The 54,103-nt window shown below is 69.0% G+C and carries 52 protein-coding genes and 20 pseudogenes (2 of these 72 only partly in view); 34 read left to right on the top strand and 38 right to left on the bottom strand.

The genetic code is table 11. The annotated features are described in order from the left end of the window. The 5 genes and pseudogenes from AB0G56_RS28720 to AB0G56_RS28700 all read right to left on the bottom strand — a co-directional run. Window positions 1-159, bottom strand: the 5' portion of a protein-coding gene (locus tag AB0G56_RS28720) for a tyrosine-type recombinase/integrase (RefSeq protein WP_360974498.1). It extends 1,119 nt beyond the left edge of the window; the window shows 159 of its 1,278 coding nt (coding positions 1-159); the start codon lies at window positions 157-159; the stop codon falls past the left edge of the window. A 10-nt stretch (window positions 160-169) separates the two neighbouring features. Continuing rightward, window positions 170-463, bottom strand: coding sequence for an RNase adapter RapZ (locus AB0G56_RS28715; protein WP_360974495.1), 294 nt, complete (start codon window positions 461-463; stop codon window positions 170-172). A gap of 215 nt (window positions 464-678) precedes the next feature. Beyond that, window positions 679-1,179 carry a hypothetical protein gene (locus AB0G56_RS28710; RefSeq protein ID WP_360974492.1) on the bottom strand — a complete coding sequence of 167 codons (501 nt, stop codon included), beginning with the start codon at window positions 1,177-1,179 and terminating at the stop codon, window positions 679-681. Next, the gene (locus tag AB0G56_RS28705) at window positions 1,179-1,856 is read right to left on the bottom strand and encodes a hypothetical protein (RefSeq protein WP_360974490.1); all 678 of its coding nucleotides are present in this window, start codon (window positions 1,854-1,856) and stop codon (window positions 1,179-1,181) included. Before AB0G56_RS28705 ends, AB0G56_RS28710 begins: the two co-directional genes overlap by 1 nt. Before the next feature lie 217 nt (window positions 1,857-2,073). Further along, a pseudogene (locus tag AB0G56_RS28700) lies at window positions 2,074-2,364 on the bottom strand (transposase); the annotation flags it as partial. 1,165 nt (window positions 2,365-3,529) lie between these two features. On the opposite strand from AB0G56_RS28700, the gene AB0G56_RS28695 reads away from it, so the two are divergent. Next, complete coding sequence (locus tag AB0G56_RS28695) at window positions 3,530-4,105, top strand: DUF6233 domain-containing protein (RefSeq protein WP_360974488.1); 576 nt, start codon at window positions 3,530-3,532, stop codon at window positions 4,103-4,105. Between the two features lie 31 nt (window positions 4,106-4,136). Here AB0G56_RS28695 and AB0G56_RS28690 read toward each other — a convergent pair whose 3' ends face one another. Then, on the bottom strand, window positions 4,137-4,274 hold the full coding sequence (locus AB0G56_RS28690; protein WP_360974485.1) for a hypothetical protein: 138 nt from the start codon (window positions 4,272-4,274) through the stop codon (window positions 4,137-4,139). Between the two features lie 337 nt (window positions 4,275-4,611). Between AB0G56_RS28690 and AB0G56_RS28685 the strand changes: the two genes are divergently transcribed. The 3 genes from AB0G56_RS28685 to AB0G56_RS28675 all read left to right on the top strand — a co-directional run bounded on the left by AB0G56_RS28685 (window position 4,612) and on the right by AB0G56_RS28675 (window position 6,719). Next, the gene (locus AB0G56_RS28685; RefSeq protein ID WP_167531713.1) at window positions 4,612-5,079 is read left to right on the top strand and encodes a nuclear transport factor 2 family protein; all 468 of its coding nucleotides are present in this window, start codon (window positions 4,612-4,614) and stop codon (window positions 5,077-5,079) included. Next, a complete protein-coding gene (locus AB0G56_RS28680; RefSeq protein ID WP_360974482.1) occupies window positions 5,079-5,645 on the top strand; it encodes a TetR/AcrR family transcriptional regulator in 567 nt (188 codons plus the stop codon). The genes AB0G56_RS28685 and AB0G56_RS28680 overlap by 1 nt, the downstream gene beginning before the upstream one ends. A gap of 234 nt (window positions 5,646-5,879) precedes the next feature. Continuing rightward, on the top strand, window positions 5,880-6,719 hold the full coding sequence (locus AB0G56_RS28675) for an alpha/beta hydrolase (protein ID WP_360974479.1): 840 nt from the start codon (window positions 5,880-5,882) through the stop codon (window positions 6,717-6,719). A 302-nt stretch (window positions 6,720-7,021) separates the two neighbouring features. On the opposite strand, the gene AB0G56_RS28670 is transcribed toward AB0G56_RS28675, so the two are convergent. The 4 genes from AB0G56_RS28670 to AB0G56_RS28655 form a co-directional block, all read right to left on the bottom strand. After that, window positions 7,022-7,843: a hypothetical protein gene (locus AB0G56_RS28670; protein WP_360974476.1), complete on the bottom strand. Its 822-nt coding sequence runs from the start codon at window positions 7,841-7,843 to the stop codon at window positions 7,022-7,024. Window positions 7,844-7,976: 133 nt separating this feature from the next. Further along, complete coding sequence (locus AB0G56_RS28665; RefSeq protein ID WP_360974473.1) at window positions 7,977-8,306, bottom strand: NucA/NucB deoxyribonuclease domain-containing protein; 330 nt, start codon at window positions 8,304-8,306, stop codon at window positions 7,977-7,979. A 394-nt stretch (window positions 8,307-8,700) separates the two neighbouring features. Then, window positions 8,701-9,153 (bottom strand): hypothetical protein, encoded by a 453-nt coding sequence (locus tag AB0G56_RS28660; protein ID WP_360974470.1) that lies wholly within the window; start codon window positions 9,151-9,153, stop codon window positions 8,701-8,703. A 49-nt stretch (window positions 9,154-9,202) separates the two neighbouring features. After that, window positions 9,203-9,964, bottom strand: coding sequence for a DeoR/GlpR family DNA-binding transcription regulator (locus AB0G56_RS28655; RefSeq protein ID WP_360974467.1), 762 nt, complete (start codon window positions 9,962-9,964; stop codon window positions 9,203-9,205). 89 nt (window positions 9,965-10,053) lie between these two features. Here AB0G56_RS28655 and AB0G56_RS28650 point away from each other — a divergent pair, with 89 nt between their 5' ends. From AB0G56_RS28650 to AB0G56_RS28635, 4 genes and pseudogenes are all read left to right on the top strand, one after another. Further along, window positions 10,054-11,265, top strand: coding sequence for an MFS transporter (locus tag AB0G56_RS28650; RefSeq protein ID WP_360974464.1), 1,212 nt, complete (start codon window positions 10,054-10,056; stop codon window positions 11,263-11,265). A 108-nt stretch (window positions 11,266-11,373) separates the two neighbouring features. After that, window positions 11,374-11,580 (top strand): annotated as a pseudogene (locus AB0G56_RS28645) (LLM class flavin-dependent oxidoreductase); the annotation flags it as partial. A 106-nt stretch (window positions 11,581-11,686) separates the two neighbouring features. After that, window positions 11,687-12,295, top strand: coding sequence for an LLM class flavin-dependent oxidoreductase (locus tag AB0G56_RS28640; RefSeq protein ID WP_360974461.1), 609 nt, complete (start codon window positions 11,687-11,689; stop codon window positions 12,293-12,295). A gap of 354 nt (window positions 12,296-12,649) precedes the next feature. Continuing rightward, window positions 12,650-13,108, top strand: a complete 459-nt coding sequence (locus AB0G56_RS28635; protein ID WP_360974458.1) for a hypothetical protein — start codon at window positions 12,650-12,652, stop codon at window positions 13,106-13,108. A gap of 31 nt (window positions 13,109-13,139) precedes the next feature. On the opposite strand, the gene AB0G56_RS28630 is transcribed toward AB0G56_RS28635, so the two are convergent. Continuing rightward, entirely contained in the window at window positions 13,140-14,348 is a 1,209-nt protein-coding gene (locus AB0G56_RS28630) for an IS256 family transposase (protein WP_360974552.1), read from the bottom strand. Window positions 14,349-14,552: 204 nt separating this feature from the next. Here AB0G56_RS28630 and AB0G56_RS28625 point away from each other — a divergent pair, with 204 nt between their 5' ends. After that, the gene (locus AB0G56_RS28625) at window positions 14,553-14,816 is read left to right on the top strand and encodes a hypothetical protein (protein ID WP_360974455.1); all 264 of its coding nucleotides are present in this window, start codon (window positions 14,553-14,555) and stop codon (window positions 14,814-14,816) included. Here AB0G56_RS28625 and AB0G56_RS28620 read toward each other — a convergent pair. Together AB0G56_RS28620 and AB0G56_RS28615 are read right to left on the bottom strand one after the other, a co-directional pair. Beyond that, window positions 14,808-15,870, bottom strand: a pseudogene (locus AB0G56_RS28620) (transposase); the annotation flags it as partial. The gene AB0G56_RS28625 and the pseudogene AB0G56_RS28620 overlap by 9 nt on opposite strands. A 69-nt stretch (window positions 15,871-15,939) precedes the next feature. Then, window positions 15,940-16,047 (bottom strand): annotated as a pseudogene (locus AB0G56_RS28615) (helix-turn-helix domain-containing protein); the annotation flags it as partial. A 557-nt stretch (window positions 16,048-16,604) separates the two neighbouring features. Between AB0G56_RS28615 and AB0G56_RS28610 the strand changes: the two are divergent. Both AB0G56_RS28610 and AB0G56_RS28605 read left to right on the top strand, forming a co-directional pair. Next, a complete protein-coding gene (locus AB0G56_RS28610) occupies window positions 16,605-17,726 on the top strand; it encodes an NAD(P)/FAD-dependent oxidoreductase (protein ID WP_360974452.1) in 1,122 nt (373 codons plus the stop codon). Window positions 17,727-17,874: 148 nt separating this feature from the next. Further along, window positions 17,875-18,723 (top strand): annotated as a pseudogene (locus tag AB0G56_RS28605) (IS701 family transposase); the annotation flags it as partial. On the opposite strand, the gene AB0G56_RS28600 reads toward AB0G56_RS28605, so the two are convergent. From AB0G56_RS28600 to AB0G56_RS28585, 4 genes and pseudogenes are all read right to left on the bottom strand, one after another. Then, window positions 18,674-18,925, bottom strand: coding sequence for an integrase core domain-containing protein (locus tag AB0G56_RS28600; RefSeq protein WP_360974449.1), 252 nt, complete (start codon window positions 18,923-18,925; stop codon window positions 18,674-18,676). The pseudogene AB0G56_RS28605 and the gene AB0G56_RS28600 sit on opposite strands and share 50 nt — an antisense overlap. 78 nt (window positions 18,926-19,003) lie before the next feature. Continuing rightward, window positions 19,004-19,423 carry a VOC family protein gene (locus AB0G56_RS28595; RefSeq protein WP_360974446.1) on the bottom strand — a complete coding sequence of 140 codons (420 nt, stop codon included), beginning with the start codon at window positions 19,421-19,423 and terminating at the stop codon, window positions 19,004-19,006. Beyond that, a pseudogene (locus AB0G56_RS28590) lies at window positions 19,420-19,800 on the bottom strand (transposase); the annotation flags it as partial. The gene AB0G56_RS28595 and the pseudogene AB0G56_RS28590, both read right to left, overlap by 4 nt. Window positions 19,801-19,886: 86 nt before the next feature. Further along, the gene (locus AB0G56_RS28585; RefSeq protein ID WP_360974443.1) at window positions 19,887-20,567 is read right to left on the bottom strand and encodes a TetR/AcrR family transcriptional regulator; all 681 of its coding nucleotides are present in this window, start codon (window positions 20,565-20,567) and stop codon (window positions 19,887-19,889) included. A 100-nt stretch (window positions 20,568-20,667) separates the two neighbouring features. Between AB0G56_RS28585 and AB0G56_RS28580 the strand changes: the two genes are divergently transcribed. After that, window positions 20,668-21,633, top strand: a complete 966-nt coding sequence (locus AB0G56_RS28580) for an NAD(P)-dependent alcohol dehydrogenase (protein WP_360974440.1) — start codon at window positions 20,668-20,670, stop codon at window positions 21,631-21,633. Window positions 21,634-21,653: 20 nt separating this feature from the next. Here the strand turns inward: AB0G56_RS28580 and AB0G56_RS28575 are convergent. Together AB0G56_RS28575 and AB0G56_RS28570 are read right to left on the bottom strand one after the other, a co-directional pair. Continuing rightward, window positions 21,654-22,310: pseudogene (locus AB0G56_RS28575) on the bottom strand (IS5 family transposase); the annotation flags it as partial. A 447-nt stretch (window positions 22,311-22,757) separates the two neighbouring features. Then, window positions 22,758-23,298: pseudogene (locus AB0G56_RS28570) on the bottom strand (GNAT family N-acetyltransferase). 88 nt (window positions 23,299-23,386) lie between these two features. Between AB0G56_RS28570 and AB0G56_RS28565 the strand changes: the two are divergent. After that, window positions 23,387-23,526, top strand: a pseudogene (locus AB0G56_RS28565) (VOC family protein); the annotation flags it as partial. Window positions 23,527-24,101: 575 nt separating this feature from the next. Beyond that, on the top strand, window positions 24,102-24,497 hold the full coding sequence (locus tag AB0G56_RS28560; protein ID WP_360974437.1) for a hypothetical protein: 396 nt from the start codon (window positions 24,102-24,104) through the stop codon (window positions 24,495-24,497). Window positions 24,498-24,628: 131 nt separating this feature from the next. Here AB0G56_RS28560 and AB0G56_RS28555 read toward each other — a convergent pair. From AB0G56_RS28555 to AB0G56_RS28535, 5 genes and pseudogenes are all read right to left on the bottom strand, one after another. Beyond that, a pseudogene (locus AB0G56_RS28555) lies at window positions 24,629-25,328 on the bottom strand (WYL domain-containing protein); the annotation flags it as partial. Next, window positions 25,222-25,614 (bottom strand): GNAT family protein, encoded by a 393-nt coding sequence (locus AB0G56_RS28550; RefSeq protein ID WP_360974549.1) that lies wholly within the window; start codon window positions 25,612-25,614, stop codon window positions 25,222-25,224. The pseudogene AB0G56_RS28555 and the gene AB0G56_RS28550, both read right to left, overlap by 107 nt. 253 nt (window positions 25,615-25,867) lie before the next feature. Then, window positions 25,868-26,193: pseudogene (locus AB0G56_RS28545) on the bottom strand (hypothetical protein); the annotation flags it as partial. An 86-nt stretch (window positions 26,194-26,279) separates the two neighbouring features. Next, window positions 26,280-26,840: pseudogene (locus tag AB0G56_RS28540) on the bottom strand (DJ-1/PfpI family protein); the annotation flags it as partial. A 3-nt stretch (window positions 26,841-26,843) separates the two neighbouring features. Then, complete coding sequence (locus AB0G56_RS28535; RefSeq protein ID WP_360974434.1) at window positions 26,844-26,996, bottom strand: hypothetical protein; 153 nt, start codon at window positions 26,994-26,996, stop codon at window positions 26,844-26,846. Between the two features lie 218 nt (window positions 26,997-27,214). On the opposite strand from AB0G56_RS28535, the gene AB0G56_RS28530 reads away from it, so the two are divergent. The 6 genes and pseudogenes from AB0G56_RS28530 (at window position 27,215) to AB0G56_RS28505 (ending at window position 30,481) form a co-directional block, all read left to right on the top strand. Further along, the gene (locus AB0G56_RS28530; protein WP_360974431.1) at window positions 27,215-27,904 is read left to right on the top strand and encodes a DJ-1/PfpI family protein; all 690 of its coding nucleotides are present in this window, start codon (window positions 27,215-27,217) and stop codon (window positions 27,902-27,904) included. Between the two features lie 62 nt (window positions 27,905-27,966). After that, window positions 27,967-28,284: a hypothetical protein gene (locus tag AB0G56_RS28525; RefSeq protein WP_360974428.1), complete on the top strand. Its 318-nt coding sequence runs from the start codon at window positions 27,967-27,969 to the stop codon at window positions 28,282-28,284. After that, window positions 28,281-28,757 (top strand): annotated as a pseudogene (locus tag AB0G56_RS28520) (hypothetical protein). Before AB0G56_RS28525 ends, AB0G56_RS28520 begins: the two are co-directional and overlap by 4 nt. Before the next feature lie 2 nt (window positions 28,758-28,759). Then, window positions 28,760-29,059 carry a DUF3817 domain-containing protein gene (locus AB0G56_RS28515; protein ID WP_360974546.1) on the top strand — a complete coding sequence of 100 codons (300 nt, stop codon included), beginning with the start codon at window positions 28,760-28,762 and terminating at the stop codon, window positions 29,057-29,059. Continuing rightward, window positions 29,056-29,517: a DUF6010 family protein gene (locus AB0G56_RS28510; protein ID WP_360974425.1), complete on the top strand. Its 462-nt coding sequence runs from the start codon at window positions 29,056-29,058 to the stop codon at window positions 29,515-29,517. Before AB0G56_RS28515 ends, AB0G56_RS28510 begins: the two co-directional genes overlap by 4 nt. A gap of 484 nt (window positions 29,518-30,001) precedes the next feature. Beyond that, window positions 30,002-30,481 carry an SMI1/KNR4 family protein gene (locus AB0G56_RS28505; RefSeq protein ID WP_360974543.1) on the top strand — a complete coding sequence of 160 codons (480 nt, stop codon included), beginning with the start codon at window positions 30,002-30,004 and terminating at the stop codon, window positions 30,479-30,481. Window positions 30,482-30,507: 26 nt separating this feature from the next. Here the strand turns inward: AB0G56_RS28505 and AB0G56_RS28500 are convergent, their stop codons facing one another. After that, window positions 30,508-30,852: a hypothetical protein gene (locus tag AB0G56_RS28500; protein ID WP_360974422.1), complete on the bottom strand. Its 345-nt coding sequence runs from the start codon at window positions 30,850-30,852 to the stop codon at window positions 30,508-30,510. A 477-nt stretch (window positions 30,853-31,329) separates the two neighbouring features. Between AB0G56_RS28500 and AB0G56_RS28495 the strand changes: the two genes are divergently transcribed. After that, a complete protein-coding gene (locus tag AB0G56_RS28495; RefSeq protein WP_360974419.1) occupies window positions 31,330-32,055 on the top strand; it encodes a dienelactone hydrolase family protein in 726 nt (241 codons plus the stop codon). A gap of 237 nt (window positions 32,056-32,292) precedes the next feature. On the opposite strand, the gene AB0G56_RS28490 is transcribed toward AB0G56_RS28495, so the two are convergent. Further along, window positions 32,293-33,228 (bottom strand): zinc-binding dehydrogenase, encoded by a 936-nt coding sequence (locus tag AB0G56_RS28490; RefSeq protein ID WP_360974416.1) that lies wholly within the window; start codon window positions 33,226-33,228, stop codon window positions 32,293-32,295. Window positions 33,229-33,295: 67 nt separating this feature from the next. Between AB0G56_RS28490 and AB0G56_RS28485 the strand changes: the two genes are divergently transcribed. The 3 genes and pseudogenes from AB0G56_RS28485 to AB0G56_RS28475 all read left to right on the top strand — a co-directional run bounded on the left by AB0G56_RS28485 (window position 33,296) and on the right by AB0G56_RS28475 (window position 35,214). Beyond that, a complete protein-coding gene (locus AB0G56_RS28485; RefSeq protein WP_360974413.1) occupies window positions 33,296-33,946 on the top strand; it encodes a helix-turn-helix domain-containing protein in 651 nt (216 codons plus the stop codon). A 263-nt stretch (window positions 33,947-34,209) separates the two neighbouring features. After that, window positions 34,210-34,839: pseudogene (locus AB0G56_RS28480) on the top strand (IS5 family transposase); the annotation flags it as partial. Window positions 34,840-34,914: 75 nt separating this feature from the next. Then, window positions 34,915-35,214 (top strand): hypothetical protein, encoded by a 300-nt coding sequence (locus AB0G56_RS28475; RefSeq protein ID WP_360974410.1) that lies wholly within the window; start codon window positions 34,915-34,917, stop codon window positions 35,212-35,214. Between the two features lie 135 nt (window positions 35,215-35,349). Here AB0G56_RS28475 and AB0G56_RS28470 read toward each other — a convergent pair whose 3' ends face one another. Both AB0G56_RS28470 and AB0G56_RS28465 read right to left on the bottom strand, forming a co-directional pair. Further along, window positions 35,350-35,553: a cold-shock protein gene (locus AB0G56_RS28470; RefSeq protein ID WP_093471494.1), complete on the bottom strand. Its 204-nt coding sequence runs from the start codon at window positions 35,551-35,553 to the stop codon at window positions 35,350-35,352. 246 nt (window positions 35,554-35,799) lie between these two features. Beyond that, on the bottom strand, window positions 35,800-36,138 hold the full coding sequence (locus AB0G56_RS28465; protein ID WP_360974407.1) for a MerR family transcriptional regulator: 339 nt from the start codon (window positions 36,136-36,138) through the stop codon (window positions 35,800-35,802). Window positions 36,139-37,056: 918 nt separating this feature from the next. Between AB0G56_RS28465 and AB0G56_RS28460 the strand changes: the two genes are divergently transcribed. After that, window positions 37,057-37,491 carry an ATP-binding protein gene (locus AB0G56_RS28460; RefSeq protein WP_360974405.1) on the top strand — a complete coding sequence of 145 codons (435 nt, stop codon included), beginning with the start codon at window positions 37,057-37,059 and terminating at the stop codon, window positions 37,489-37,491. Window positions 37,492-37,822: 331 nt separating this feature from the next. Here AB0G56_RS28460 and AB0G56_RS28455 read toward each other — a convergent pair whose 3' ends face one another. Then, entirely contained in the window at window positions 37,823-38,152 is a 330-nt protein-coding gene (locus AB0G56_RS28455; protein WP_360974402.1) for a hypothetical protein, read from the bottom strand. Window positions 38,153-38,415: 263 nt separating this feature from the next. Between AB0G56_RS28455 and AB0G56_RS28450 the strand changes: the two are divergent. Next, window positions 38,416-38,603, top strand: a pseudogene (locus tag AB0G56_RS28450) (IS481 family transposase); the annotation flags it as partial. Between the two features lie 223 nt (window positions 38,604-38,826). Here AB0G56_RS28450 and AB0G56_RS28445 read toward each other — a convergent pair. The 6 genes and pseudogenes from AB0G56_RS28445 to AB0G56_RS28420 all read right to left on the bottom strand — a co-directional run bounded on the left by AB0G56_RS28445 (window position 38,827) and on the right by AB0G56_RS28420 (window position 43,509). Then, on the bottom strand, window positions 38,827-39,729 hold the full coding sequence (locus tag AB0G56_RS28445) for an SDR family NAD(P)-dependent oxidoreductase (RefSeq protein ID WP_360974399.1): 903 nt from the start codon (window positions 39,727-39,729) through the stop codon (window positions 38,827-38,829). Between the two features lie 74 nt (window positions 39,730-39,803). Next, complete coding sequence (locus tag AB0G56_RS28440; protein ID WP_360974396.1) at window positions 39,804-40,367, bottom strand: TetR/AcrR family transcriptional regulator; 564 nt, start codon at window positions 40,365-40,367, stop codon at window positions 39,804-39,806. A 252-nt stretch (window positions 40,368-40,619) separates the two neighbouring features. Further along, window positions 40,620-40,841, bottom strand: a pseudogene (locus AB0G56_RS28435) (integrase core domain-containing protein); the annotation flags it as partial. A 102-nt stretch (window positions 40,842-40,943) separates the two neighbouring features. Then, a pseudogene (locus tag AB0G56_RS28430) lies at window positions 40,944-41,214 on the bottom strand (DDE-type integrase/transposase/recombinase); the annotation flags it as partial. Between the two features lie 418 nt (window positions 41,215-41,632). Beyond that, entirely contained in the window at window positions 41,633-42,283 is a 651-nt protein-coding gene (locus AB0G56_RS28425) for a response regulator transcription factor (protein ID WP_101401131.1), read from the bottom strand. Next, a complete protein-coding gene (locus tag AB0G56_RS28420; protein ID WP_360974393.1) occupies window positions 42,271-43,509 on the bottom strand; it encodes a sensor histidine kinase in 1,239 nt (412 codons plus the stop codon). The genes AB0G56_RS28425 and AB0G56_RS28420 overlap by 13 nt, the downstream gene beginning before the upstream one ends. A 134-nt stretch (window positions 43,510-43,643) precedes the next feature. Here AB0G56_RS28420 and AB0G56_RS28415 point away from each other — a divergent pair, with 134 nt between their 5' ends. The 7 genes and pseudogenes from AB0G56_RS28415 (at window position 43,644) to AB0G56_RS28385 (ending at window position 50,835) form a co-directional block, all read left to right on the top strand. After that, window positions 43,644-44,132 (top strand): hypothetical protein, encoded by a 489-nt coding sequence (locus AB0G56_RS28415; RefSeq protein WP_360974390.1) that lies wholly within the window; start codon window positions 43,644-43,646, stop codon window positions 44,130-44,132. Beyond that, on the top strand, window positions 44,129-44,851 hold the full coding sequence (locus AB0G56_RS28410) for a class I SAM-dependent methyltransferase (protein WP_360974387.1): 723 nt from the start codon (window positions 44,129-44,131) through the stop codon (window positions 44,849-44,851). Before AB0G56_RS28415 ends, AB0G56_RS28410 begins: the two co-directional genes overlap by 4 nt. A 142-nt stretch (window positions 44,852-44,993) precedes the next feature. Beyond that, window positions 44,994-45,302: pseudogene (locus tag AB0G56_RS28405) on the top strand (transposase); the annotation flags it as partial. A 78-nt stretch (window positions 45,303-45,380) separates the two neighbouring features. Next, a pseudogene (locus tag AB0G56_RS28400) lies at window positions 45,381-45,500 on the top strand (transposase); the annotation flags it as partial. A 797-nt stretch (window positions 45,501-46,297) separates the two neighbouring features. After that, complete coding sequence (locus tag AB0G56_RS28395; RefSeq protein ID WP_360974384.1) at window positions 46,298-49,441, top strand: discoidin domain-containing protein; 3,144 nt, start codon at window positions 46,298-46,300, stop codon at window positions 49,439-49,441. A gap of 649 nt (window positions 49,442-50,090) precedes the next feature. Further along, window positions 50,091-50,288: a hypothetical protein gene (locus AB0G56_RS28390; protein WP_360974381.1), complete on the top strand. Its 198-nt coding sequence runs from the start codon at window positions 50,091-50,093 to the stop codon at window positions 50,286-50,288. A gap of 148 nt (window positions 50,289-50,436) precedes the next feature. Next, a complete protein-coding gene (locus AB0G56_RS28385; protein WP_360974378.1) occupies window positions 50,437-50,835 on the top strand; it encodes a DUF4440 domain-containing protein in 399 nt (132 codons plus the stop codon). A gap of 321 nt (window positions 50,836-51,156) precedes the next feature. Here the strand turns inward: AB0G56_RS28385 and AB0G56_RS28380 are convergent. Together AB0G56_RS28380 and AB0G56_RS28375 are read right to left on the bottom strand one after the other, a co-directional pair. After that, window positions 51,157-52,378: pseudogene (locus AB0G56_RS28380) on the bottom strand (IS3 family transposase). Between the two features lie 119 nt (window positions 52,379-52,497). Then, window positions 52,498-52,956 carry a hypothetical protein gene (locus AB0G56_RS28375; RefSeq protein ID WP_360974375.1) on the bottom strand — a complete coding sequence of 153 codons (459 nt, stop codon included), beginning with the start codon at window positions 52,954-52,956 and terminating at the stop codon, window positions 52,498-52,500. Window positions 52,957-53,195: 239 nt separating this feature from the next. Here AB0G56_RS28375 and AB0G56_RS28370 point away from each other — a divergent pair, with 239 nt between their 5' ends. Then, window positions 53,196-53,594, top strand: a complete 399-nt coding sequence (locus tag AB0G56_RS28370) for a hypothetical protein (RefSeq protein ID WP_360974372.1) — start codon at window positions 53,196-53,198, stop codon at window positions 53,592-53,594. A gap of 291 nt (window positions 53,595-53,885) precedes the next feature. Here the strand turns inward: AB0G56_RS28370 and AB0G56_RS28365 are convergent, their stop codons facing one another. Then, window positions 53,886-54,103 carry the final stretch of a response regulator gene (locus AB0G56_RS28365; RefSeq protein ID WP_360974369.1) on the bottom strand. 493 nt of this gene lie beyond the right edge of the window, so only the last 218 of its 711 coding nucleotides appear in the window; the start codon falls outside the window, past its right edge; it ends in the stop codon at window positions 53,886-53,888.

Raw genomic sequence — 54,103 nt, 5'->3', positions numbered from 1 at the left:
GCGAACCGGCTGCACCGCTCTTCCCTCCTCATCGAAGACCAGCCAGGGCACCACCCCGCTTCCCTTGGCCACCCGCCCCCAACGCGGCAGGCGGATCGACTGGATCTCACGTGATGTCGCGTCCAACGTCGTTGCGCCCTTCGTCGTTCCGATGCGCAACGTGTATCGGCTAGACCAGGCGGGTGACGCAAACCGCTCCGGCGAGTCGTCCCGTAGTCCGGTCAACACCTCGGTGCCGGCCTCCCTGGCACGCCACGGTGAGACGGACCAGGCGGCCCCGGGGTACCTCGTCGGCCAGGGCGCGGAGCTGGGCGGCGGTCCGGGCGACGACCTCGCGGGCGCCGGGGGTGGCCAGGACGTGTGCGTACACCTCGGCGTCCAGGCCGGTCATAGAGCGCAGGGCCGGGTCATCGGCCGGGTTGCGCAGCGCCCGCCGCAGGTCGAGGTACAGACCGTCGGTCACGAGATGTTCAGCCAGCCGGCCCAGGCAGCCCCGTAGCGGTCATCCCGAGTGATGGTCTCGCCGACGTCAAACACAACGGTTTCGATCACCGGGCGAGCCTACGACGTCTTCGCGGTTCGAGACGGCGTGGCCGGTCGCCTCGTCCTCCTGGCAAAGCCCCACCGGGGGCACCCAGCGGGGCTCTGCCACTGCCCTCATAGGGAACTGCTGCGCCCCTACTGGCCCACGGTGAGCGACCAACGGACAGAGGAGGGAGCCGTCACGTAGACAACGCCCTGATCTCTGGACTTCTTGAGTTTCAGTTCGTTGTATGTACTACTGACCTCGCCGGCCACGCATTCCAGTGGGAAACTGAGTCGCATGGGCCGAACTTCGACCGTCAGCGTGCCCTTCCCCTGGCAGTTCACCATCACGGACAGGGGCTGAGCGGCGATGTGTCCCAGCTCGATTTCCCGGTTGCCCTTGACAGAAGCCACCTGGGCCAGCGGCACCCCCGACGGCAGCTTAGGGGCCTTAGTAACATTTTCCCCCGGGATGTGCTCGGCCCTGTCAGAGCGCTGCCCCGGCGTAGCGGACGTCGTTGTGGCAGGCACGGTGGTTCTGCTGGGACTGGTCGCCTGATCGCTCCCAGAACAGCCATTGAGCGAGAAACCACCCAGCACAACGCAGATGGCAAGCGTGCTTGAGCGCTTGGTCAGTCGGGCGGCTGCGGGCATCAGCTCTCCCAGATGTACCAGCCGACCCTGTAGGGGCTGTAGCTGGTGATGGTCTTGTGGGCGCTGTTCTGGCAGTTGCTGTAGATGTAGTAGCTGACGCCTGTGTGCTTCAGCCGGTAGACGCCGTACTTGGCGTTCGTCGTCCTTTTGGCCGGTGTGTCCACACTGATGGTGTTACCCATCTTCGCAGTGAGCTTCGCAGACAGGTTCACGTCGAACTTGCCTTCGATCTTGACCAGCAGCGTGTCGCGGCTCACCTGCAAGCCGGCCGAGACGCTCATTCCGACTTCACCGGTTACTTCTGAGGTGAAGGTCGATCTGGCGGTTCGGGAGGATCCGTTGTAATTGGAGTTCACGGGGCCAACCCCCCGGTGATACTTGCCGCCCTGAGCCGACGGCTTGTAGTAGCCGTGCCCGGGACCGCAGTACTCGCTGTTCGGCCAGTCCTTCGGAGGCGGCGGAGTGTAGGTGGGCTCATCCGGCATTCCGTTCCCCTCGTCGGGAATGTCGGTCACGTCCTCTTCGGGTTCCGTCGGCGGAGCAGTGTTGACCACCGTATCGTCGTCCACCGGCGTTGGATCCGCGTTTTGAACCGCGGCAGCTGATCCGGCCATGCCCACGCACAGGAGGAACGCTGCTGCGGAGGTAGCCAGGTGTCGGTTTGCTCGGATGCCCACAAGACATCCTCTCTGTTTGAACCGCCCCCCCTGGGCGGTCGAACTCTTGGAGGTTATGTGTAGGTCATGGGCATGCAAAGGGCATCTTTGGTCTTCTGAGCATAACTTGAGCTTCGTTTGTACCAGTACCCCACATTTTCAGACACGCAGAAATGCCCCGTCGCCTGCCACTCGGCAGGCGACGGGGCATCAAGAGGAACGCAGACGCCGGTGGTCAAGCGACGGTCAGCTCCGCCTGCAGCCACTGCAGCGTGACCGGGTCCAGGGCGAAGACGTCCAGCCGGCTGGTGTCCATCAGCAGGTACTCGCCCGGCCGGGTTGGCCGCAGCTTCCCGTAGACCCCGCCGGGCCGAGAGGCGATGTCCCGGTTCCGCTTCGTGCTCAGCCGGAACGTCGGATGACGCCACTCCAGATCCTCCAGGAGTCGGTAAGCCGTCGCCTGGCTGGGCAGGTCCTCCTCGTCAAATCCCCTGGCCAGCAGCCGAGCCCGGGTCCCCTGGATGACCAGGCCCGAGGAGTACGGCCGGGGCTTCTACTCCTGATCGGCGGATAGCTAGTTCGGGAAGATCGCGTACATGGATGGCCGCTGACCCGGCAGGTTGCTGACCCGCCCGTTTCTTGCGGAGCCCCCGTGGCTTCCCCGGGCTTCCCCTGATGTGCTGCCGTAACGGGCATGCAGCGGGCACGCTCAATCGTCGGCCTCTGGCCTTCTTGGCTTTGAGGAAGGGTCGATCGGATGGACCACACCATCGCCAGGAAGCCCAACCCGGCGGGCAGACCGTCCCACGGCTGCGGCAATGTGGTTTCGAGCCACCTGGTCGCCACGCAGATGAGCACAAGCACCAGGATCAGCAAGCCTCAGTCTCCCCGGCTTCACGTCTGGGACTGTAGCGCCGCATCCTCCACCTTCACCACATGCGCCAACCCACCACTCACCCCAGCTCCCATCCCGTCCGCCGTCGACCCACACACCGGGGAGCGTGCGTGGTTCAGGGCATCCAGGTGGAACGTGCCACTGTACGAACGACCTGGACGCCCTGGACCGCGTCTGCTCGGCTTCGCCTGGGCCGACGGTGGACGGGATGGGAGCTCCCCACGCACGCGCCAACGTGCCCGCGGTCGGCAACGGCGCCCCTCCATGTCGCCGCCCGGCAGGCCGCGTACCCGGCGACGGCCGGCGCCTGGGTTGTCGCCGACGGCCAGGCGGTCGCTCTGGTGAGAATCGGCCCCGCTCGGTGCGAGGGCGCGCCGTGGTCTCCCGGCCCAGGCCCTGGACCTCGCCGGGCTCTCAGATAACTCGGCCTGCTGCGACTGCCTTTGACCTGCCGGTATCACGGTCTAACCCCTACCCTCAGTAGGGTGTCTTCCGTATCCGCGCCGACACCCTCACCCGCCTCGCAGCCCAATCATGATCCTCGGTTCCCCTTCACTGGAGCCGACTGCGGAGGCTGGGGATTTGACGTCACCCGTGAGACAGACGAGCAGTGGCCGTGGTGAGACAGAACGAAGCCACGCAGGTCACGAGGCCAGCACATGCGACAGGGCGTGAGATCCCACAACTTCCAGGCTACGAGCCCACCCGCCCCACGGCACCCAGACACCTCTCCCTCGCGAAAGATCCGCCGACGCAGGCGGCGCAGAAGGACCGAGAACGGCTGCGTACGGTGGGGAACGTGACGCCGCCCCCTGGCCCTGCTGCGCCCGGCCCCGTGCCGGTGCGGGTCGTCCTGCCCCCCGACCCGGTCCTGGGCCATCCCGAGCAGGAGATCGTGGCCCGGTTGTGGAGGCGGCGGCAGACCGAGAACGGCTGGGTGTTCCAGGTGGGCCTGCCGTCGTACGAGGGCAGCGAGGACGGCGCCCTGCGGGCCGCGGAGTACCGGGTGTGGGTCCGCGCCCCGGAGCATGTGCGGCCGGTCGACGGCGTCGACTACGACCAGATCCCCACCGACCGGCTGGAAGCGCCGGCCCCGCCGTCAGCCGTCCGCGAGATTCTCGGAGAGCGCCGGCCGTCCGGCTGGGTGGTGCAGAAGGTCCGAATCCGGCGCGGCCCCGGCCGGCGTGTCCTGCACGCCCCGGACTGCACCGAGGCGCCGCAGGATGCGCCGGTCCTGGACCTGGAGCGCGCCCTGGACGTCGCGGAGAACCCGGCGACGACCTTGTGCACCCTGTGCGGGGCCGCGCAGGAGATCACGCCGGTACTGCGCGGATTCGACCACACCGGAGACGAGACGGACCCTCCCGGCGCGTAGCGCGGGCTCTGGCTCGGATCCGGGGCGACAGTCACGGCTCCTCGGGCCAGGCCGTCACCACGGCGCCCGTGGTCTCGTCGACGAGGGAGACGGCGGCCTCGTCGGGCAGAGCGTTGGCTGCGGCCGTGTCGTCGGATTGCAGAGCGACGGTCTCTGTGGCGACGGGCACGCTCTGGTCCGCCCCTTCGGCGCAGGCGCCGGCGACGCCGCGTGCACGCAGCGCGTCGAGTGACAGCTACGCCACCGTGGTGCACGGCCCTCTCGTCGAGGTCGCTTCACCGTCTTCGCGGGCTTTGACCTGCCCGAACACGGCCTTGGCATCCTGCAGGGGGGCGGAACTCTCGGCGCGGGCAGCGGTAGCGGCCTCGATGGCGGGGCGAGATTCACGCATCTGCGAAATCCAGTGTTGACGCCCCCATCAGCCGTCTGTACTGTTAGGTACACACCGAACCGAACAGTACACATTGTATCGATCGGTACACACCTTGCTCTCGAAAGGCGCCGTGATGTCTCGTCCTCCCCTTCCCCCGTTCACTGAGGCCACCGCGATCCAGAAGGTCCGCGCCGCCGAAGACGCGTGGAACACCCGTGACCCCGAGCGCATCTCCCTCGCATACAGCGAGGACAGCTGGTGGCGTAACCGCTCGACCTTCGTGCAGGGCCGCCCCGCCATCGTCGACTTCCTCGCCGACAAGTGGGACCGGGAACTCGACTACCGCCTCATCAAGGAACTGTGGGCGTACACCGGCGACGTGATCGCCGTGCGCTTCGCCTACGAGTACCATGACGCTGCCGGCCAGTGGTTCCGCGCCTACGGCAACGAGAACTGGCACTTCGACAAGGACGGTCTGATGACCCACCGCCACGCGAGTATCAACGACGTCGCCATCGATGAGTCCGAGCGCAAGTTCTTCTGGGACGCATCCGGCCCCCGTCCGGCGGACCACCCCGGCCTGAGCGAGCTCGGACTGTAATGGCACGAACCGTCCTCGACCGCTCGGACGTCGTCCACGCCCTCGCCGGCGTCTTCCGCAAGCGAGGTTTTGAAGGCGGCTCCCTGTCGGTCATTCAGCAGGAGACTGGCGTCGGCCGCGGCAGCCTGTACCACTTCTTCCCCCGAGGGAAGACCGACATGGCCGCTGCCGTCCTCGATCAGGTAAGTGAGTGGTTCGAGGAACGGATCTTCACCCCCCTGCGCACTGCCAACGACGCCGCCGAGGCGATCGAAGCAATGTCGCAGGAGGTGGCGCAGTACTTCACCTCGCGCAATCGCGTGTGCCTGTTCGCCGCGATGACCTTGGGTGAAGAACAGGACACGTTCGCCGACGCGGTGCGGACCTACTTCACCGACTGGGTCGACGCCCTCGCGGGAGTGCTGCGCACCGGCGGTCTCTCACATCAGGAAGCGGCAGACCGCGCGCTGGACGCAGTCGCGGCAATACAGGGCGGCCTGATCTTGGCCCGTGCATACGGCGACGACGCGACGTTCCTCGGAATCGTCGCCCGCACCGAGCAGTACCTGCTCGGTGCCACTCGCTGAGCGGACACCCCAGACCGGCGTCAGTCTGGCGACCGGTCCGGTCCGTCCCCACTTCACAGTGCCCGCATGCGGCTGATCGCTCAGCCGCATGCGGCCTCTACCTCCGACCGGCCGGCGCCCCCGGCTGGCACACCTCGCTGCTGCCGTCCTGCCGGCGCAGCTCACCGTCGCGGCGAAGCCGTCGAGACGCCATGCGTGCCGCCGGATCCCGGCGGCACAGACGAGGAGTAAGACATGCCGTTCGTCACCACGCAAGATGGCACCGAGATCTTCTACAAGGACTGGGGCCCGCGCGATGCCCAGCCCATCATGTTCCACCACGGCTGGCCGCTGTCCTCGGATGACTGGGACGCGCAGATGCTGTACTTCCTCACCAACGGCTACCGCGTGATCGCCAGCGACCGTCGCGGACACGGGCGTTCCTCCGACATCGGCTCCGGTCACGACATGGACCACTACGCCAGCGACGTCGACGCCGTCGTGCAGCACCTGGACCTGCGCAACGTTGTGCACGTCGGACACTCCACCGGTGGCGGACAGGTCGCGCGGTACGTGGCCAAGTTCGGCCAGCCCCAGGGCCGCGTCGCGAAGGCGGTACTCGTCGCGGCGGTGCCCCCGCTGATGGTGCAGACCGCCGAGCACCCCGACGGTGTTCCCGTCTCGGTCTTCGACGGCTTCCGCGACGCTCTGGCGGCCAACCGGGCAGAGTTCTTCCACGCGGTGGCCTCCGGCCCCTTCTACGGGTTCAACCGTGACGGCGTCCCGCTTTCGCAGCAGGTCGTGGACAACTGGTGGCGCCAGGGGATGACCGGAAGCGCCCTTGCCCACTACGAGGGCATCAAGGCGTTCTCGGAAACCGACCAGACCGCAGACCTCAAGGCCATCACCGTGCCGGTGCTCGTCCTCCAGGGCGACGACGACCAGGTCGTCCCGTACCAGGAAGCCGCCCTCAAGCAGGCGGAGCTCCTGCAGAATGCAACCTTGAAGATCTACGAGGGACTGTCGCACGGAATGCTCACCGTGAACGCCGGCGACATCAACCCTGACATCCTCGCCTTCGTCCAGCAGCCCTGACTGTACTTGAGCTTGTTCTTTAACCTTTCGACGGATGTAGGGCGATGAGTGTCTTCTCGCGTCGGACGGTTTTGCCCACGTCGTAGCGGGGCGCCCGGCTCCTGTACTCGTGCCGGGTGGTCGTCCGGGACCGGGCCGGTGAGGTTTCGGTGCTCTGGCGGGACAGGTCGCTCGTTCGGCCGCGCCGCCAACGCAAGCTCGTCTGTCGGCGGACAGGACCTGACGAGTCAGACTCCGATGCCCCCTGTCCCCTTGGCCGCCTTCCGTTGTGCGGCCCCGGGCCCCGCCCGCGAAAGTGCCTGTCAGTAGTGCTTCCCTCGGTAGGCACCGTCGGTGCCGACGCCGCGGCTCCAGTCGCCAAAGCTCGTGTTCCCCAGTTCCAGGTTGACGGCGAAGGAGCCGGCCGCGGCGAGGGTGATCCTGAACGGGGCATCGTCCTCGCCGGGCAGGTTGTTCACGGCCAGCAACGGCCACTCCGCGGAGGCCAGGGTCTGTTCGTCGGCGATGAGGAGGAAGGGGCTGTCGGGCCAGTCCTCGTCGTCGCGTGTGATCCGTGCCTGGAGCCGGCCGGGCGTGAAGCCGGTGTAGAGGGGGTTGTCGATGACGGTGACCGACTCGTAGTGCTCCGAGCCGCCTTCGAGGACCTGGAGCAGGCGCGCCCAGGGGTCGGGCTGGTCGTAGGAGGTGCGGATCAGGAGGGGGCCGGCGGTCTCCTCGATCGTGGGGGCCGGCGGTCCCGGTTGGGCGCCGGTGCGGTTGCCGGGGATGACCTGGATGAGGAAGCGGGGCTTTTTGCCGTCCGTGGAGCGGTCGGCGGCGTGGACGCGGACCAGGTAGGGGCCGGGTCCTGCGGTGGCGAGGTTCTCCTTGCGCACGGGTGTGTATCCGCTGTCGCACAGGGCGAGGAAGCCGGTCGTGGAGACCAGGGTGGTCTCTTCGACCTCGTCCCAGCCGTCCTCCGTTCCCGGGTCTTCTCCGGCGTAGAGGGTGACGACGGGGTTCTCCAGGGCGCTGCCGGCGTCGATGTGCAGCCAGTCCTTCCCCGCCGACAGGAGTCCGCGGCCGTGCGGCTTGGGGCCGCCGGTGTCGGGGTCCATGACGGTGAGGTCGCCCCACTCCTTCATCTTCAAAGGGCGGGTACGGCCTTGGAGGTGGGGCCAGGTCGGGCGTGGCATGAGAACCCCCGTCGTGTGCGCGGTGCCTGCCGGTCAGGTGGTGCCTGGGGTCAGTGTGGCAGGCACGGGTGCGGTGCTGGTGTTACTTGATGTGGACGTAGTAGGCGTCGCCGTTCAGTACGCGCTGGCTCTTGTAGAAGCCGCCGAGGCGGGCGCCGGCGCTGCGGTTGTCGCCGGCGGAGATGATGCGGGTGCTGCCGCGGCGGGCGTTGCCGCCTTCCTTGCTGGCGGCGAAGGGGTACTCGTCGCAGTCGTAGTTTGAGGGGTTGGGGTTGTGGACCTTGGCGCACATGGCCTTGCGGTGGGCGGCGATGGTCTTCGCGTCGGTGATGCGGTGCAGCGGGGTAGATGCGCCCGGGTGCCCGGAGATCTTGCGCTGGGCGTCGTAGATGTGGGTGGCGGACTGCCTCATCTGCCGGTCGCTGCGGGAGGGGGTGGAGGTGGGGGCGAAGGAGGGGAAGACGCAGTCGGGGTTCTTGGTGCGTTTGGTGGGGCCCCAGAACGTGTCGTCTCAGTGGTACTTGGCGGAGTTGTAGGTGAACCCGCCGGTGTGTAACCGGGCTTGGTGAACGAGAACCGGTAGGAAGCCCGGCTCGTGAGCTGCTTCCTCTTCGCGACGCTCGCGGCGTAGCCGACAGTGCCCTTGTGGGCGGGTCCGAGGGTGGAGCCCTGCGGGAACTTGACCGCGGTCTTCACCCCCTTACCACCACCGACGGAGACGCTCATGCGCACCCCGCCGGCGTTGACGAGCGTGGCCTTGCCGACGGTGAAGCTCTCGCCCCACTTGAGCTTGCTGGTCTGCAAGGTCATGGAGTGCCTGATGTCGAAGGTCGCATAGCCTTCCGGTTTGCCGTTCTTGGGCAGGTTGACCCGGGCGCCGATGCCCATGCACATACTCGTGCGGGTGATCGTGATGGGTTGAGGCGGCAGCTCGCCGCCGCCGCGGTGGAGACGAAGGCGGTCTTCACCGCAGCGGCCTGGGTGACCGTGAGGCTGTACTTCGCGGGCGCGGCCTGCGCGCCGGTCACACTGATGCCGGTCACAAGGAACGCGGCGAAAGCTGTTCCGATGGCCACTTTCCGTGGCGCGTAGGTGACCATGCCGAGGACTTCGACGAGGGTCTGGGTGACCAAGACGACCGCAGCGACCTCCAGGCCCGCCGGCAGGGCGAGAGCCAGGGGCAGGACGACCAGGGAGTTGCGGATCGCGCCGGTGAAGACGATCGCCCGGCCCCCAGGGGTGAGCGGGAAGCGGGCCACGAGGCCGACCTCTGCCGGGCGGGGGCGGCGCGCCCGCACGGCGGAGCGGTCAGACGGTTTTGACGGTGGTGCCGGCGCCTTCGAGTGCGGTGACCTCTTCGGCGGGTGCGGTGGTGTCGGTGACGAGGGTGTGCAGGAGGGTGGCGGGGCCGACGTGGGCGTAGGCGGTGCGGCCGAGTTTGGCGCCGTCGGTGGCGACGATGGTGCGGCGGGCGGAGGCGATGCCCGCTTTCTTCACCGCGGCGTCGTCGAGGTCGTAGGCGGTCAGGCCGTCGGCGGCGCTCAGTCCGCAGCAGCCGATGACGGCGGTGTCGAAGCGCAGGGCGGCCAGGGAGGCGAGGGTGAGGGGGCCGGTGAGGGCTCCCTCGGCGGCGCGGGGCTGTCCGCCGGGCACGACCAGTGTGGCCGGGCCGGGTGTCTCGCCGAGCAGGTGGATGGCCTGGAGGGACAGCGGCATGACGGTGACGGGCCGCTCGCGCAGGAGGCGGGCGACCTCCAGGCAGGTGGTGCCGCTGTCCAGCAGGACGCTCTCGCCGTCGGCGATGAGCGCGGAGACCTCGGCCGCGATCCGCCGTTTGGCGTCGATGGCCTCGTGGGCGCGCAGTGCGAAGGGGGGCTCCTCGCCGCGGAGCAGCAAGGTGCGTGCCCCACCGCGGACGCGTTCGAGAACACCCTGGGCGGCGAGGGTGTCGAGGTCGCGGCGGATGGTCATCTCCGAGGCGCCGGTCAGCTGGGCGAGCTCTTGGACCGTGGCGCCGCCGGAGTCCCTGACGGTCTTGGCGATCAGTCCGTGCCGGTCTGCGTTGCTCATACCGCGATTGAACACCACCAGAAAACAAACAAGCAATCTGTTCATACCTCGACTTTCGAACATGATTGATGTTCGTTACGGTGGGTGGCATGGAACGTTCGCTTCGAGCCGCCCGTGTGGCGACCTACATCTGTTTCGTCTTGTGCGGCACCCTGATGGGCACCTGGGTGGTGCACATCCCCGCGATCGAGGACCGTGTGGGCATCAGCCACGCCACCCTCGGCGGCTTGCTGGTGCTGCTCGGGCTCGGAGCCTTCATCGGGATGCAGGTGGCCGGCCCCCTGACCGACCGCCTGGGCTCCCGCGTGGTGGTCCCCGCTAGCGGCATCCTGTGCGGCGCGGCGCTGGTTCTGCCCGGTCTCGCCCGGGATCCGTGGACGCTGGCCGGTGCACTGCTGGTCTTCGGGTTCTGCAACGGCTGCCTGGACGTGAGCATGAACGCCCACGCCGTGCACGTGGAGAAGGCGTACGGGCGGCCCGTCATGTCCGGCTTCCACGCCACGTTCTCCGTCGGCGGCGTCCTCGCCTCGCTCGTCGGTGCGGGCGCGGCGAGCGCGGGCCTGAACCCGGCCGCGGGCATGGCCGCCATCGGAGCCGTGGGCGTCGTGATCGCCCTGGCCTCGGCACGCGCCCTGCTACCCGCCGCCGAGAGCCCCGACGCCGACTCCGTCTCCGCTACGGAGCCTGACCCGGCACCGGCCGCCAGGCGTCGCAGCAGCACGGGGCGGGTCTGGCTGCTGGCCGTCCTGGCGCTGATGGTCATGCTGTGCGAGGGCGCCGCCAACGACTGGAGCGCCCTGCACCTCAAGGACGTCCTCGGTGCGCCGGCCAGCACGGCCGCCTTCGCGTACGGCACCTTCGCCGCGGCCATGACCCTCGGCCGGCTGCTCGCGGACCGCTTCGTCGCCCGGTTCGGCTCCATGGCGATCCTGCGCTACGGCGCGGCCACGGCTGCCGTCGGCATCACACTCGTGGCCCTGGGCCCGTGGATGTGGGCCGCGTTCACCGGCTGGGCACTGTTCGGGCTGGGCCTGTCGGGTTGTGTCCCGCAGCTGTTCAGCGCGGCTGGGCATGCCGACCCCGCGGCCGCCGGCGCGAACGTCTCCCGCGTCGCCGGACTCGGCTACGTCGGCATGCTCGCCGGCCCCGCCGTCATCGGCTGGCTGGCCCACCTCGTCGCCCTCAACCACGCCTTCGTCCTGCTGACCCTGCTGTGCGTGACCACCGCCGTGGGCGCCCGCGTCCTGCGCACCGGAGCCGACCACACCCGCCAGAGCGAGATGGCAGCCGCCGGCCACTGACCGCTTGTGCGGCACGAGCCTGACCCTCGTGCCGCACAAGCCCCCCAGCTCCCCAGCCCGCCGAGGACCGGGAGGCGAAATCCGCCGCCGTTCCCCAAGGAGCCCCTGATGCCCGAGCCCCACACCCAGCCCGCCCGCGGCCGCGTCAGCGTCCTGCTGCCCCGCGACCTCCCCGCCCGTGACGCACTGCCGTACGCACGGCGCGCCGAAGAACTGGGCTTCGAACAGATCTGGGTGGTGGAGGCCCTCGGCTGGCGCGGCGGCATCGCCCAGGCCGCCATCGTCCTGGCCGCCACCACGCACATCACCGTCGGCATCGGCATCCTGCCCACCGGCGCCCGCAACGTGTGCTTCACCGCGATGGAACTGGCCACCCCCCCAGCTCCGCGCCGGCCGTCTCATCGCCGGCATCGGCCACGGCATGCCCGACTGGATGCGCCAGGCCGGAAACTGGCCCGCCAGCCCCCTGACACTGATCAAGGAGTACACCACCGCGCTGCGCCGGCTCCTGCGGGGCGAACCCGGCCCCGCGAACGGCCGCTACGTGCAATGCGAAGGCGTCGTCCTCACTGAGACACCCGCCACCGAGGCCATCCCGCCGGTCCTCCTGGGCGTGCGCGGCCCCCGATCACCGCAAGCCGCGGGCGAGGTCGCCGACGGGCTCCTCCTGGCCGAACCCGCGGCCCCCTCCTACATCGCCACCTCCCTGCAGCACATGGACGCCAGCGCCGCCTCCGCCACGGGCGACCGGGAGATCGTCACCTACGACGCCGCGGCCGTCGACGACGAGGAAGCCGCCCTCGCCCGCGGCCGCGCCGGAGTGGAGGCGGTCGGCGAGCCCGAATGGGCCGCGCACATCGACCCCGTGCCCTTCGCCGCCGAACTGCGCGCACACCGCGCCGCCCGCCCCGAACGGCCGCACGTTCGCCCGGACCCTGCCCGCCGCCTGGGTCCGCGAGCTGAGCATCGCCGGCACCCCCGAGCAAGCCCGCGCAGCGATCGAAGCCCGCCACGCGGCCGGAGCGATTAGCGTCGCCCTCGCCCCCGTCGGCCTCGACGCCCTCGCCTGCCTCGGCCCCCTCGCCCGCGCCCTGCCAAACCGCCCCTGACGCCCACCACCTGACCTGGAGGAACCCGCACCGTGTCCCCCCGCCGACCCATCGTGCTGTTCGACCTCTTCGGCGTCCTCGCATGCCACCAGCGCCCAGGCGAGGCTCCCTCGACAAGATGGCCGCCCTGAGCGGCGCGCCCACCAAGGCCTTCACCACCGCCTACTGGACCCTCCGCCAGCCCTACGACGCCGGACAGTGGACCGCACCCCAGTACTGGACAGGCGTCCTGGACTCGCTGTCACTCACCGCCGGCCCGTCTGTAGCATCAGCGCGTGCCGGAGATATGGATCGGTCCCGACGTCGCTGCCCGGCGTAGGAACTGGTGGTGGACCGCGGTCTTGACGCTGCTTTTCGCGGGCATGGCAGCGGCGACGGAGGCGACAGCCACGACGGGCCGCTGGTGGTGGGCTGGCGTCGTCGGCGCCCTTTGGCTGGCTTCGCTCTTCTACATGATCAACCGCGGACATGGCCGAACGCTCCTCGCGCCCGACCGGATGCAGTTCTCCACCTTTGTCAGCCGCAGATCCATCGCGTGGAGTGAGATCACCAAGATCGAGCCGCGGAGCCACCAGACACGCGGCGGGGCGTGGTGGGAGGTGCGCGTGCATCGGGCGAGGGGACGATCGCTCGCGGTCCCGGGGATCTTCACCAGCCGTCGTGGCGATGAGGTCTTCGAACGCAACCTGGCGGTGGTCCGCGACTACTGGTCCCGCGCGACCGCCCTGGAGTGAGTCACGTGACGTGCACGCTCGTTGAGGGCGTTCAAGCTGCTTGTACTTCGGGGCGTTCGACGAGGTGGCCGCATTCGAAGCGGGCTCCGGCGTGGACGAGGGCGACGAGGTGGGGCGCGTTCACGGCCCGCCAGCGGGCTTGGGCAAATTCGACGAGCATGAAGACCATCGCGAGGGCGGCGGCCGTGCTGCCGGCTCCCCGGGTGACCTTGGTCCGCAGCCGGACCGTGGCGAACGTCGACCCGATCGGGTTGGTCGTGCGCAGGTGGATCCAGTGCTCGGCGGGGAAGTCGTAGAACGCCAGCAGCTCCTCGACGTCGTCGGTGATCTTCTTGACGGCCTTGGGCCACTTCGCGCCGTAGGCATGCTCGAAGGCGGTGACCGCCTTGAGTGCGTGGTCGCGGTCCTCGGCGTTGTAGATGTCCTGCAGAGCCTTGCGGGCGCCGGGCTGGGCCGACTTCGGCAGGACATTGACGACGTTGGCCGTTTTGTGAACCCAGCACCTCTGGTTCCGGGCTTCGGGGAAGACCTCGGCCAGGGCCTTCCAGAAGCCGAGCGCGCCGTCGCCGACCGCGAGCACGGGCGCGTGCATGCCGCGGCGAGCGCAGTCACGCAGCAGGTCGGCCCAGGACTCGGCGGAATCGCGGTAGCCGTCGGCCATCGCGATCAGTTCCTTGGTGCCGTCCGCGCGCACGCCCATCAGCACCAGGACGCAGGACTTCGCCTCGGCGAGGCGGATGCGCAGGTGGATGCCGTCGGCCCAGACGTAGACGTAATCGGACCCGGTCAGGTCGCGCTCGCCGCATGCCTTGTGGTCAGCCTGCCACTGGGTGGTGAGGCGGGTGACGGTGGCCGGCGAGAGACCGGCCGAGCTGCCCGGGAACTGCTCCAGCGCGGGCACGAAGTCGCCGGAGGAGAGGTTGTGCAGGTAGAGCAGCGGGAGTACCTCGCTGATCTTCGGGGACTTGCGGCACCACGGCGGCAGGATCGCCGAGGAGAACCGCTTGCCCTCCCCGGTGCTCTCGTCGATGCGCTTGTCGTTCACCAGCGGGGCCTTTACCTCCACCGGCCCGGCGGCAGTGGCCACCGACCGGGGCTGGTGATAGCCGTTGCGCACCACCAGACGACGGCCCGGGTCGTCCCGTTGATCGACCAACTCAGCTATGTAGGCATTGACTTCGGCTTCCAGGGCGGCGGCGAGCATCCGCCTCGCCCCTTCACGGACGATCTCGTCGATCAGGGAGCCGTTCGGGGTACTGCCGTCGGCATTGGCTACGCTGAGAACGGGCGTGCCTTCCCGACCCGCGCTGCGAACGCGGGCCTACTCGGTGACCATCACAGGATCAATCGGGAAGGTACGCCCTTCGCGTCCAACCCGAGGTTGATCCACAGATCTTGAGCTTGGCGTTTAACCTCATGGGCAGTTCGCGCTTACTGTAGGCGCGTGAACGATATCGACACCGAAGCCCTTGGGTGGGAGCTCATCGGCTGGGACAGCGACGAGCAAGCCGCTCATGTCACTGGCCTGACCCGAGTCGAGATCCTGAGTATCAGGGACCTGTTCCCCGGCCGCGACGACGACTTTCTTGCGACCGCGGTCTACGAGGTTCCGCCCGCGCTGTACTCGGCAATGCGGAGTGCCATCCCGCACCTGGAGTTCCGTGAGGGGCTGGAGTACCAGATCGGTGGTTTCCGCCTATCAGTCTGAACTTGTCGATCCGCCAACGCGTCGGGGCTTCGTGCCGACCTTGTGGTGTGCGGGTCGGGTGTAGGACTCGCCGGTGGTGAGGACGCGTCCGACGTCGTAACGGCTGGCGGAGCGGCGGTTCTTCGAGCCGGGCGGGCGTCCGGGGCCGGGCCGGGTGGGTTTCGGTGCGCCGGCCGGAGAACCTGTCTTCGTGCGCAGGTTTCCGAACCCTCTGCGGACGCGGGCGGGTGTGAGTCTGTTCGGCTCGGTCGGCTTCTCCCAGGGCCTTCGGAGGTCGGTGGCCAGCGGACGGGCGAGCCGGAGCTGGGCGTAGGTGGCGATCACGAGCCAGGTCCACCGGTCGGCCGCTTCCGAACTGCGGAGCCGGGGCTTGGTCCAGCCGAGGGTCTGCTTGAACAGGCGGAATGTGTGCTCGATGTCGAAGCGGCGGAGGAAGGACTGCCAGCACCGGTCGACGTCCGCTCCGGTGGCGCCGGTGCGCGACCACCACAGCCATACCGGCTTGTTGACCCCGCCGCTGGGCAGCTTCTCCACGACCAGCCGGATGACGGTGCCCTCGATGACGGGCAGCGGCCCGTCGTGGTCGAGCCATGCGGCCCGCCGGGTCAGCCGCGGGTGCAGTCGGTCCCACGCCTGCGCGGTCGCCTTCCCGTAGAGCTGTGTGTCCGTGACTGTCACGGCCTGTTCGGTGCCCCAGGTTACGGGATTGCCGAAGACGAACTCGCCGCCGTGTTTGGGCGGTCGGCCGCCCTTGGGGTGGGGCCAGGTGGAACTCTTCGCGGGAGGGTGTCGGACGCCGCATCACGCGATCGGACCGGAGTCGGCCGAGGACCTCGACGGGCAGGCCGTCCAGCAGGTGGGCGATGCGAGGGGCGTCGTATCCGGCGTCCAGCACGACCAGGACCTCCGGGTCGCCCGGCTTCCACTGGCCGACGGCGAGCAGCCGCTCGACGACCTCGCGGATCTGCATGGTTGTCACTGCGGCGACGTCGGCGCCGGGCTGAAGGCGGACCGCGTCCAGCACCGCCGTCCAGGAGGTACGGCCGGTCTCCAGGACGCGCTTACGGGCCTCGCGCAGCTCGGCCGGCTCACCCGACGCCGTCGCGGGCCTGGCGCCCTCGTCGGTGTCGGCACGGCGCAGCCACTTCGACAGAGTGATCGGGTGAACGCCGAAGTCGGCGGCGATCTGTTCCAGCGTGACACCGGGCTCGCGGTTTCGCGCGACCCGCACGACATCCTCGCGGAACTCCTTCGGATACGGCCTGGTCACTGCAACATCCTTCCAGGCCGCCTCTCAGCAAGCCAGGTCAGGTGTCACCCAACCCTGCAGCAGTCCCGTGTGAACAACCCTGCGGGTCAATACACCTAGTACTCCAGTCTGACTTCGCGATCTATCCAGTGGGCTCGTCGCGGTAGTGGCTGCGCCGGGCTGTCACCTGGTGCTGTCGGCGCCAGATGGACCAGTGCAGCAGCCTGGCCGTGGACAAGGCAGCACTCGGACAACCACACCCAACGACACCCCCGAGCCGGTCGAGGCGGCTGTCGGAGATGAACGAGGCGGGCGCGGTGCGTCGCAGCGTGAGCGGCCCCGGCCGGTGCGAGGTGGATGCCGGGCTATAGTCACAAGGTCGCGAAAAACGATGTCTCGCGGGTCCCCCCGCCGGGTATCGCACATACATCGATGCAGATGGTTCTGATCGGTGAGCGTCTCCTGCCGAGACCGGACGTCCCGTCCGCTCACGGCGCTGACTATCGCCGACGCGTGTCGGCGCTACAGAGGAGCGCAGCATGCAGAAGACCATCGCCATCGTCGGAGCGGGACTGGGCGGGCTGACGCTCGCCCGGGTGCTTCAGGCTCACGGCGTCGCCGCGACGATCTACGAGGGTGAGGCTTCGGCGTCGACCCGTGCACAGGGTGGCCTGCTTGACATCCACGAAGAGACCGGACAGGTCGCGCTTCGCGCAGCTGGTCTGTACGACGAGTTCCTCACTCTGGTCCGCCCGGGCGAGGACGCCAAGCGTGTGGTAGACCGCCACGGCATGATCCTGTTCGACATGCCTGCGGACCCCGGTTCGGCCCGTCCTGAGGTGGATCGCGGCGAACTCAGGCGCCTGCTCATCCACTCGCTGGCGCCCGGGACGATCAGGTGGGGTCACAAGCTCGCCTCGGTCCGGCACCGTCCGGAGGGCGGCTACGGTCTCGCCTTCGCGGAAGGTTCCGCCGCCCGCGCCGACATCGTCATCGGCGCGGACGGCGCCTGGTCGAAGGTGCGTCCGCTGCTCACCCCCGCCGAGCCTCTTTTCAGCGGAACCTGCTTCATCGAGATCGCCCTCACCTCGGGCGGCCAGAACTGTCGGGCGAGCGTGGCCGCGATCGGCAGCGGCACGCTGATGGCGGTCGCGCCGGGCAAAGGCATCATCGTCCATCGCTACGCCGACGGGCACGTGCGCGGATACGTGGCGCTGAACAAGCCCGAGGAGTGGATGAGGTCGATCGACTTCGGCGACCCGTCCGCGGGCCTCCGCCAACTTGCCGACGAGTTCGACGGCTGGTCACCGCTGCTCACCACCTTAGTGACAGAGAGTGACGCGGAACCGTGGCTCCGACCCATCTACGCCCTTCCCGTCGGGCTTGAATGGGACAGGGTGCCCGCAGTGACGCTCGTCGGCGACGCCGCGCATCTGATGTCACCCTTTGCCGGCGAGGGCGCGAACCTCGCCATGTACGACGGCGCGGACCTGGCGAGCAAGCTGGTTGAGCAACCCGATACCGAGGTCGCGCTCAGCGCCTACGAAGAGCGGCTGTTCCTGCGTAGTAGCGACGCCGCCGGCCGCTCGGCGCAGAACCTGGAAGTCTTTTTCGGCCGGGAAGCACCGCAGAGCGCAGTCATTCTGTTCGATCACTCCTGATGCCTCAGTCAGGGTTCGCGATCTTGCCGCGGACCCGGCGGGGAACGGGTACGGCCACGCGTGATCATCGGGGGTTGTGTGGACTTCTGAAGATCGTGCGGTGGCCGCAGGCCATAGCGTAGACCCTGTCCGTTGGCAGGCGATGTTCGATCAGGTCATGACCCGGATCGCGGGCCGGTTCGGGCGAGTGGAGCCCCGAGCGACCGCCCGCGCCTACCTGCTCGGGATGCTGTCGAGTGTCGAGCGGAAGAACTGCTGGCAACTGGCCGAACAGGCCGGACATGCCCGGCCCGGGCCGATGCAGCGCCTGCTGCGCTACGCCCGCTGGGACGCGGATGCCGTCCGCGACGACGTCCGCACCTATGCCGTCGAACACCTGGGCACAGACGGCGGTGTCCTCGTCGTCGACGGGACCGGCTTCGTGAAGAAGGGCCGGGCCTCGGCAGGGGCGCAGCGGCAGTGCACCGGCACCGCAGGACGCATCGAGAACAGCCAGGTCGGCGTGTTCCTCGCCCACCCCACCCAGCGGGGACGGGCTCTGATCGACCGTCGGCTCTACCTTCCCGAGCATTCCTGGTGCTCCGATCCAGAGCGCCGCCGCGCAGCCGGGATACCCGAGACGGTGCAGTTCGCGACCAAGCCCCACCTGGCCGGAGAGATGATCGCCGCCGCGCTGGACCCGGGACTCACCGCCTCGTGGGTGACCGGCGACGAAGCCTACGGCCAGGACCCCACACCTACGCGCCAGTCTGGAGGAGACCGGCATCGGCTACGTCCTGGCCGTGGCCTGCTCCACCAGGGTACGGATCAACCAAGGACGCGTCCTCGTGCGTGCGGACACCCTCGTCGGCCGACTCCCCGCAGCCGCCTGGCAGCGGCACAGCGCCGGCAACGGGGCAAAGGGCCTGCGCTACTGTGTCAATCCCCTGGCTGCGCAGAGACGTTGGTTATGCGGCTCGGCCTTCCTGATCGGTCCGGGCTCGCGCTTTCTGGATGATCCGTTCGAACTCGGTGGGCGGTTTCCCGCCGGCCGCGCTGTGACGGCGTTTCGTGTTGTAGAAGTCCGCGATCCACGTCGCGGTCTTCAGCCGTGCCTCGGCGCGGGTGGCGAAGGTGTGCCGGTGTACGTACTCGGCCTTGAGGACCGAGTGGAACGAGTCCGCGGCAGCGTTGTCCAGCGCCGATCCAACGCGCCCCATGGACAGGATTTCCCCAGACTTGTTGCCAGAGAGTTCACTCGCGCCGAGTAATTGTCCATACCCGTGGATCAGTTGAGCTCACCTGCTCTGGGGTGAGTTGATTGCGACGAGCTCGACCTCGAAGCCGGCGATGTTCTCCAGGTAGGCCGCGTAGTGCTGCTCGCCGCCGGCGTGTGGGTGAAGCTCGGGGAACATCAGGCTCCAGCCGTGCTGGGCCGCGTCGACGGCCAGCTTCTCGACGGTAGTGGCGTCCTCGACGTGAAAGGCGAGGTGGTTCAGCCCGGGTCGACGGCGGTCATCTCGGTCGGCGGTGAGGGCCGGGGACCGCTCGAGGACCAGGTAGGTCGGCCCGAGCAGCCAGCTGCGGCCGGTGTCCCAGTTCTGCGAGACGGCGTAACCCAGCGTCTGAAGCGGCCAGCCGAGTGAGGCGACGGCGCGATCGAGATCGGGAACCCAGATTTCGACGTGGTGCAGTGCCCCGTGCGTCGGCGGGTTCACGCGGCCGCCGCCTCCTCGCGCTCGGCCAGGACGCCGTTGTCGAACATGGCGCCGGCGCGGACAAGGGCGACGAGGTGGGCGCCGGTGACCGCTCGCCATCGGGTCTGGGCGGACTCGACGAGCTTGAAGACCATGGCGAGGGCGGCGGCCGGGCTGCCGGCGCCCCTGGTGACCTTGGTGCGGAGCTTGACGGTGGAGAAGGTCGACTCGATCGGGTTGGTGGTGCGCAGGTGCACCCAGTGCTCGGCAGGGAAGTCGTAGAACGCCAGTAGCTCGTCGGTGTCGTCAGTGATCTTCTTGACGGCCTTGGGCCACTCGGTGCCATAGGTCTTCACGAACGCCTCGATCGCCTTCTCGGCGTGTTTACGGTCCTCGGCGTGTTTACGGTCCTCGGCGTTGTAGGGCCTGTTGCGAAAGTGGAGTTATCGGGCTGGATGTGCTCTGCGGCAAGTACCGTTTCTTGTCAGGCTCGGGAGGGTCGTTGCCCCTGGGGACTGTCTGTTGCAATCGGGAGGCTGCGCAGTGTCAGTGCAGCCGGTGGGGGCAGCGGTTTGTTGGCCGGGTCGGTGCGGAACGACTGGAGCAGATAGGCCACCAGGCGCCGGGACGCTGCACCGTCATCCGGTAGGGCGGTCGCCAGACCGCAGTGTGCCAACAGGACCACGGCGAGGTCGGAAGGGTGGAAATCGGACCGTAGCGCGCCCGACGCCTGGGCCCTGCGTACCAGAGTCGTGAAGTCCCGCTCGGCTCGTTGCCGGGACTGCGCGTGTTCCGACGCGGTTTCCGGGAAGGCCGCGACGAACGCGGCCGGGAACCCGCGTTCCTCCCGTTGCAGAGCGCAGACCGTCTCGACCAGCTGCTGGAAGCCCTGCCACGGGTCAGGGGCGGCCAGAGCCTCGGTGAGCGCCCGCGCGCAGGTCTCCATCTGCTGCGCGAACGCGTCTCTCACCAGGGCGTCCCGGGTCGGGAAATGCCGGTACAGCGTCGCCACGCCGACCCCGGCCCGTCGGGCCACGGTCGCCATCGGGGCGTCGATCCCGTGCTCCGCAAAGACCGCACGGGCGGCGACGAGGACGCGCTCTCGGTTGCGCCGGGCGTCCGCCCGCACCCCGTCCCGGGCTGTGATCCGAGAGGATTCCGCCATCACTGTCTCTCGCTTCCGGTCCAAGCGGACGATTGCGTCCACTTAAGAGCTTACGGTCGATGCCAGATCCCTGTACGGCCCCGGCGGCAAAGGCAGAACGATGAACGACCGCATGATGAAGGCAGTGCTCTACGACCGCTATGGCGGCCCCGATGTGCTCTACACGGGCTGCGTGCCACGCCCTGAGCCGGCCCCCGGCGAGGTCCTTGTGAAGGTGCGCGCGTTCAGCGTCAACGGCGGCGAACTGGCAGCACGTGCCGGCCGTCTCCGCCTCCTGAGCGGCCGGGAATTCCCCAAGCGCGTCGGCTTGGACTTCACCGGCGAGGTCGCGGCACTGGGCGCCGGAGTCACCCGGTTCGCGGCCGGCGACCGCGTATGGGGGGTCTTGGGCCGCACATCCGGGTTCGGCAGCGCCGCCGAGTACGTGACCGTACCCGCTGAGCGGGTCGGCCGGCTCCCCGACTGCCTTGACCTGGTGGACGCCGCCGCGCTGCCGGTAGCCACCACGGCCATCACCGCGCTGCGGGACAAAGCCGGGCTGCGCCCCGGCGAACGACTCCTCGTCCGGGGCGCTTCGGGCGGTGTCGGCAACGCCGCCGTCCAGCTCGGACGGGCGTACGGCGCCGAGGTCACGGCCCTGGCCCGTGCAGCCAACCTCGACTTCGTCCGCGGGCTCGGCGCGCACAAGGCCGTCGACCACCGGACCGTGCGGCCGGCGGAACTGGGCCGCTTCGACGTGGTCCTGGACACCGCGGGGACCGACCTGCGGGCCTTCCGGCGCCTACTGAATCCGGGCGGGCGCATGGTCACCATCGCCTTCGACCTGAAACGGCCTGCGGCGTCGCTCGGCTACCTCGCGGCCAGCACGGTCCACGGACACGGCCGGGTGCGTTTCTTCAGCGGCAATCCCACGCGGGCGGACTTCGACGACCTCGCCCGCCATGTGGTCGAGGGCAAGCTAAGCCCTGCGGTGGACACGGTCTTCCCCCTGGAGGAGACAGCAGCAGCACACCAGGCGCTGGAAGCGGGCGGCGTCCAGGGCAAGTACGTGGTCAGGGTCGCGTAGGACGGCTGTGGAGGTGCTGATCACAGCCACTCGTCGAGGGCAGCGATGAGGACGGTCGCCTCGTAGCGGACCGCCAGCTTGTCGGATCGCGTGGCGACGGCGCGGTGCCTCTTGAGGCGGTTGATCCCGCACTCGACCGCGTGCCGCTGTTCGTAGTCGTCCTTGTCGAACTTCGGCGGCCGGCCGCCACGCGATCCACGCTTGAGGCGGTTGCGCGCCCGGTCGGCTTTGTCGGGGATAGCGCAGCGGATTCCGCGGCGGCGCAGGTAGGCGCGGTTGCTGCGGGAGGCGTATGCCTTGTCAGCGCGGACTCGATGGGGACGGACACGTGGCCGCCCCGGCCCAATGCGGGGCACGCGGATCTTCTCCAGGACGGGTTCGAACTGCGGCGAGTCCCCCCGCTGCCCAGCGGTCACCACGATCGACTTGGGCTTTTGGCCCTGCTCGACGGCCAGGTGCAGTTTGGTGGTGAACCCGCCGCGTGAGCGTCCCAGCCCGTGATCACCAGGCTCGGTGAAGATGCCGCCTGGTGGTTCTTTCTGTGAGTCACCCCGCTTGCGGGCCCCGGCCCCGTGCTGATGGGCACGGCATACCGTGGAGTCGACGCTCAGGTCCCACGTGATCGCGCCTTTCGCGTCGTCCAGGGACTGCAGTTGGGTGAGTATCCGGTGCCAGGTTTCCGACCCCTCCACCCTGCGCTCTCCAGGCGCATCCCACTTGTGCTCCTTCAGGCGCGCGATCGCGAGGTCGAGGAGACGGTCGGCTCGGCCGCCCTCGGTGAGCCGCTCGCGGAAGTCGGCCGGCACGCTGGGGTGGAAGCCTGGATCGTCCAGTTCCATGGCCGGCACGTACGTGAAATCGATGCGGCAGCCAACCCTCGGCCGCCTGCCGGTCCGAGAGGCCGAGAAGTAACCCGAAGTACGCGGACAGTGGTCGGCTGGGTGGGCGAGGGCGCCATGTGCCGCCGGTGATCGATGAGCGGGGTGAGCCGAACGCCGACAGGCTGCCGCGAGTTGCCGCGCCCGAGGCGCTCCCCCGGTCTCACCAGGTCCGGTTCGCCGTGCGCGGCCTCCACGAGGCGCCGAGGACGGCCGCGGGAGTGGCGGGTGTCCGGGGCATCGCCGTCAGATTGCCGCCGCATAGCACCGAACGGCCACCTTCTGCTCCGGGCTCCACCACTGTTCGACTGGGCCGGCAGTTGCCAGCCGAGCCGCTCGTACAGGGCTGTCGCCGCGGTGTCCGAGGCGACCGCGTCGAGCACCGGATGCAAGCCGCGGTCCTGTGCTTCTGTGACCGCCTGCGCCAGCAGCAGTGCACCGATCCCAAGGCCGCGGGCCCAGGGGGCGACGAACAACCGGTTTGACCACGGCGGTCGCCTCGACGCTCACCCCTGCACGAGCGCTCCACAGTCCGGAAGCGGCGTCTTTCGCACCGCTCGGGGACAGTCCGATATGGCCGGCTGTGCGGCCATCCAGGTCCGCCACCCATGAGGCGATGAGCGATGGCGGTGTGAGCCATACGTCCGGGCGGCTGGGCCAGTTCACCGGATAACCGTCGCGCTGATGAACCTCTGCCAAGCACCCGCACACAGTCACCGAGATCACGAACAGCCCGCTGCCGGACACTCGGCGATACGTCCGAGCCGGGTACGTTCTCGCTCTTCACCGAGGCATGGAAACACAGTCGAAGGGCTGTGACCAGCGATTTTCGTAACAGAACCCCGCGTACTCTCGCCGCCTGCGGGTCTGCGCCCGCCCGGTTCGCCGTCGACGATGTGCGGGCGGCGTACGAGCGCCTGCGCGGCCTCGGCGTCCGCTTCCCCCAGGGCCCCCTGGAGATGGGCCCCGCACCACCGCCGTCTTCGACGACACGCGCGGCGACCTGATCCAGATTGGCGGTTCGTTCGGCCAGCCGCACCTTTGCTTGACGTTTGGTGCAGCGCTCGACGGTGTTCCGCTGCCCGCAGGAAGTCCTACCCGCGGTTACGTGTGCCCGCGGGGGTGAGGACAGTCCATTCCGCTTCGACGGCGGTCCGGGGGTGCGCTCGCGTCGGTTGCGGGCGTCGCCGAAGCGGAGACGGTAGCCGATCAGCAGGACGAACGCCCCGCCGATGACCGAGCCCCGGGCAGCGAAGGGGAACCGTACCGTCCGGGACGACGGTCGAGACGAGAAGGCGGGGCGGTGAGGACTTGGCAGCCGGCTCGCCCGCAGGGGCGGCCGACCAGCACCACGAGGCCATCCATACCGAACGCTCTGCCTCACTGAGCGAGTGGTGGGGAGTCCGACGAATCCGGAGGCCGGCCGATGGTCAAGACGTAGGTGGCGTGCGGCCACTGGACGCCGTTGCCGCGGATCCGGGCGTCCATGGACCCATAGAACGGGCGTGCTCTCTTGCCGGCCTAGGGGCGCTTTCGCCACAGTGTGGAGCCGGAAAGTTACGCATCGTGCAGCGACGCAAGGAGAGACCCATGATCCACGTACGCGGGTTGCGAGTCCGGCAGACGCCGGCCGCGCGGCACCGGACCGTCACGGCGGCCGCCGCGCTCGCCGCAGCCGGCGCGCTGCTGCTGGCGACGGCGTCACCGGCCAGCGCCGAGGTCAAGTCCACCTGCGGCAACTACATCTGTGTCGCCACCGCCTATCAGGGCCGTGACTACGTCCAGGACATCACCGTCACCACCAAAGACGGTCTGCCGGGCACCCTTCGCGCCTTCGTCGGCGACTACCGGGGCAGCAAGCCGAACGTCTCGCGCTGGCGGTTCGTCATCAACCGTGAGTTCAGGGCCTATCCGAGACTGGCCGTCTGTGGTGGTCTCGACCGCGGTGGCCGGGTCATCGAGAATCACTGCGTGTTGATTCCCTGACCAGGTCGGCACCGCGCGCAGGGCATCGGCCGACTTCGCCCCCGGCCGGTCCCCGCCGTCTCGCGGCGCACGAGCATCGTCCGGCCGCGCTCCAGCCCGGCGGTCCTGGCTGTGCCGTCTCATGACGGTGGTTACCGGCCGTCCGGCTCGGCGGCGTAGGACGCGAGACGGCCGGCGAGTGCGGTGACGAGGTCGCGTAGTTCGGCGGAGCGCTCGAGGACGAACGGCCGGTCGAGTGCGGCGAGTACCGGGGGCAGCCAGTCGAGCCGTTCCGCCCGCAGCTCGACGCGCAGCCAGCGTTCGGCCGCACGGTCCTGGCCTGCCGCGGGTTCGTGCTCCTCCAGGCCGGCGACGCCGGCGGGAAGGTGGGCGCGGATCTGCTCGGCCGTCCCGTGGATCCGCAAGGTCACCTCGTGCCGGTATGCGGCCGTGGTGGCGAACCCCGTCAGCACGCGCTGTGCCGGGCCGGGTCCCTCGGGCGCTCGAAGGAGCCGGGCAGGGCCCTCGCGTCTGCGATGCGGTCGAGCCGGAAGGCACGGTCCTCGCCGATCCGGCGCCCTTGCCCGTGACGTACCACCGGCCCGCATGGGCGACGATCCCGTACGCGTGCAGCGTGCGTACGCCGCTCCGTCCGTCGCGGTCGGTGCAGCGGATCGAGACCGGCCGGCGGTGGCGCACCGCGTCGGCGAGAGTGAGCAGGACCCCGGCGTCCGGGGTGTCGAACTCACCCGGCTGGTCCGTGAAGGCGAGAGTCTCCAGGAGTGTGTCGAGCCGGCGGGCGATGTGCCGGGGCAGCAGCCGCCGGATCTTCGCCGATGCCGTCTCGTTCGCCGCGCCGTGAAGCCGAGTTTCTCGGCCACGGCACGCGAGCCGGTGTTCCCGGCCATGGCCCACCACTCGATGCGGTGCACGTGGAACGTGGCCCCGCCCAGTCACACAGGGCCCGAGCGGCCTCCACCGAAAAGCCATGGCCGCGCGGCTCCTTGACCGCCCGGTAACCGAGCTCCCAGACGCCGCGGCTGAGGAGGGTCAGGCAGTAGGAGCCGACCAGGGCGCCGGTGCCCTTGCGGAACGCGCCGAGGGTGTAGTCCCTGTCCTCGGCCCAGTGAGCGGGCAGCTTCTCGCCGACGAGACTCTCCGCCTGCGCACGCCGGTACGGTTACCGACCCCGGGGTGTAGAACTGGATGTCCTCGTCCTGGCAGGCTTCGTACACCGCATCCACGTCGGCAGCTGTGAAGGCCCGCACACGAGACGGTCGGTCCCAAGAGAGACACCGGATCCATCGCGGCAGTATGAACACCACCCGCAACCGGCGACCAGCGCATTTCCGCTTACGGCGACACCACCGGGCCCTCGCCTGGCTTGATCTTCAACCTGTGCGGTGGGGTGGGGCAGCTGACTTCTTTGTTTGTCGTTGCGCCGGCTGTGTTATGCGGGGTGTGTGCACGTCGTGGCGGGGTGCGGGCCGGGTGTTCCTTCGGCCCCGTGGTCGTCCGAGGCCGGGCCGGGAGAGTTTCGGTGCCTGGGCCGGGCAGGCGGCGGTCGCTGGGCGGATGCGCCGGAAAGACCGGGCGGGGGCGAGCGGACGCGGGCGGACGCGGGCGGACGCGGGCGGGGGCGAGCGGGGGCGAGCCGGTCCGGCGGGCTGGGTTGTTCCCAGGACCGGCGCCGGTCGGCCGCCAGCGGCCGGGCAAGCTCCTGACTGCACGACGTTCGCCGCCTTCGAATCCGCGGGGAGGGACGCGACGGCATCCACGAAGCCTTCCTCGGCCTCGCCACCTGCCGGTCTCGTCGCGGAAGCGGCGGGTCAGGGTTCGGGTGCTGGTGCCGGCCCGCTCGGCGATGTCGACGAGAGTGAGGTCCCGGGCCGGGTTCTCCCCGCAGCCAGGTGAGCAGTGCCTCCAGCTCGGAGACCTGCGGCGCCGGGGGTCGGAGACGATGAACTGCACCTCCGCGCCCTCCCGTTCCACGGCATGACCGACAGGCGGGCGGCGACGGCCGAGCTGTAGCCACGGCGGATCATATGCAGGCACAGGCCCAGTCCTGCGGCCGCACCGGCCGAGGTGAGGAACTGGCCGTGGTCTCGACCTAGACGACGTCCCGGTCGACGTGGAGGTCCGGTGGTGGCGGCCGGCAGGCCGGCCGCGAGCCAGTGCGTCGTGACCCGCAGTCCGTCGAGGAGCCCGGGCGGCCAGGGGAAAGACGCCCACGCAGATGGAGGCGATCCGTGTTCGCCCGGCAGTGGCCGACCGCAGCGCGTCGCGCACGGCGGGAGCGAGCGGGGCGGTGGGACCGGCGACGCCCGGCACGATGATCGTGTCCGCGTCCTGGAGGCCGTCCAGACCTCAAGGGACGCGCAGGGGGAAGGTTCCGGCGTCCATCTCGTCGTGCGCGGCGCAGACCCGGGCCTGGTCGCCGGGCCGCTCGTCGGGCAGGCGGGTCCGGGAGAAGACCTCGATCGGGGTGGACACGTCGAACGGGATCCTCTGGTCCAGCATGAGAACAGCGACGGCGTTCGTGGGCAGAACCTACCTCCCCATCCGCTCGACGGTCCGGCACCGATACCCGGACAGCTCCACGTCTCCGCAGCTCGCGGCCTTCTTGAGGCGCTTGGCATTTTTCCGTTGAATCCTGTCACTAGTGCCACTGGGCGATCACTGCGGCAGCCGGTTGACTTCGGAGCGTCCGATGGAAAACGACCCCGAAGGAACCTTCCATGCACATCCAGGTCGTCCTGTTCGACGGCTTCGACCCGCTCGATGCCATCGCCCCCTACGAGGTGCTGTACGCCGGCGGCTCGGCCTCGGACGGCGCGGTGAGCGTCGAGCTGGTCACCGCGGAGGGCCCCCGGGAGGTGGTCAGCGGCACCGGAGGACTGGTGCTGCGCGCCCACGGCGCCCTCGACCTGGAGCGCGCGGACATGCTTGTGGTACCCGGTGCCTCCGGCCGCGTGGGCGAACCCGGCGAGGTCCCGGAAGAAGAGGCGGGCGCCGGCGAGTGGAAGCAGGACGAGTTCATCCCCGTACTGCTGGGCCGCACGCTGGTCACCGGGCTGCCCGCGCTCCTCAAGCAGGCGATGGACGCCCCGGACATCACTGTCGCCACCGTCTGCGGCGGCTCGCTCGTCCTGGCTTTGGCAGGCCTGCTGGAGGGGCGTCACGCCACCACCCACCACATGGGCCTCGACATGCTGGACGCCACCGGTGCCCACGCGGTCCGCGCCCGCATCGTCGACGACGGCGACCTGGTCACCGGCGCCGGCGTCACCTCAGGGCTCGATCTTGGGTTGTACCTGCTGGAGCGTGAGGTGGGCCCCCGCGTCGCGCACGCCGTCGAAGAGCTCTTCGCCCACGAGCGGCGCGGCACCGTCTGGCGCGCGCAGGGTCCGACGCCCAGCGCCTTGTGAACCCCGGCCCTTCGCAGATCCTCCGCTCACCATCCCTCGCACAGGCAGGAAAACACATCCGCATGTCCGTCGAAGGCACCTGGAACCTGGCCATCTCCACCCCCATCGGCAAGATCGAGGCTGTGGTCGAACTCCGTGACCAGGACGGCGCCCTGACCGGCGTCGCCCACGGAGCAGGCGAGGACGTACCGCTCGGCGACATCACCCTCGACGGCGACCGGCTCACCTGGAAGCAGGCCATCACCAAGCCCGTGCGGCTGAACCTGGCGTTCGACGTGACGGTCGACGGCGACACCCTCCAGGGCACCTCCAAGGCCGGCCGCCTTCCGTCCTCGAAGGTCACCGGCGAGCGCCGGACCGCCCCGGAGTGCCAGGCGTGACCCAGCTCCTTCTGTCCCTGCACCCCTGGCCGCCGTTATCGCCGTCGGCCCGGACACCGTCGCCGCGAGCATGTTTCCCGCGACGCTGCGCCGCGCTCTCGGCGACTCCGCCGACGGCGACGCCCGCACCACCCTGGGGACGCAGCACCGTGACTGCCGGATCTACGCGGGCATCGGCGCAGCGGTCCAGAGGTCTCCCTCTTCGGCCTCGCCACGGGCGGCAGTCCCGGTGTCCTCGGTGGCGCCTGGTTGATCGTCTCGATCCTGCTGACCGCGGCGGCGGCCGACGTACTGGCAACGCTGATCCTGCCCACCCGGGACCGTTCTGTGGCGAGGCGACGGGCTCCGTCTCGCCGTTGCCGGCCCCCTCGACGCCGGGCCGTCTCGCCATGGTCACCGGCGTCTTCAACCTGCTCCGAGCCACCGTCACCGTACTGATGATCATTCGCCCCCGCTCCACCACCGGAGTGTGACCATGCACCTGTGCTCTCCGCGCCATCTGCGCATCGCGGCTCACGCCGAGCTGATCTCCCTGATCGCGATGCTGGCCAACGTGTTCACCGTCCACCTCAAGTCCGTTTCGTCCTTGACGGGCCCCACCCACGGCTGCGCCTACCTGTTCGTCGTGTTCGCGACCTGGCGCCTCCCGCAGGTCCCGGCCGCCGTCAAGGTCCTGGCCCTCGTTCCCGGCGCCGGCGGCCTGCTCGCGCTACGGCGACTCGACCGCGGCGGTCCGGCCCGCGCCCAGGCGGAAGAAGAGGTCGTCCCGTCATGAACCTTGTGTCACCGTTGATCGTCGGCACCATCTACTGCCTGCTGATGTCCCTGATCGAAGAACCGCACCGGCGCCACTTCAACGCGATCATGGTGGGCGGAGCCGGCGCCGCCTATCTGAGCGGGGGCGGATTCGGCCCGTGGGAGCTGCCGTTCGTCGCGCTCATGGCCTACGTCGCCTACCGCGGACTGGACTCCTGGACCTTCATCGGCGTCGGCTGGCTGCTCCACACCGCATGGGACGTGGCCCACCACCTCAAGCTCGATCCGATCCTGCCGTTCGCCCACGACTCGTCCCTGGCATGCGCCATCTGCGATCCGGTCATCGCCCTCTGGTGCTTCCGCCAAGGGCCTTCCCTGATCGCCTTCGTCCGCCGCTCGCTCAGGCCCAGCCGGACAGCAGAACACCCCGACGGCCGCGCCTCCAGCCCCTCCAGTCCCGACCGCACCGGCATCTGACGGACGACCGTCGTCGAGCCGCTCCGGAGAACCATCTTGTTCGAAGTCCTGAGCGCGAGGCGTACCCCGAAGCACTCGGACAGGCCCACGCAGACTTCGCCGCCCTCCAGGTCCGCGAAGTCCCCGCCCCCCACCTCGCTCTTCCTGTCCGAGCGACACTCTGATTGCAGAGGGCTACTCGTCACCTCGCCGTAGCTTCGGGAGAGGGCCCGGAGCCCCGCAAGTTCGCGGAAACTGAAGGTCCTTCAGCGGAAACCCGCGGGTCCGGTGACGCCATTGTCAGGGGTCGACCCGTGGGTTCGTGGTGAACACACTGGATCGGCTTCGATCTTCCGTGGGTTCAGGAAATCTGAAGGCTCCGAACCGCGAAGTCAGGGAGATCATGACGACTCTGCCCCATGAGCGAGGCCGGTTGCCGTGTCGCTAGCCTGTGCGAGTGACGCCTACCGGTGATCGACAGTTCCCCGCCGCGCTCGCCGCTGCGATGGCCGTACCGTTTGACTACGCGGGCGGTGACGGGGTCGACTTCGAGCCTTTCGAGGCATTCCTGTCCGCTGAGGAGACCACCGACTGGTTCCGGGCATGGACCGGAAACGGCGAACTGGACGGCGCCGGCTTCCGCGTCTTCGGCCAGGATGGCTCGGGCGGGTATGCGGCGTTCTGGCTGATCCACCCGAGCCAGCCACTGGCCGATCAACCCGTTGTTTTCCTCGGGTCCGAGGGAGAGACGGGCGTTGTGGCGCGCGATCTGGGCGACTTTCTGTGGCTGCTGGCCGGCGGCTTCGGCCCCTGGGAGGCAGCCACCTCCTACGAGCCTGGCTGGATCCCACACCCCAACCGCAAGCTGACGGCCATCGCTGAACGGTTCGCACCGAGCCAGCGTCGGTCTGCCGCTACCGTGATCGAGCTGGCCACCCAGGAGTTCCCCGAATTCGACGACACCATCATGGAGCTCTGCCGCTGATCCTGCGCCGGAAACCTCCCCGGCATTCAGCCGAGATCCACTACCGCGAAGCCACTCATCATCGGGTGCTCGGTCTCCGCTCTGCTTCCGAATTCGGTCACCGCGCTGGTGTAGCGGAGGCTGGCCTTCGCCCCGAGGGAGAAGACGCGTGCGAGGTGGAGGGGGTCGGCACCGTTGGCGAGGACTTCTTCGAGGTCCTGTCGCAGCTGATCGACGCCCACGGGCAATTCCTTGAGCAGTCTGTCCATCCAGAACGTGCCCACGGGTGTCGTCGTGGTGGCGGCGTTCCTGGTGATCAGCAGATGTGGGTTGGTGCTGTTCGGCGATCGGCGATCGGCGGTGGCGGTGGCGGTGGCGGTGGCGGTAGGCAAGATATCCGCCAATCGCCTCGGCGGTGTAGTCGCCCAAGGGACGGTTCAAACCCTCGGGATCGAGTCGCCGTCCCGAGAGGTCCACGTGTCCAACCAGCATCGAGCGAATCTGGCGGCCGGGCAGTGCATGGATGCCGGACAAGGCCACGACCACACGGAGGGCCGAATCCTGCAGTGCGGCAAGAGCGACGGCCTCCACCTCGTCCACGGTGAGCGATGCGGGGATCTTGATCGCAGGTTTACCTCCCTTGATGCCTCGCATCGGGTTGGCGAAGATCAGACGCTCGGCCTTCAGCATGCTGAACAGGGAACGCAGGGCACTGGCGTCGTATGCGCGTTGGGGCCGGTCTGCGAGCCAGCTGACGATGTCGTCGGGGGTGGCCTGCCGCAGGGTTGTGTACTTTCCGGCGTACTCGGTGTTCTGCCAGCGGCAGAACACCGGTCCGAGCGGACTCGGAGATCACTATCGTCCATCTCATGACAAGGGCGACGACACGTACGGTGGAGTATCCGGCCGATGGCCTGACCATGATCGGACACCTCGCACTCCCGGCCGGTGTCGACCGCCGACCCGCTGTCCTGGTGGGGCCCGAGGGGCCGGGGCTCAGCGACGTCGAGCGGCGACGGGCCGATGCGCTCGCCGAGCTGGGGTACGTGGCACTGGCCTTCGACATTCATGGCGGGCGTTGGTTCACCGACCCTGAGCAGATGCTGGCCCGCTGCATGCCGTTGCTCGCCGACCCCGACCGGATGCGGGGCATCGGCCATGCGGCGCTCGACGTGTTGCGTGCGGAGCCGCGGACCGACTCCGCCCGGATTGCCGTCGTCGGCTACGGCACCGGCGGCGCGATCGGGCTGGAACTCGGACGCGACGGCGTCGACCTGCAGGCGATCGTGACAGTCAACGCACTGACCACAGGCCGACCGGGCGAGGCGGCACGCATTCGCTGCCCGGTGTGGGCCGGTGTCGGGTCCGAGGACCCGATCATGCCGCCCGCACAACGGGAGGCGTTCGTCGCCGAACTGCAAGCTGCGGGTGTCGACTGGCGCCTCGTGGTCTACGGCGGTGCCTTGCACGCCTTCCACCACCCGCCGGTCGACCAGAGCGTGCTCCCTGGCGTCGGCTATCACCCACGCCACGCGCAACGGGCCTGGCGCGATGTCCTCGACGTGCTCGCCGAGTGCCTGCCCGTGACGGAATGACCGGGGCAGCAACCGCGATCCGGGCCGCAAAGCAGGCCGGCCGCCAGGCGCCTGCCCATGGGGCCGAGCCTGCCGGGTGCCGGTGCACCTCTGACGGTCATCCCTCGTGCCGGACCTCGTTCGGCACGTTGTGGCGCCCGTAGGCCGCGGCGTGGGCCTGGGCAGGCTCTGCTGCTTCCCCAGGCGCGGAGGGAGGCAGCTGTACAGGAACCGCGAAGGCCTTTTCACTCATTCCGTTCAGTGGATGTCGATCACGGCTTTGCCCCGCACGCGGCGGCCTGCCAGTTCGGCGGCCGCCCGCGTCACCTTCGTCCAGTCGCTACGCAGAGCGACTTGCGGGTCCAGCTCACCGCGCACGGTGAGCGCCGCGAGCCAGGTGAGGTCAGCACCCAGTCCTACGGCATCGTCCAGCAGGTAGAAGGTGGCGATCTGGCGGTTGTGGCGGCGGCCGTGGCCGAAGAGGGCGCCGTAGGGGAACTGCTCGCCTTCGCCGGAGATATGACCTGCGCTCACCAACACACCGTTCTCCGCCAAGGCCTCGTGTGCGGCGACCATGTGAGTGCCGCCGACCAGTTCGACGACGCCGTGTACCGGTTCGATGTCTTTGAGCGAGGCCAGATCTGTGACGATCTCGTCGGCACCGAGTGCGCGCAGGTCCTCCGTCTTCGCCGGGTCACTGGTGACCGCGATGACATCCGCACCGCCTCGGGCCGCGAGCTGGAGAGTGAAGCGGCCAACGCCGCCGCCTGCGCCGGTCACCAGGACGCGCCGTCCCAGGATCGGGCCGATACGGTGCAGGGCGCGCAGGGCCGTCCCTGCCGCGACCGGCAATGTGCTGATCGGGCCGAGGTCGGTCCCCTCGGGCACGGTGCCGATCAGATCGGTGTCCACCGCGCGCAGCTCCGCCCACGCACCATCGGCCGCCACGGTTACCACGGGTGTGCCGAGCGGGGGACCGGAGCCGTCGGCGGCCGCGCGGATCACTGTGCCCGCGGCGTCCCAGCCGGGCACCGTGCCGGCCTCGCCCTCGGGGACCGCATGGTGGACCTCGCCGGCGTTGAGAGAGAACGAGTGGACTCGGATCAGAGCCTGGTGGGCGGTGGGCTCGGGGTCGGCGACCGTGGTGAGTGCGAGGTGTCCTGGGGCTGAGTGATCGATCGTCAGTGCCTTCACGAGCAAGAATATGCCACTGAGTGGCACTAGCGAACAAGAGGCAATCTCTCCTGATACGCTCGACGTCGTGCAGAAGGACCCGAAGACCCTCCCCCTGCGGGAACGGAAGAAGTTGCGGACCCGTCAAGCTCTGGTCGTCACGGCCCTCGAGCTCTTCACCGCGCGGGACTTCACCACAGTCACATTGGACGAGATCGTCGATGCGGTAGAGGTCTCCAAACGCACTTTCTTCCGCATGTTCACGTCCAAAGAGGACGTGGCCCTGGCCCCGGAGAAGGAGCTGTGGGACGCCTACGTCACGGAAATCCGGGTCCGGCCCCTCACCGTGGAGTACCTGCTGGGAGCTTATAAGGACGCGCTGTTCGCGGCCCTCGAGCAGATGACGGACGGGTGGGAGCAGCGCTTCGTGGACAGCCGCAGTCTGACCGACCGCACCCCCGCGCTGACCGCGCACAGCCTGCGCCACTGCTCGGAAGTCTCCGCGGACGTCGTTCGGATCGTGGCGGACCGGCTTGCCGAGAACTCCCCCGGCCGCACTCAACTCCGCCTGCTGCTCGACTTCATGCTCGCCGCCTGGCACTGCGCACTGGAGTCCTGGAACTCATCGAACGATGTACGACGGGACCGTGCGGCACTCATCCGGCACATGCACCAAGCCTTCGCGGCCATTCCCACGGTCGCGGCCCTCGCAGTACAGACCAGCAACCCCCCGGCTTGACCGACGTTGCTTCGGCACGGACCCTCCGGCTCTGCTCCTCAGAGGCGTTTACCCGGGTCGAGGGCGGTTCGCAGCTTATGCGGCTGCCCCACTTCCGTGTGGTTTCTTCCGTAAGTGAAGAATGCTGCCCGGCAGGGCGAGAGCCCTCCTGCCTTTCTCATCCGCTTCTTCGCCTGGAAACCCGTCTGACGTAGAGATGCCCAAGAACCTCCCAGTCGCCAGCGGAACGAGAGATTCCGGCATGTCCATGCTCACGCTGTGCCGTGAGCGAGCGCAAGCCGTACCCCAGCGACCTTTCCGACACCCGATGGCCCCTGATCGAGCCGACGCTGACGGCCTGGACAAAGGCCCGACTCGACCGTAGACCAACCGAGCAGCCGGCCAAGGTCGATTTACGCGACGTCTTCAACGCGATCCTCTACGTGAACCGCACGGGGATCCCCTGGAAATACCTCCCGCACGACTTCCCGAACCACGGCGCCGTTTACGCCTATTACGCCGCGTGGCGCGACGAAGGAATCTTCGCCCAGCTCAACTACGACCTGATCGCCCTGACCCGCGTGAAAGACGGCCGCAAACCCGAACCGACCGCCTCCGTCATCGACACCCAGAGCGTCAAGACCTCCACCAACGTGCCCCTGAACAGCCAGGGAACCGATGCCGCGAAGAAGATCGTCGGCCGGAAGCGCGGCATCCTGACCGACACAATCGGCCTCGTCCTCGCCGTGACCGTCGCCTCCGCCGGCCTCTCCGAGAACGCCCTGGGAATACGCCTCCTCGACCAGGCCAAGGAGAACTACCCAACCATTTCCAAGAGTTGGGTCGACACCGGCTTCAAGAACGCCGTTGTGGAACACGGAGCCGGCCTCGGAATCGACGTCGAAGTCGTCAGCCTGCCACGAGTGATCACCGGCTGACCAGGCCTTGGGGTACGGCCATCAGCAGGGGCCGTCGTCCAAGGTGGGGCGATGAGCGCACTCCGCCCCGGTGACATCACTGACGAAATGATCCAGGCCATGGACACGGCCAAGCGGCAGTGCCTGCAGAAGGACTTGCGTGCCCTGGCCGCCGACATCCGTGCCGACGCCGAAGGCCGGTACGCCGGTGCGGAGCCAGGGTGGCGGGCCGGCGTGGAGTTGACGCTGCTGTGGATCGAGAACCTGCAGCCAGTTGACCGAAGGCCGGCCATCGCCGTCGCCGCCCGGAGAGAGGCGCACCCGTCGCGGCTTGGCGTCGCCCGGGGCGCGTCCGCGAAGGGGTCGCGATGACAACGGGCCAACGCAGGGAACGGTTCGCTGGCGTATGAAAGAGAGGGAAAACACGAAGGCCCTGCTCCTCCTGGTAAATGAACCTGAAGGAGCAGGGCCTCGGGGCAGGCTCAGCTGCCCATGGGGCGGGAAGGGTCAGGCCAGATTGATGTTCTCGGCCTGCGGGCCCTTCTGGCCCTGGGTGACGTCGAACGTCACGCTCTGGCCCTCCTGGAGCTCACGGAAGCCCGAGGAGTTGATGGCGGAGTAGTGGGCGAAGACGTCCGGGCCGCCGCCGTCCTGGGCGATGAAGCCGAAGCCCTTCTCCGCGTTGAACCACTTCACAGTTCCCGTAGCCATGTCTCATGCCTTCCAGTCGAGGAACGCCTCCCTCACCACGCGAGAGGCGGAGGTGATCGCCCTGGTTCCTGCGGCACAGCACAGCAAAGCGCCCACACCGTCGGCGTGGGCAAAGGGAACTTCCGAACCACGACAGCTGACTCAGACGGTACACGCCCGCGCAGGCTGTCACCACAGGAAACGACTACACGTCGTGCCTCGGACCGAGTGCGGGCAGGCCCGCCGTGGGGCGCCGGCGCGCCGGGTTCATGCCGCGGCCGTTGGATTTACTGCTTCGGCGGCGCGGCGGTATTCGGCGTTGATGCGTTGAGCTGCTTCGAGCTGGTCTTCCAGGATGACGATGCGGCAGGCGGCCTCGATGGGGGTGCCCTGGTCGACGAGCTCCCGGGCGCGGGCGGCAATGCGCAGTTGGTAGCGCGAGTAGCGCCGGTGTCCGCCCTTGGAGCGGAGCGGGGTGATCAGGCGGGCGTCTCCGAGGGCGCGGAGGAAGCCGGGAGTCGTGCCGAGCATCTCGGCGGCCCGGCCCATCGTGTAGGCGGGGTAATCGTCGTCATCGAGACGGCCGTACGAGTCCTCTGCTGTCATTGCACCTCTGTCGTAGAACGCGTGGAGGGGCCCGGGTGCCATACCGGCACCCGGGCCCCGAAGGAACTGCTACACCATCTGCCGGCCCTGATGCTGCACCGGCCTTCCGTGTCCGCCAACCCGACCCGAATGCTGTCGGGGGTGCGGGGATCGCGGTTGCGTGACCGGAGACCACCTCACTATCGATGTCCTGCGGTACCCGGGCTCAAGCCTCCGCCCGGGCGATCCTGATGGTGATCGGCTCCTCCGTTCTTCCCTCTGGATCAATCACTTACCGAACGGGAACTGCGTACTGCTGTTACTGCGAACTGCTTGTACTGCTGGTGTTGCGTCCTGCTGGTGGCCTCTCCGAGCGCCGCTTCGGCAGCCAGCCCCGTCGCCTGTCCTGCATCTGCTCTGGCTTAGAACCCCACTGCCGAACCTCCCGGTGCGCGCGCCCGCAGCCGACGCCTTCACCGAGGTACTGCTCACCCAGCTTCACTGCTGGGTACTGCGAACTGCACTTACGGGAACCACACTTGCTATGACATCGGTCCCGCTCCGGCGGCCCCTGATCACTGCGGGCCACCCGGTCCGGTCACCAGTCCCGTCGCCGTCCTGCAACAACTCTGGCTTCGAAACTCCGTGACCGCACCGTCCTACGAACTGCAACTACGGGTGACGCTGCCCGGCAGTCCATCCCTGCCGGGCCCTACTGTCTCTCTGGGTTACGAGAGAAACCATAACCACACCACCACCCAATGTCTACTCCAGCGAACATAGATTTCCGAGCGTTCGACAATGACGTAATCATCCTCGAACAGCGCCGCTGAAGGACGCAGGGGGCAGCCATCGCCGGGTTGGCCGCCGCAGGTCGGAGCACAAGCACCGGAGGGAACAGGACCGGGCATTGGCGATCCAGAGACCAAGGTGAACCTGATGGACACCATGAGCGTCGACGTCGCAGCCGCCCGCTCCACCGCCTCCATCGCCAACGCCCGGAAGCGCACCCGGGCCCTCCTCGACGGCCTCGTACGCCCGATCGGAGCCGAGGCTGCCGACACGGTGGTCCTGGTCGTGCCGGAACTCGTCACCAACGCCCTCCGCCACGTCGACGGCACCTGCACCCTGGACCTGACCGCCCACCCGGACAGCATCGAGGTGGCCGTCCACGACCCCAGCCCGCAGGTACCGCGCATGCGCACCCCCGACCTGAACGGCGGCACCGGAGGCTTCGGCTGGCCCACGGTCAACCGATTCAGCCGCGCCACCGACGTCACGGCCGCCCCCAGCGACGGCAAAACCGTATGTGCCTTCCTCCCCCGATGGCCAGCGCCGCAGCACGTCCCTCACTCGGCGGCGTTGCCGCGATGAGCCGACGTCGTTGAAGCGGACGCATCACCCGCGAGACCGTTCCCGAGCCGGTCTCGCCGCCGTGGTCCCGGCCTGCCCCAAGGCCAGGACCACCACCGTCCTCACACACCGCCCGCGCAACCCACCGAAGCCGAGCCGGTGCGGCACGACCGCCGGACCGAAGGTCGTGCTCTCCGGGAACCCGGCTCTGCAGTGACTCCTCAACTCGCGGGGGTTTCGCTCAAGCAGCGTTCCACTGGGGGGCCGGCGCCCGCGCCACTCCGCCCAGCGCGGATCATCCAGCGTCCTCTCCAGGTCGGCCACTCCAGTCGCTGTGAGGAAGACGACCAGGTCATGGTCGGGGTGCGCCAGGCCCAGGCCCCCGTCCTGGCCGCGACGACGCGTAGTCACCCGGCACCGCGGCCGCGAGCTCCCACGCCCCGGTCACCATCGCGTCGAACGCCTCCGTGCGCACCGAGCGGTCACCGTCGGTTCGGGCCATGGCGTACGGGGCCGGCCCCACCAGCGCCTCATCGGTGTCCTCCACGACGCGCAGCGCCTGCTTGCTCCACACCCGGCCCGTCCGGTGCACGTCGCGTCGTACGACCGTTTGGCCCATCTCGACGCTGCGCATCGCGGCCGCCCTCATCTGCCCGCCGGCGGTCCGGCCGACGTGGTCCACCCAGCGCGCCTGGGGACGGTGGGCAAGCCGCTGTCCGGGGACGGCTTTCCCAGGCTCCCCTTGGGCTTGCCCGCGGCTACCGACGCCGCCCGATCCCGAACACCCTGCGGCTCCTGGCCGCCGGGGCTTCGGTCGCCGCGCGGGCAGCGGCCTCTTCCGTCTGGCGGCGTGCGAGGCGTTCGGCGCTGGGCCGGCTCGTCACGCTCCACCACCACGGGCGCGGCCTGCCGGTACCGGGCGACCCCGGGCGGGCCCTGGCCGGGCTGCTCCACGCGCTACGCGAGTTCGAAGACTTCTACAAATTCCCACCGGCCCCATCAGGGCATCGCCGACACTCGCCCATTACGCCTTACCGATGCCCATCAGCGATCCGGGGCAGATCACCCACCTCGACATACGACGACGCCAACGACTCGGCGGCATCCTTCACGAGTATCGACATGCCGCCTGAACTGGGCGGATGAGCTTCTCGGCAGGCGCAGGGCTGCGGCGCTGCGGAGATCCGGTTCGACGGGTCCGTTGCCCGCATTGCCGGCTTTCACGGCCTTTTCCAGACCAAGGTTGAGCAGCGCATCGACGCCCTGGACACCTATGGCAAGAACTGCCGAAGCACCCTTGGAACCCCGCCCTCGACCGACTGATCACTCGCCCGCAGAGCATCCTGAAAGGACTCCTCAGGCGGGAACTGTCCCCAGTAGCGCACGGGTCTCGGCGACTACCCGCGCGTTGAACGCCGGGTCGTGCACCTGTGCGGAACCCCGCATTGGACGTCCCTTCTCGTCGTAGTAGACGCCGGTGGCGTCCGATTCGTCGGTGAGTATCCGGGTGATCATGCGAGCAGCGGTGCCCGGGGTGGTCCAGTACTTGATGAGCGGGGCCAATGGCGAGAGCGCGCACTTCGACAGCAGACGCAGGAACAGGTTGGCGTCACGGCCGAGATTCGTGCCGGGGGCGAAGCCGGGCTCGATGGCGTTGAACCGCAATCGGGGTGTTTCGCGGGCGAAGGCGAGCACCGTTGCCAGGTTGCACTGCTTGGACGTGGCGTAGGCGTCTCCGCCGAGCAGTTTCGAGCCGCCGGGCTTCCACTCGCCGCGGGTGCTCGCCTCGGCGGAGATGTACCGGGCGCCGCGGAAACCGGACATGGTGGCGGTCTTGCGCTCCGGATCCTCCACAGCCGAGACGATGAACACCACCTGCGTGCCGTCTTCGAGGTGGGGCACGAGCGTCTCTGTGAATACGAAAGGCCCGATGTGGTTGGTCGCATAGGTGATGTCCCATCCGAGGGCGTTCGTGCCGGGACGGTTGGGGAAGATGCCGGCGTTGTTGAGCACGCCACTGATCGGGAGGCCGAGTTCGATGATCTGGCCGACGGCGCGTCGCACGCTCGTCAGGTCCGAGAGGTCGCAGACGACGGACACGGCCTCTCCGCCTCTGCCTTCGATGCGTTTGCGTACGTCGTTGAGCTTGGCGGCGTCGCGCCCGACCAGCACCACGGTGCCGTGCTTGGCCAGTTCGAGGGCGGTGCGGCGGCCGAAGCCGGAGGTCGGGCCGGTGATGACGTAAGCCTTGCCGGACATGGCGCTCCTTAGTCATCTGACTAGTCAGTCATCGACGGGGGTGGGTGAGCATGCGGAAGTGGCCCCGGGGCGGCTCAGCCGATCATGCGCCAGAGCGCGTCGAAACCGGACTTCTTGTGCTCGTCGGCGCGATCCGGGTCGCCGATGATGTAGTCGATGGTGGCCTCGGCCAGGGCATTGCACAGCGTGAACACCAAAGGCGCCGGGGCGTCGCGCATCGGGCCGCTCGCCCGGCTGCGCTCCAGGACCTCCCCGATGCCTGCCATGGTCCGGCTTGCGGACTCATGGGTGGACGCCGCGATCTCATCGGAGACCTGGAGCTGCGCCAGGGTGCGGCGCTTCAGGGGATTAGCCGTTGCCCAGTCCATCCATCGTGACCACATGTGCAGCATCTGGGTGTGCGCATCGGCTGCGGGTAGGCCGCCGAGTGCGGCCGCCCCCATCTCACTCTTCAGCTCCAAGTAAAGCTGGTTCAGCAGATCCGCTTTGGTGTCGAAGTAGGTGAACAGCGACCCGTTCGAGACGCCGGCCTTCTTCGCGATCGCCGCCGTCGCCGCCCCCAGCCCCTGAGCAGCGATGATCCGTGTGGCGGCGGCCATGATCGCCGCGCGTTTGTCGTCGCTCTTCGGTCTGGGCATGAGTACAGCATGTAGGAGAGTGGCCAGTCAGTCAAATGCGGGGAGTCGCTCTCCTCTCGACGTGCAATGGAGCGACCCACGCTGATCCGCAACCTGACCGTGAAGGAAAGGCGCGCGGCCGCCAACGGGCCCGAGCTGTCCAATCGACTGTTCGAGGAGGCCCTACGACCCACCTTCAACCCTTACCGCTCCAGGAGTTCGGAGGACTTGATCGCAGACTTGATCTGAACCGTTCCGGGTTTGATCGAGACTCTAGATTGTGACTGTGACCTGGGCTTTCGTGGTTACTCGGTAGTAGTTGGTCTCGTATTCGGCGGGCGGGGTGTGCCCGATCGCACCGTGCAGTCTGCGGTGGCAGTACCAGTCGATCCACTCAGCGGTGGCTAGCTCGACCTCGGAGAGTGTCTTCCAGGGCCGACGCGGCTTGATCAACTCGGTCTTGAACAGGCCGATCGTGGACTCCATCAAGGCATTGATCAACGCCAGGACACTCATGGGGTCAGTCATAAGCAAGAGTCAGACCGCCTCAGCCGGGTCTACCCGATCCTTGCGGGATCCGGTGCGGAAAGACTGACAGTCGTAGGCGTCGCCGACCGATCCGATCGACGCGGCGATGCCTGCCCGGGTCGAGGTGCCCGGCGAGCGCGCACGGTGTGTATTGCGACCCGGCATCGGAGTGATGTATCAACTCGCCTTTTCCGTACGGGTATTGATCTCGATCACGCTGCCACAAGGCCATCTCGAGAGCGTCCAGGACAAGCTGTGTCTCCTTCGATGTGGCTGCTGACCAGCCGACGATGCGGCGGGAGAAGGCGTCCACGACGAAGGCGACGTAGACGACGCCGGCCCCACGTGGATCACCGGGTTCTACAACACCCGGCGGCTACACAGCGTGTGCGGGTACCGCAGCCCGATCGACTACGAACACGACCACCGGGCCAACTCCGCCTTGGGGCTGGCCGCTTAGAAGATCTCCACAGTTCGAGGGGATTGACAGACCGTCCGAGGAAGTGATCCTGCATCGGGCCGAACCGGAAGAACTCCGGAATCAGACCGCCGTAGGCATCGCCTGCGGGCTGCATCCCGGCGGCGATCTCGAACCCGTCGATCACCTCGGTGAGTGGTGCTCCGTCGATGCGGGGGACGATCACGAGCGGGCCGCCGTCGCCACGGTGCTGGCAGTCGAACCGGATGTCATTACTGGTCATCCAGTGCTTGCCGATCTGTTGGGCCGAACGGCGGTAGGGGTGCGGGCGCCGGGTCGGTTAGGTCGGGGAAGCGCCGAGGAATCTCAGGACGGCGAGAACGCGCCGGTGGTCGGCGTCGGCTGCGGGCAGGTCGAGTTTGGCGAGGATGTTGTTGATGTGCTTGGCCACTGCGCTGTCGCTGACGACCAGGGCCTCGGCGATCCCGGTGTTGGAGCGTCCCTCGGCCATCAGGGCGAGTACCTCCCGTTCGCGTGGCGTCAGCCGATCGAGCGGGTCACTGCGGCGGCGCACGAGCAGCTGGGCGACCACCTGTGGATCCAGTGCCGTGCCCCCGGCTGCAACCCGCCGAACGGAAGCCACGAACTCCTCCACGTCGGCGACGCGTTGCTTGAGCAGGTAGCCGACGCCGCTGGTGTTGGCCGTCAGCAGGTCGGCCGCATACCGCTCCTCGACGTACTGCGAGAGCAGTACCACCGCGGTCTGCGGCCATTGCTTACGGATCACCAGCGCGGCGCGTACGCCTTCGTCGGTGAAGCCGGGTGGCATGCGGACATCGACCAGGGCCAGCCCGGGCCGGTGTTCCTCGACGGCCGCAAGCAGGGCTTCGGCGTCGCCGACTTCGGCGGCGATCTCGAAGCCGGCCATTTCCAGGACCTTGACGAGCCCGACGCGCAGCAGCAGTGAGTCCTCGGCGATCACGGCTCGCATGGCAGCTCCACGGCGATGGTGGTCGGGCCCCCGACCGGGCTGCTGATGTGGAAGGTGCCGTCGACGGAACCGACCCGTTTGGCCAGCCCGCTCAGTCCGCTGCCGGTGGAGGTGTCGGCGCCGCCGATCCCGTCGTCGGTGATGTTCACGCGCAGCATTCTCCCGATCTGTTTGACAGTGACGTCCACGCGGGTGGCGCGGGCGTGCTTGGTGACGTTGGTGAGCGCCTCGGAGACCACGAAGTAGGCGACCGACTCCACGGTGGGCGCCGCTCGCTCCTCGAGGTCGACTCTCAGCCGTACAGGGATCGGTACCCGGGCGGCCAGCCCGGACAGCGCCGCGTCCAGCCCGCGGTCTTCGAGGACGGCCGGGTGCAGGCGGCGCACCAGGTCGTTGAGTTCGGCGATGGCCTCCTTCGCCTCGCGGTGCGCCTCGCCGATCACGGTGCGGGCCTCGTCCGGCAGGTTGGTGAGGGTGGCCTTGGCCAGGCCCAGGTTGACTGCGAGGGAGACCAGGCGCTGCTGGGTGCCGTCGTGCAGGTCGCGTTCGATGCGGCGGCGTTCGGTATCGACGGCGTCGATCAGGTCGGTGCGGCTCTCGGATAGGTGCTCGACACGCTGCTGAAGCTGCTGGGAGCGGCTGGTCCCGAGCAGCGCGAGCGCGATCCGGGTCTCAGCGCGGGTCACCGGCCCGGTCAGCCAGGGTGCGGCGCACAGCAGCAGCACGCCGGCCGCGGTGTAGTACACCGCGTGGGTCGCGTAGTCGACATGGTCCAGGCGCACCTGGACCGGCAACATCCAGGCCCACCCGTTGACGGTGACGCCAGCAAGGCCCGCGACCCACGCAGCGAGCACCCCCGACTCCACCACAGCCAGGAGCGGACCGACAAGCAGGTGGTATCCGGCCTGCCGCCAGGTCTGGGCCACGGATAGCCACCGCAGAGCGCGCCTCAGCCCCCCTTGCTCGTGCGCGGCCGGCAGCCGGAGGATCTCCACTCCCAGCAGCACCCGGTAACGGCGTCGCTGCACAGCGGTGAGCACAAGCACACCGAGCAAGATCAGCACAAACGGGAGCGGGAGCCATGGCCACGCCCTCAACTTCGCGACACTCGCCATCCAGCTCCACAACGGCACCAGCGCAAGGTGCGGCGGAATCCCGGCCGCCAAGAAACCGGTGTCCCGCCGGACCCGAACAACTCTGCGCCGCAGCGCCCGGGGAATCGTCATGGCTCGACGGTAAAACACCAGGTGAGGGCTATGCCATGCACCGTGCATCCGGATCGATGGTGAAGCTGGCACCACCCTGAGAACGGCACCCGGTATTACTGACTGTGATCGCTGTGCGGCTCAGGCTGAAGGGCATGCAGGAAATCATCGAACTGTTCCCGGAGCCGGACGCCGAGCGCGGCATACGCGGGCCGCGCGGCCCGCGCACGGGATCGCTCCCCAGCCCGCAGCGCCGTCGTCCGGGCCGCCTTCCGGGCCGACGGCGGGGTCTTGTCCTGGCCGGCTGCGGGGTGGCGCTGCTGCCGTGGCTCGTCGTGTTGGCCACCGGCCTGCCGACCACCTTCCGTGCCTCGCACTGGTCCGCCGCCTGGGTGGGTCTGGACGCGCTGGAGGCGGTCGGCCTGATCACCACAGGTCTGCTGGCCACCCGCGGGGATCGGCGACTGGCACCGGCCGCCGCCGCGACGACCGCCCTGCTCACCGTCGACGCCTGGTTCGACACGATGACCGCGGCCAGCGGGAGCGAACTGCGCGCGGCGCTGGTCATGGCGTTGTCCGCAGAACTTCCGCTCGCAGCGGTGTGCGTCCGCCTGGCGGTTCGAGCGCTGCCCCGCACCCCATGAAACCCGCCACACCGACCCGGGCTGCAACCACGGATACCACAGAACTGGAGAACACCATGGGCTCTGCTGTCCTGACCGCACCGCGCCTGCGCTGGGCCTGCGCCCTCAGTGCCGCTGCCGCCGCAGGCGCCTGGTGGTTCGGCGACAAGGCGCCGTACCCCTACGCCCAACGCAGCCTGCTGGACCTGCCGTTGCCGTTCCTCACATCCGCCCGGCTCGACGCGGTGCTCACCCCGAGCCCGGGCGAGCGGATCCTCGAAGTGGGGCCCGGCACCGGACTGCAGTCGCTGCACATCGCACCGCAACTCGGGCCCCACGGGCAGCTCGACATCCTCGACATCCAACCCGAGATGCTCCGCCACGTGATGCACCGCGCGGAGCAGCGCGCAGTACCCAACATCGTGCCCACCCATGCGGATGCCCGCGAGCTGCCCTTCGACGACGACACCTTCGACGCCATGTATCTGGTGACCGCACTGGGCGAGATCCCGGAACCACAACGGGTGCTCGATGAGGCAGTACGGGTGCTCACCCCCGCAGGGCGGCTGGTCGTGGGCGAGTTCTTCGACCGGCACTGGATCCCCTTCGGCCCTCTGCACCGTCTCGCCGACGCGTCCGGCCTGCATCTGAGCACCAGGATCGGCTCGACCCTCGCCTATCTGGCACGGTTTCAACCCTGCGCCCGATCGCAGCGCTCACTTCGAGGACCTGAGAGCTGATCGGTAGCCCAGCCCAGGTGTTCCGCCTCGGCGGTCATCCCGTGCCCGGCAGCGGCAGCCGATGCGAAGGGCCTGTGTGATGTCGTGATCAGTTGCTGGATTCCACCTTCTTCGCGGGGTGGAACCCGGTAGGACTGTCTTCGTGACGGGTAGGCAACCCACCCATGCTCAGTGGAAGTTCATCGAGCCGTATCTGCCGATCGGTAGGTACGGCCCGTATCCGGAGCGGTTGCGGGAGCAGTTCGAGGGGGTGATCTGGCGGTTCCGGTCCCATGGTCAGTGGCGGGAGATGCCTGCCGAGTTCGACCCCTGGGCCACCGTCTACGGACGCTTTCGCATGTGGCGGGACGCTGGTGTGTTCACCGCTCTGCTGGAAGGTCTGATCGCCGAGGGCGCCCGGGTGGGCAGATCGGACTTGTCGCTGGTCAGCATGGACTCGACCACGGTCCGCGCCCACGGAGCCTCCCCCTGAGTGGTGGACACGCTGATACTGGATCTGCTTGATCCGGAGGAGGCGAGAAGACCGCCGATGGCGATGAAGGACTACTCGGACGAGTTCAAGGCCGATGCCGTGACCCTGTACGAGTCGACACCCGGGGCGACCTACAAGAGCATCGCCGCCGACCTGGGCATCAACCGGGCCACCCTGCGCGAGCGGGTGCTGCGGGACCGCGAGCGCCGGGGCGACTTCGAAGTCCACATCGACCTCAGTGCCGTTGCCACTGACGAATCGGCATCTCGCCCCATGAACCGTGTAGGAGAGGTACCGATGTGCCCACTCCGGCTGATCCGGTGCGAACGGCCAGGCCAAGGAGATTCGACAGTCGCTCAAGCGAGGGGATCGCCACCCTCATGGCCTCGTCAATTGCGTTCGGAGCACGGACGTAACCGAGTACGAGGTCTCGCGCAGCCCCAACCCGTTCCATACGGCGTCCCTCCTGAGCCCGTGGCTGACGTTGTTCCATGAGCCGCCAGTCTCCGCGGGACGGCATTCTGAGACGATCAGTACGGCGTGAGCAGTGATCCACGACAACACCCAACGCCCCGGCAGCCCACCCGGCTCCACCCCCCACCGCTCCCCACGTCCTCGCCCCTGCACGCTGCTCGATCACGGAGGAGGACGCCACGAGAAGGGACACGACCGACGCGCCGACGCACCGGCACCGCGCTATGGCGGCGATGCGTACCAAGGCCCAGCCGCAGGTCAACTCCTTTTACGCGATCCGGCCTACGTCCATTCGCTCGTGTCCGACGAGGGCGGCCGGCGCTCGGGCACTCGTCGGCCGTTGACGGCTGACCCAAGGGCAGGGGCGGGAGTAAGGGCTCTCCGGGAGGACTCACGCCGTGAAAGCCCTTACTACGCAGTGCGCCGTACCCGTTGACTCCCGCCCGGATGACTGTCGAGAATGCTTCCTTGACAACGTTGTCCAAACGGAAGGCCTCGCCGTGTCGCACCACCCCGCCCAGGTCGGCCGCCGACGTTTCCTCCAACTCCTGGCTGCTACCGGTGCGTTGACTGCCCTACCTGTCGGCGCCGGAGTGGCACAGGCGGCGGCTGACGCTCCCGTCGCCGGGAAGGCCCCGGCCTCCGACGGCATCGCCGCCACCTACCTGCGCGTCCTCGCTCAGCACACCCGCTGGTCCGAGACCCAGTGGGACCCGGCCCGCGGCTACTACACGGACAAGGACTTCGGCTTCGCCGTCGTCCTCGGCAATGCCGTGCTGCTCACCCACGGCAGCTACGACAGCGACCTGACCGGCGTCGACCGCGACACCCTGCGGACACGCACCCTCGCCACCATCCGCCACTTCGCCGCCTCCAACCGGCTCACCGGCGGCGACCAGTGGGGCCGCACGCTCTTCTTCGACACCACCTTCCAGTCGTACTTCGTCATGGCCGCGAAGCTTCTGTGGTCCGAGCTGGACGCGACGACGCGCGGCCACGTCGACGCGCTCCTGCGCGGCCAGGCGGCCTACACCGACGGTCTCGGCACCGGCGACGACCCGGCCTCGGGCTCCTGGACCCCGCACGGGCTGACCGGCGGCTTCGAGGGCGACACCAAGCTGGAGGAGATGGGCGTCTACGCGCAGTCCCTCGCCCCCGCGCTGGCCTGGGCCGGCGACGATGCCCGGCACGCCGCGTGGAGGGAGCGCTTCGGTACCTGGTCGCGCAACGAGGCCGGGCTGCCGCCCGCCGACCTCGCCAACCCCGCGGTGGTGGACGGGGTGCCGGTCTCCCGCAACACCGCGCGCAACCTCTACGACACGTTCATCGTCGAGAACCACGGCTCCTTCGGCCCGCACTACCAAGAGGAGTTGTGGCGCACCTCGGGCCGTAACTCCTCGCACTTCCTCGCCGCGGGCACTCCGCTGCCGGAGGTGCTGACGAAGCAGCCCAACGCCGCCCCGTTGTGGCGGACCCTGCTCGGCGTCATGAGCGACGCGGGTGAGCCGTTGATGCCGATGGTCAACGACCGCGAGCACCTGTACGGGCGCGACGTCATCCCGCTCGCCTTCCTCGCGCGGGTGTTGGGGGACCGTGCCGCGGCCCGCGCCGAGACCGAACTTGCCGCCCGCTTGGAGGCGTACCAGCAGTACGCGCCGCGCTACCGGCTCGCGAAGTTCTCCGGCGAGCCGAAGTACGAGCCCGAGGCGCGCGCCGAGATCGCCTTGAGCTACCTGCTGCACGTGTGGACGGCGCACACCCCCGTGGAGCCCCTCTCGCGCGAGGAGTTCTTCGCGCGGGCGGCCGGGGTGACGGATTTCGGTACCGGGCCCGGGCTCGTCTCGCACCAGTCCCCCGCGGCGTGGGCGGCGGCGGTCAGCAAGCCGGGCTTCGTGAAGTTCGCCTGGCAGCCGGCGCACGACGACTGGCTGTTCAAGCTGAGCGGCGGCACCCCGATGTTCCTGCCCTCGACGGCGGGCACGGTCTCGGGCCGCGCGGTGGAGACCTGGAGCACGGTCCGCGACGGCTTCGACGGCAGCGCGACGCTGCTGCGTCTCGACAGCGGCTGGGCCGGTTTCACGACGCTGGGGTCCGGCGCCGTCGTCTACGCGAGCAGCGGTACGGCTGCGGGCGAGGGGCACTTGGAGGTGTACAACCTCACGATGCCGGGAATGCCCGGCCTCGGCGGAGCCCGCACCTTCCGCTTCGCGGAGGGCTCGGTGCGGGTGGCGGCGCAGGACGGGGCGAGCGCCCCGGCGGCCGGCGGGCGCGTCGACACGCTCGAGGTGCCGCGCACCGCCGTGCGTTACCTGCGCCTGCAGGGGGTGCGGCCCGATCCGGCGTACGGCTACTCGCTGTTCGCCTTCGAGGCGCGCGCCGAGGGGGGCGGCGAGGACCTCGCGCGCGGCGGCGCGGCGACGGCCTCCTCGGCGGCCCCGGGCATGGGCCCGGAGCTGGCGGTGGACGGTGACGGGGCGACCCGCTGGGCGGTGGCCACCGCGGACCGCAAGCGCGCAGACAGCTGGCTGGCGGTCGACCTCGGTGCCGCGCGGGAGGTCGGGGAGGTGACGCTGCGCTGGGAGGCCGCGGCCGGGCGCGGCTACCGCGTTCAGGGCTCGGCGGATGGGGAGCGGTGGGAGGATCTCGCCGTCTATCCCACGGCGCGGGCCCGCAGCCACGGCGGCTGGCTCGACGTGGATGGCCGCGCCGGTCTCGTGGTGCGCGGCGCGGACCGGGACCACCCCCTCTCCGTCTACGACGACGCGCTTGTCCTCAGTGACGGCCCCGCCGCCCCGGTCGTGATCGAGGGGTATCCCGCTGCCTCGCCCGACCGGTTGCGGGCGCTGGCGGCGCGAAAGGCACCGTCGGCCGAGCACGCGCGGGTGCGGGCGGCGTACGTGGATGAGCACCTGAGTCTCTTCAATCTCTCCGGCGAGGAGGTCCGCACCCGTGTCTCGGTGCCGCAGGACGGCGCCGAGCGGTATGTCTTCGCGGGGACGCAGACCGTGACCCGGGACGGGATCGTCCACGAAAGCGAGTTGCCTGCGGCGCGGGCGCTGCTGCTGGCGCCGCGGTTCACGCTCGCCCCGGTCTCGGGTCGTGCGCTGCCTGCCGGGCTGCGGGTGAGTGTCGAGGACGGGGCCACGCTGCGGCTCTCGGGGGCCTCCTGCCGGGTGCGGGTGCGCGCGCAGGGCCGGACCGCGGTGGTCTCGGTGCGCTCCGGCGGGCGGCCGGCCGTGGTGCGGCTGCACGGGGCAAGGGCGTACCCGGTGAACGATCTGGCGCTGGGTCGCACGGTCTTTCCCACCAGCCCGCTGCCCGCGGGCATGTCGGAGCCGTCCGCGGCGGTCGACGGGGACCCGGGCAGCTCGTGGCGGCCGGGCAAGGACGGCCGCCTCGTCGTGGACCTCGGCGCGGCGCTCCCGGTGCGGGAGATCGAGGCCGAGTGGACCGGCGGCGACATTCCCGGCCTGCGAGTCGAGGGCAGTACCGACGGTATCGGCTACCAGGACTGGGGGCGCGCCTCGGGGCGTGGCCGCACCCGCGCACTGCGCGTCCGCGCGACGGCCCGCTATGTCGCGGTGCGGGTGGAGGGCGGCGACGGGCACCGGGCGGCGCGGCTGGTACGGCTTTCGGTTCGCTGACGGACCGACCGCGCGCGTCCCGTCCTGATCAGACGCGCGGCGCTCGGGGCCCCGAGTGGAGGTGCTCGGCCAACTCCACACGGGGCCCCGGGGCTGCCGTCGTGCGCGCTTCGAACCCCAGTCGCTCTTGGCCGTGCGCTGTCCCGGCAGGCCGATTCGCCGCGGCCCGGGCGGGCGAAAGCGGACACGGCGGGGGACACCGAGTGGTTGATGCCGGTCGACTTTAGGATGGTGCGAGCGCACCACATGCGGCCGGGGCCCGAAAAAAGGGGCTCACGACCCGGCCCCGGCCGGTCCAGAGGCGGTCCGACCAGCAAGATTTACGTGGCTCGCGACGGCCAGGGCCGTCCCCTCGCCTTTGTCGTCACAGGCGGCGAGACGAACGGCTGCGCCCGGCTGCCGGAGCTCCCAGGACGACGTGCCGCTGCTACAGTCCCGCGCCCGGGCCGCGTGCCGGTTCAGCCGGTGCCGGGCCGTCGTCAGGCGGGCAGCGCCTCCCCTGTCGATGCCGTCCAGTCCGCGCGCGCCGCGACGGCGGCCCGCCATGGACGCAGAGTTTTCGGCGGCAGGCCGAAAGACAACACGTGACCAGCTGGTTGATCTCAGCGGGAGTGGCGCTGTCCTGCGGGCCGGCGTGGAGCACGGTCATGTGCAGCCACTCCGGCCGCACCGGGCACAGCCCAGGCTGCTCGACCAGCTTGCGGTAGGGCTCCTCACGGTCTGCATCGTGGTCATGCTGCTGGAGGCCTACGGGCGCACCAACACCCTGGCGGAGATCGACGACATGACCGCGGGCTACGAGCAAAGAGGCTTCCTCATTCCCTACCCGACTGTCCCGTCGCAGTGAAGGTGAACCAGCGGAACTTTGTGGCCAGCAATGGCTCAGGTGTACTGAGACCAGGGCTGTTGCAAAGTCGCGTGATCTCGTGGGTGTGCTGGACCGAAGCTGCCTCGACGCCATGTCCGCCGCCCCCTATCGGTGTTACTGTCGCACCATGTCCAAGATCGAGATTGACGCCATAACCGCCGAGTTCTTCGGAGCCTTCGACAACCGCGGCGGCAAGGTTGCGGACGTGGCCCGGATCCGCCGGCTGGTCATTCCGGGGGGCGTGATCGTGCTGACCGGGCCGAAGTACACGGTCTACACCATGGACGAGTTCATCGAGCCTCGCGAACGCCTGCTCTCCGACGGCCGGTTGGTCGAGTTCTCGGAGTGGGAGACCTCCGAGCGGACCGAGATCGCGGGCGACATCGCGGCGCGCTTCGGCGAGTACCGCAAGGCCGGCGTCCTGGACGGCAAGCCATTCGAGGACGGCGGGACCAAGACCTTCCAGTTCGTCCGCACCCCGGAGGGCTGGCGGATCGCGGCGTTCTCCTGGTACGACCAGTCCTGAGCGCAGCAGCCCGCGGGGCTGGGGCGTTTAAAGTCCGGGGGATCATGTGAGTCCGCAGGTTGCGGCGGTCCAAGGAGTGCGGGTTGGGCCGTCACGAACGCAACGAAGCTCCGGTTGAACGGGGTCCCCCCCAAGTCGCCTCGTACCACCGGAGCCTCGATGTGTCGTCAGACTGCCACCGTCTGTCTGATCAAGTCGCCCGCTCTGGAGGACACTTCGGGGTTGTCGCTGGTGGAGCGGTTGCGACTGTTGCCGGATCCGCGTCGGCGTCGAGGGGTGCGTCACCCGTTTGAGCCGTCCCCCGGAGTGTGGACACGGGGTTCATGCCGCGAGCGTGAGTCCATGTTCTGCCCGGTGTTGTTGTTCGAACTCGACGGGTGAGAGGTAGCCGAGACTGCTGTGTCGTCTGCGGGCGTTGTAGTACGTCAGCCACTGGAAGATCTCCAGCCTGGCCTGTCGCACCGTCGTGAACACCCCCTGCATCGCTTCTCTCGTCAGTCCCTGCCAGAAGCTCTCGGCCAGGGCGTTGTCGTAGCTCGACCCGACACGGTCCATGCTCCGGCGGACGCCGAAACGGTCGCTGACCTTGGCGAACGCCGCCGAGGTGTACTGGGATCCCTGTCCGCGTGGATACAATGGAAGATCACTCCGTCGACGTGGCCGCCGCGGGTCGCCACCGCCATCGTGAGCGCATCGACGACCAGCTCGGTGCGCATGTGTGTGGCCATCGACCAGCCGAGCAGCCGGCGCGAGCAGATGTCCAGGACGCAGGCCAGGTAGAGCCACGTGCCGCCGACCTGCACGTAGGTGATGTTCCCGCACCACTTCTCGTCCAGGACGGCGGCGGTGAAGTCGCGTCGGATCAGGTCCGGCGCGGGCGGCGCGAGCCGGTCGGGGATCGTGGTGTGCTTGCGCCGGCGCAGGTGTCGATCCTGGATGCCTTCCCGGCGCATCAACCGCTCGACCCGCTTGCGGTTGACCATGTGCCCGAAGCCCCGCAACTCGGCGTGCACGCGCCGCACTCCGTAGGTGCCGCGGTGCCCGGCGTGGATCTCGCGGATCTCGGCGACCAGGGTGTCGTCGTCCGCCCGGCGTTCGTCACGGGCAGGCGCCCCTGCGATCCACCGGTAGTAGCCCGAGCGCGAGACGCCCAGGACCCGGCATATCCGCTGCACGCCGAAGTCGGCGCGGTGGGCGGAGACGAAGTCCCAGCGGTCGGTCATGCCCTCATCTCCTGGGCGAAATACTGGGCCGCCCGTCGCGGGATCTCCCGCTCCAACTGCCACTCGGCCTCGGCCTTGCGCAGCCGGCCGAGCTTGGCCCGCAGCCGGATCAGTTCCTCGTCCCGGTCCTCGGGCGTCGCCTCGCTGCCGCGGGCCCGGCCCGCCTGCTCGTCGGCCTGGCGCACCCAGGACCGCAGCGTCTCGCCGGTCACCCCGACATCCACCGCGACCGCCGCGTACGTGCGCCGACCCGCTGCCGCGCGATACAGCGCCACCGCGTCGTTCCTGAACTCTTCCGGATACGGAGGCCTACGTCCCACAAGGACACCCTTCTTCCTCGGACCGTCAAGATCCATTGTCAGAGTGTCCACACCGCAGGGGTCGCCTCAGCCTTGTGTGTCCAGGATCAAGGGGCAAGGCCCAACTCTGTTAGGACCTCTTAGCCGGACTCCAAGCCGCGCACGGTCTTCGGCTCGCTGATGTCCAAGCAGTACATAGAGAGGGCAGCAGCCACGATCCGGTCGTCCAGGTCCGGTTCGCGACGGCGGCCGCGCAGGACGAGGGCGAAGTGGCCGCGGGCTTCGGCAGGCAGGTGCCGACGGTGGAACCGGCCGCCGTCGTTCATCACGAACACCGTCGCGGCGACGTCGACGGCCGCCAGGGCGACGTCGACCACGGCGACGGCCCGGACCCGGATCGCCGCAGCCGCAGCCGCAGCCGCAGCGCGGGCGTACTCGAGGAGGGAGTTGATGACGTCGACGGCCACCTTGGACGTGCGGATCGCACTCTCCTTCCATTCCTTGCGCAGCTGCGCGAGGGACCGGGCCTTCTGCTTCGGCGGGCGCGTCATCTTCGCGGCGATCTGGTTCAGCTTGGCGCGGGCCCGCTCGGAGACCACGGGCAGGAACTTCGGCTCGCCGTCGTCGTCGACAGCGGTGACGCACGCTCCCTCCTCTTCCTCGAACTGCCCGCCGTACGGGAATGTCCGGTCAACGTCGGGTCAAGTCGTGGGGGGACGACACGCCCCAGGGCAAGAATGGAGGCCGAACCGCCCGCCACCACGCGGCAGTCGGCACCACCGGTGGCAAGACCGGCTCGCAACGGATCGTTCGTCCCGTCCGAATCGAAGGGGAAGACATGCAGTTCAAGCTGGGGCGCCGAGTCGCCTCCCTCGCCGCAGTGACCGCACTGGCCGTCACGGGGCTGGGGCTCGCGTCGGGAAGCGCGTCCGCCGCCACCGGATCCGACTCCAACTCTGCGCACGGCGTGGAGATCACCGGCTGGCACACGTCGGACGAGAACCCGTGGGTGTCCGCCCGGCTGTGCAACTACCAGAGCTCGGCGAACAGCTTCTACTTCTGGATCAAGGACACGGCGGGCGACAACGTCACCAGCCCGGGGCACATCACCCGCGTCCTCCCGCCCGGCCAGTGCGACTACATCTCCGGCGAGGACTACGGCAGCACCCCGATCCAGGTCTACGCGAGGTCCGGAAGCTCCTGGACCTTCGGCACCGACCCGATCTCCCTCGGCTGACAGCCGCCCCGCACGGCGCCCGCTGACCGCCAGGGGCCCGGGTGTGCTGCCACCGCCGGGCGGCAGCACACCCGGGCCCCTGGCTGCGTGGTTCGCCGGCCGGGGTGGCCACGGCAGGCTTAGCTTGTTGTTGTGTCGCCGGCGAGACAGACTTCACGCTCAGACCGCCGCAGAAACGCCCCAGGCCGCGATCGGCCGCCGGTGGCCGCGCCGCCTACCTGCTCGGTGTCTCAACCGGGACCGCCCGGGGGCTGCGGCCCCGCCCGCCGACTCGCGCCGGCCGCTCAGCTCTCAGACGCGCCAGCCGTAGCGGCGTTCGGGCCGGCCGGCGACGCCGTAGCGCAGCGTCACCTTGGCGCTGCCGATGGTGTGGAAGTGCTCCAGGTAGCGGCGGGCGCTCACCCGGGAGACGCCGGTCAGGGCCGCGCACTCGGCGGCGGACAGGGTGCCGTCGGCTTGGCGGAGGGCCCGTTCGACGAGTTCGGCGGTCTCCACACTCATGCCCTTGG

This window comes from Streptomyces sp. NPDC021356, from assembly GCF_040641015.1.
Lineage (GTDB): Bacteria > Actinomycetota > Actinomycetes > Streptomycetales > Streptomycetaceae > Streptomyces.
This window is presented reverse-complemented; position numbering and strand designations above follow the sequence as displayed.

Excerpts from the sequence above, each read along its gene's own strand:
- AB0G56_RS28585 (WP_360974443.1), bottom strand. The coding sequence starts at position 20,567 with ATGGCGGAATCCTCTCGGATCACAGCCCGGGACGGGGTGCGGGCGGAC.
- AB0G56_RS28385 (WP_360974378.1), top strand. The coding sequence starts at position 50,437 with ATGTCCAAGATCGAGATTGACGCCATAACCGCCGAGTTCTTCGGAGCC.
- AB0G56_RS28655 (WP_360974467.1), bottom strand. The coding sequence starts at position 9,964 with ATGAGCAACGCAGACCGGCACGGACTGATCGCCAAGACCGTCAGGGAC.
- AB0G56_RS28670 (WP_360974476.1), bottom strand. The coding sequence starts at position 7,843 with ATGAAGGAGTGGGGCGACCTCACCGTCATGGACCCCGACACCGGCGGC.
- AB0G56_RS28470 (WP_093471494.1), bottom strand. The coding sequence starts at position 35,553 with ATGGCTACGGGAACTGTGAAGTGGTTCAACGCGGAGAAGGGCTTCGGC.
- AB0G56_RS28505 (WP_360974543.1), top strand. The coding sequence starts at position 30,002 with ATGGCCGTACCGTTTGACTACGCGGGCGGTGACGGGGTCGACTTCGAG.
- AB0G56_RS28650 (WP_360974464.1), top strand. The coding sequence starts at position 10,054 with ATGGAACGTTCGCTTCGAGCCGCCCGTGTGGCGACCTACATCTGTTTC.
- AB0G56_RS28475 (WP_360974410.1), top strand. The coding sequence starts at position 34,915 with ATGAGCGCACTCCGCCCCGGTGACATCACTGACGAAATGATCCAGGCC.
- AB0G56_RS28440 (WP_360974396.1), bottom strand. The coding sequence starts at position 40,367 with ATGCCCAGACCGAAGAGCGACGACAAACGCGCGGCGATCATGGCCGCC.
- AB0G56_RS28445 (WP_360974399.1), bottom strand. The coding sequence starts at position 39,729 with ATGTCCGGCAAGGCTTACGTCATCACCGGCCCGACCTCCGGCTTCGGC.
- AB0G56_RS28510 (WP_360974425.1), top strand. The coding sequence starts at position 29,056 with ATGAACCTTGTGTCACCGTTGATCGTCGGCACCATCTACTGCCTGCTG.
- AB0G56_RS28460 (WP_360974405.1), top strand. The coding sequence starts at position 37,057 with ATGGACACCATGAGCGTCGACGTCGCAGCCGCCCGCTCCACCGCCTCC.
- AB0G56_RS28665 (WP_360974473.1), bottom strand. The coding sequence starts at position 8,306 with ATGAGGCAGTCCGCCACCCACATCTACGACGCCCAGCGCAAGATCTCC.
- AB0G56_RS28640 (WP_360974461.1), top strand. The coding sequence starts at position 11,687 with ATGCCCGACTGGATGCGCCAGGCCGGAAACTGGCCCGCCAGCCCCCTG.
- AB0G56_RS28675 (WP_360974479.1), top strand. The coding sequence starts at position 5,880 with ATGCCGTTCGTCACCACGCAAGATGGCACCGAGATCTTCTACAAGGAC.
- AB0G56_RS28580 (WP_360974440.1), top strand. The coding sequence starts at position 20,668 with ATGAACGACCGCATGATGAAGGCAGTGCTCTACGACCGCTATGGCGGC.
- AB0G56_RS28415 (WP_360974390.1), top strand. The coding sequence starts at position 43,644 with ATGCAGGAAATCATCGAACTGTTCCCGGAGCCGGACGCCGAGCGCGGC.
- AB0G56_RS28420 (WP_360974393.1), bottom strand. The coding sequence starts at position 43,509 with ATGACGATTCCCCGGGCGCTGCGGCGCAGAGTTGTTCGGGTCCGGCGG.
- AB0G56_RS28685 (WP_167531713.1), top strand. The coding sequence starts at position 4,612 with ATGTCTCGTCCTCCCCTTCCCCCGTTCACTGAGGCCACCGCGATCCAG.
- AB0G56_RS28465 (WP_360974407.1), bottom strand. The coding sequence starts at position 36,138 with ATGACAGCAGAGGACTCGTACGGCCGTCTCGATGACGACGATTACCCC.
- AB0G56_RS28535 (WP_360974434.1), bottom strand. The coding sequence starts at position 26,996 with ATGCTGGACCAGAGGATCCCGTTCGACGTGTCCACCCCGATCGAGGTC.
- AB0G56_RS28710 (WP_360974492.1), bottom strand. The coding sequence starts at position 1,179 with ATGCCCGCAGCCGCCCGACTGACCAAGCGCTCAAGCACGCTTGCCATC.
- AB0G56_RS28680 (WP_360974482.1), top strand. The coding sequence starts at position 5,079 with ATGGCACGAACCGTCCTCGACCGCTCGGACGTCGTCCACGCCCTCGCC.
- AB0G56_RS28495 (WP_360974419.1), top strand. The coding sequence starts at position 31,330 with ATGACAAGGGCGACGACACGTACGGTGGAGTATCCGGCCGATGGCCTG.
- AB0G56_RS28370 (WP_360974372.1), top strand. The coding sequence starts at position 53,196 with ATGCAGTTCAAGCTGGGGCGCCGAGTCGCCTCCCTCGCCGCAGTGACC.
- AB0G56_RS28600 (WP_360974449.1), bottom strand. The coding sequence starts at position 18,925 with ATGGGGCGCGTTGGATCGGCGCTGGACAACGCTGCCGCGGACTCGTTC.
- AB0G56_RS28515 (WP_360974546.1), top strand. The coding sequence starts at position 28,760 with ATGCACCTGTGCTCTCCGCGCCATCTGCGCATCGCGGCTCACGCCGAG.
- AB0G56_RS28410 (WP_360974387.1), top strand. The coding sequence starts at position 44,129 with ATGAAACCCGCCACACCGACCCGGGCTGCAACCACGGATACCACAGAA.
- AB0G56_RS28530 (WP_360974431.1), top strand. The coding sequence starts at position 27,215 with ATGCACATCCAGGTCGTCCTGTTCGACGGCTTCGACCCGCTCGATGCC.
- AB0G56_RS28425 (WP_101401131.1), bottom strand. The coding sequence starts at position 42,283 with ATGCGAGCCGTGATCGCCGAGGACTCACTGCTGCTGCGCGTCGGGCTC.
- AB0G56_RS28610 (WP_360974452.1), top strand. The coding sequence starts at position 16,605 with ATGCAGAAGACCATCGCCATCGTCGGAGCGGGACTGGGCGGGCTGACG.
- AB0G56_RS28525 (WP_360974428.1), top strand. The coding sequence starts at position 27,967 with ATGTCCGTCGAAGGCACCTGGAACCTGGCCATCTCCACCCCCATCGGC.
- AB0G56_RS28560 (WP_360974437.1), top strand. The coding sequence starts at position 24,102 with ATGATCCACGTACGCGGGTTGCGAGTCCGGCAGACGCCGGCCGCGCGG.